This window comes from Paraburkholderia sp. BR14374, assembly GCF_040948685.1.
GTDB classification, from domain to species: Bacteria; Pseudomonadota; Gammaproteobacteria; order Burkholderiales; family Burkholderiaceae; genus Paraburkholderia; species Paraburkholderia youngii.
In genome coordinates, this window is record NZ_JBFPKF010000008.1 from 1 (window position 1) to 55,610 (window position 55,610).

50 protein-coding genes, 3 tRNA genes and 1 pseudogene (1 of these 54 running past the window's edge) are annotated in these 55,610 nt (G+C 64.3%); 26 read left to right on the top strand and 28 right to left on the bottom strand.

Going from position 1 to position 55,610, the window contains the following annotated elements; genetic code table 11:
- Positions 1-63: 63 nt before the first annotated feature.
- The gene (locus tag AB3X86_RS19670) at positions 64-2,868 is read right to left on the bottom strand and encodes a bifunctional YncE family protein/alkaline phosphatase family protein (protein ID WP_368597304.1); all 2,805 of its coding nucleotides are present in this window, start codon (positions 2,866-2,868) and stop codon (positions 64-66) included.
- A gap of 459 nt (positions 2,869-3,327) precedes the next feature.
- Here AB3X86_RS19670 and AB3X86_RS19675 point away from each other — a divergent pair, with 459 nt between their 5' ends.
- Both AB3X86_RS19675 and AB3X86_RS19680 read left to right on the top strand, forming a co-directional pair.
- Positions 3,328-4,170, top strand: a complete 843-nt coding sequence (locus AB3X86_RS19675) for a helix-turn-helix transcriptional regulator (RefSeq protein ID WP_368597305.1) — start codon at positions 3,328-3,330, stop codon at positions 4,168-4,170.
- Between the two features lie 83 nt (positions 4,171-4,253).
- The gene (locus AB3X86_RS19680; protein ID WP_368597306.1) at positions 4,254-4,631 is read left to right on the top strand and encodes a cupin domain-containing protein; all 378 of its coding nucleotides are present in this window, start codon (positions 4,254-4,256) and stop codon (positions 4,629-4,631) included.
- Between the two features lie 9 nt (positions 4,632-4,640).
- Here AB3X86_RS19680 and AB3X86_RS19685 read toward each other — a convergent pair whose 3' ends face one another.
- Complete coding sequence (locus AB3X86_RS19685) at positions 4,641-5,387, bottom strand: SDR family oxidoreductase (protein ID WP_368597307.1); 747 nt, start codon at positions 5,385-5,387, stop codon at positions 4,641-4,643.
- Between the two features lie 73 nt (positions 5,388-5,460).
- Positions 5,461-6,288: an SDR family NAD(P)-dependent oxidoreductase gene (locus AB3X86_RS19690; RefSeq protein ID WP_368597308.1), complete on the bottom strand. Its 828-nt coding sequence runs from the start codon at positions 6,286-6,288 to the stop codon at positions 5,461-5,463.
- Positions 6,289-6,384: 96 nt separating this feature from the next.
- Here AB3X86_RS19690 and AB3X86_RS19695 point away from each other — a divergent pair, with 96 nt between their 5' ends.
- The 3 genes from AB3X86_RS19695 to AB3X86_RS19705 all read left to right on the top strand — a co-directional run bounded on the left by AB3X86_RS19695 (position 6,385) and on the right by AB3X86_RS19705 (position 12,534).
- Positions 6,385-7,251, top strand: a complete 867-nt coding sequence (locus AB3X86_RS19695) for a helix-turn-helix transcriptional regulator (protein WP_176365814.1) — start codon at positions 6,385-6,387, stop codon at positions 7,249-7,251.
- A gap of 107 nt (positions 7,252-7,358) precedes the next feature.
- Complete coding sequence (locus AB3X86_RS19700; protein ID WP_368597309.1) at positions 7,359-11,648, top strand: TIR domain-containing protein; 4,290 nt, start codon at positions 7,359-7,361, stop codon at positions 11,646-11,648.
- Positions 11,649-11,676: 28 nt separating this feature from the next.
- The gene (locus tag AB3X86_RS19705) at positions 11,677-12,534 is read left to right on the top strand and encodes an MBL fold metallo-hydrolase (RefSeq protein ID WP_184225643.1); all 858 of its coding nucleotides are present in this window, start codon (positions 11,677-11,679) and stop codon (positions 12,532-12,534) included.
- A 166-nt stretch (positions 12,535-12,700) separates the two neighbouring features.
- On the opposite strand, the gene AB3X86_RS19710 is transcribed toward AB3X86_RS19705, so the two are convergent.
- Both AB3X86_RS19710 and AB3X86_RS19715 read right to left on the bottom strand, forming a co-directional pair.
- Positions 12,701-12,787: transfer RNA gene (locus AB3X86_RS19710), tRNA-Leu, on the bottom strand.
- A gap of 227 nt (positions 12,788-13,014) precedes the next feature.
- Positions 13,015-13,101: transfer RNA gene (locus tag AB3X86_RS19715), tRNA-Leu, on the bottom strand.
- A gap of 422 nt (positions 13,102-13,523) precedes the next feature.
- Between AB3X86_RS19715 and rnr the strand changes: the two genes are divergently transcribed.
- Both rnr and rlmB read left to right on the top strand, forming a co-directional pair.
- Positions 13,524-16,019, top strand: coding sequence for a ribonuclease R (rnr, locus tag AB3X86_RS19720; RefSeq protein ID WP_368597310.1), 2,496 nt, complete (start codon positions 13,524-13,526; stop codon positions 16,017-16,019).
- Between the two features lie 132 nt (positions 16,020-16,151).
- Positions 16,152-16,895: a 23S rRNA (guanosine(2251)-2'-O)-methyltransferase RlmB gene (gene rlmB, locus AB3X86_RS19725; protein ID WP_013089240.1), complete on the top strand. Its 744-nt coding sequence runs from the start codon at positions 16,152-16,154 to the stop codon at positions 16,893-16,895.
- Between the two features lie 93 nt (positions 16,896-16,988).
- Here rlmB and AB3X86_RS19730 read toward each other — a convergent pair whose 3' ends face one another.
- Entirely contained in the window at positions 16,989-17,282 is a 294-nt protein-coding gene (locus AB3X86_RS19730) for a contact-dependent growth inhibition system immunity protein (RefSeq protein WP_368597311.1), read from the bottom strand.
- An 86-nt stretch (positions 17,283-17,368) separates the two neighbouring features.
- Positions 17,369-17,995: an RNase A-like domain-containing protein gene (locus tag AB3X86_RS19735; RefSeq protein ID WP_368597312.1), complete on the bottom strand. Its 627-nt coding sequence runs from the start codon at positions 17,993-17,995 to the stop codon at positions 17,369-17,371.
- 233 nt (positions 17,996-18,228) lie between these two features.
- Between AB3X86_RS19735 and rpiA the strand changes: the two genes are divergently transcribed.
- From rpiA to AB3X86_RS19750, 3 genes are all read left to right on the top strand, one after another.
- Entirely contained in the window at positions 18,229-18,924 is a 696-nt protein-coding gene (gene rpiA, locus AB3X86_RS19740) for a ribose-5-phosphate isomerase RpiA (RefSeq protein WP_368597313.1), read from the top strand.
- A gap of 433 nt (positions 18,925-19,357) precedes the next feature.
- Positions 19,358-20,587, top strand: a complete 1,230-nt coding sequence (locus AB3X86_RS19745; protein ID WP_368597314.1) for a glycosyltransferase — start codon at positions 19,358-19,360, stop codon at positions 20,585-20,587.
- Positions 20,588-21,083: 496 nt separating this feature from the next.
- Entirely contained in the window at positions 21,084-21,506 is a 423-nt protein-coding gene (locus AB3X86_RS19750; protein ID WP_368597529.1) for a type II toxin-antitoxin system HigA family antitoxin, read from the top strand.
- A 173-nt stretch (positions 21,507-21,679) separates the two neighbouring features.
- On the opposite strand, the gene AB3X86_RS19755 is transcribed toward AB3X86_RS19750, so the two are convergent.
- The 7 genes from AB3X86_RS19755 to AB3X86_RS19785 form a co-directional block, all read right to left on the bottom strand.
- Positions 21,680-23,065, bottom strand: coding sequence for an undecaprenyl-phosphate glucose phosphotransferase (locus AB3X86_RS19755; RefSeq protein WP_368597315.1), 1,386 nt, complete (start codon positions 23,063-23,065; stop codon positions 21,680-21,682).
- A 36-nt stretch (positions 23,066-23,101) separates the two neighbouring features.
- Positions 23,102-23,836, bottom strand: a complete 735-nt coding sequence (locus tag AB3X86_RS19760; RefSeq protein ID WP_062123840.1) for a Crp/Fnr family transcriptional regulator — start codon at positions 23,834-23,836, stop codon at positions 23,102-23,104.
- A gap of 629 nt (positions 23,837-24,465) precedes the next feature.
- The gene (locus AB3X86_RS19765) at positions 24,466-27,114 is read right to left on the bottom strand and encodes a glycoside hydrolase family 2 protein (RefSeq protein ID WP_368597316.1); all 2,649 of its coding nucleotides are present in this window, start codon (positions 27,112-27,114) and stop codon (positions 24,466-24,468) included.
- 15 nt (positions 27,115-27,129) lie between these two features.
- Positions 27,130-28,203: a DUF1839 family protein gene (locus tag AB3X86_RS19770; RefSeq protein WP_368597317.1), complete on the bottom strand. Its 1,074-nt coding sequence runs from the start codon at positions 28,201-28,203 to the stop codon at positions 27,130-27,132.
- Positions 28,200-29,273, bottom strand: coding sequence for an amino acid--[acyl-carrier-protein] ligase (locus AB3X86_RS19775; protein ID WP_368597318.1), 1,074 nt, complete (start codon positions 29,271-29,273; stop codon positions 28,200-28,202). The genes AB3X86_RS19770 and AB3X86_RS19775 overlap by 4 nt, the downstream gene beginning before the upstream one ends.
- On the bottom strand, positions 29,274-30,581 hold the full coding sequence (locus tag AB3X86_RS19780; protein ID WP_368597319.1) for an acyl-CoA dehydrogenase family protein: 1,308 nt from the start codon (positions 30,579-30,581) through the stop codon (positions 29,274-29,276). It abuts the gene before it with no gap.
- Positions 30,578-30,829: an acyl carrier protein gene (locus AB3X86_RS19785; RefSeq protein WP_176119958.1), complete on the bottom strand. Its 252-nt coding sequence runs from the start codon at positions 30,827-30,829 to the stop codon at positions 30,578-30,580. Before AB3X86_RS19785 ends, AB3X86_RS19780 begins: the two co-directional genes overlap by 4 nt.
- A gap of 366 nt (positions 30,830-31,195) precedes the next feature.
- On the opposite strand from AB3X86_RS19785, the gene AB3X86_RS19790 reads away from it, so the two are divergent.
- Positions 31,196-31,729 (top strand): GNAT family N-acetyltransferase, encoded by a 534-nt coding sequence (locus AB3X86_RS19790; RefSeq protein ID WP_176108731.1) that lies wholly within the window; start codon positions 31,196-31,198, stop codon positions 31,727-31,729.
- 9 nt (positions 31,730-31,738) lie between these two features.
- Here AB3X86_RS19790 and AB3X86_RS19795 read toward each other — a convergent pair whose 3' ends face one another.
- Positions 31,739-33,208: an oligosaccharide flippase family protein gene (locus AB3X86_RS19795; RefSeq protein ID WP_368597320.1), complete on the bottom strand. Its 1,470-nt coding sequence runs from the start codon at positions 33,206-33,208 to the stop codon at positions 31,739-31,741.
- A gap of 149 nt (positions 33,209-33,357) precedes the next feature.
- Positions 33,358-33,522 carry a hypothetical protein gene (locus tag AB3X86_RS19800; RefSeq protein WP_368597321.1) on the bottom strand — a complete coding sequence of 55 codons (165 nt, stop codon included), beginning with the start codon at positions 33,520-33,522 and terminating at the stop codon, positions 33,358-33,360.
- A gap of 140 nt (positions 33,523-33,662) precedes the next feature.
- Between AB3X86_RS19800 and AB3X86_RS19805 the strand changes: the two genes are divergently transcribed.
- From AB3X86_RS19805 to AB3X86_RS19825, 5 genes and pseudogenes are all read left to right on the top strand, one after another.
- Positions 33,663-35,525, top strand: a complete 1,863-nt coding sequence (locus AB3X86_RS19805) for an alpha/beta fold hydrolase (RefSeq protein ID WP_368597322.1) — start codon at positions 33,663-33,665, stop codon at positions 35,523-35,525.
- A gap of 116 nt (positions 35,526-35,641) precedes the next feature.
- Positions 35,642-36,583, top strand: a pseudogene (locus AB3X86_RS19810) (sugar phosphate nucleotidyltransferase); the annotation flags it as partial.
- A gap of 15 nt (positions 36,584-36,598) precedes the next feature.
- Positions 36,599-37,162 carry a flavin reductase family protein gene (locus AB3X86_RS19815; protein WP_368597530.1) on the top strand — a complete coding sequence of 188 codons (564 nt, stop codon included), beginning with the start codon at positions 36,599-36,601 and terminating at the stop codon, positions 37,160-37,162.
- Between the two features lie 338 nt (positions 37,163-37,500).
- Positions 37,501-38,220, top strand: coding sequence for a FadR/GntR family transcriptional regulator (locus AB3X86_RS19820; RefSeq protein ID WP_368597323.1), 720 nt, complete (start codon positions 37,501-37,503; stop codon positions 38,218-38,220).
- A gap of 189 nt (positions 38,221-38,409) precedes the next feature.
- On the top strand, positions 38,410-39,456 hold the full coding sequence (locus tag AB3X86_RS19825) for a Gfo/Idh/MocA family protein (protein WP_368597324.1): 1,047 nt from the start codon (positions 38,410-38,412) through the stop codon (positions 39,454-39,456).
- A 32-nt stretch (positions 39,457-39,488) separates the two neighbouring features.
- Here the strand turns inward: AB3X86_RS19825 and AB3X86_RS19830 are convergent, their stop codons facing one another.
- The 7 genes from AB3X86_RS19830 to AB3X86_RS19860 form a co-directional block, all read right to left on the bottom strand.
- Positions 39,489-40,148, bottom strand: coding sequence for an amino acid ABC transporter permease (locus tag AB3X86_RS19830; protein WP_176108727.1), 660 nt, complete (start codon positions 40,146-40,148; stop codon positions 39,489-39,491).
- A gap of 186 nt (positions 40,149-40,334) precedes the next feature.
- On the bottom strand, positions 40,335-41,129 hold the full coding sequence (locus AB3X86_RS19835; protein ID WP_184225780.1) for a cystine ABC transporter substrate-binding protein: 795 nt from the start codon (positions 41,127-41,129) through the stop codon (positions 40,335-40,337).
- Positions 41,130-41,237: 108 nt separating this feature from the next.
- Positions 41,238-42,260, bottom strand: a complete 1,023-nt coding sequence (locus tag AB3X86_RS19840; RefSeq protein ID WP_176108725.1) for a quinone-dependent dihydroorotate dehydrogenase — start codon at positions 42,258-42,260, stop codon at positions 41,238-41,240.
- Positions 42,261-42,386: 126 nt separating this feature from the next.
- Positions 42,387-43,232, bottom strand: coding sequence for an arginyltransferase (locus AB3X86_RS19845; protein WP_368597325.1), 846 nt, complete (start codon positions 43,230-43,232; stop codon positions 42,387-42,389).
- A 102-nt stretch (positions 43,233-43,334) separates the two neighbouring features.
- Positions 43,335-44,072: a leucyl/phenylalanyl-tRNA--protein transferase gene (gene aat / locus AB3X86_RS19850; protein WP_176119951.1), complete on the bottom strand. Its 738-nt coding sequence runs from the start codon at positions 44,070-44,072 to the stop codon at positions 43,335-43,337.
- Between the two features lie 9 nt (positions 44,073-44,081).
- On the bottom strand, positions 44,082-44,627 hold the full coding sequence (locus tag AB3X86_RS19855) for an NUDIX hydrolase (protein WP_176377918.1): 546 nt from the start codon (positions 44,625-44,627) through the stop codon (positions 44,082-44,084).
- Between the two features lie 216 nt (positions 44,628-44,843).
- Positions 44,844-44,920 (bottom strand) — tRNA-Met (locus tag AB3X86_RS19860).
- Positions 44,921-45,143: 223 nt separating this feature from the next.
- Between AB3X86_RS19860 and AB3X86_RS19865 the strand changes: the two genes are divergently transcribed.
- Positions 45,144-45,641, top strand: a complete 498-nt coding sequence (locus AB3X86_RS19865) for a heme-degrading domain-containing protein (protein WP_368597326.1) — start codon at positions 45,144-45,146, stop codon at positions 45,639-45,641.
- Positions 45,642-45,645: 4 nt separating this feature from the next.
- A complete protein-coding gene (locus AB3X86_RS19870) occupies positions 45,646-45,984 on the top strand; it encodes a multidrug efflux SMR transporter (protein ID WP_368597327.1) in 339 nt (112 codons plus the stop codon).
- A gap of 46 nt (positions 45,985-46,030) precedes the next feature.
- On the opposite strand, the gene AB3X86_RS19875 is transcribed toward AB3X86_RS19870, so the two are convergent.
- The gene (locus AB3X86_RS19875; RefSeq protein WP_368597328.1) at positions 46,031-46,420 is read right to left on the bottom strand and encodes a hypothetical protein; all 390 of its coding nucleotides are present in this window, start codon (positions 46,418-46,420) and stop codon (positions 46,031-46,033) included.
- An 82-nt stretch (positions 46,421-46,502) separates the two neighbouring features.
- Positions 46,503-46,694 carry a hypothetical protein gene (locus AB3X86_RS19880; RefSeq protein WP_176377915.1) on the bottom strand — a complete coding sequence of 64 codons (192 nt, stop codon included), beginning with the start codon at positions 46,692-46,694 and terminating at the stop codon, positions 46,503-46,505.
- A gap of 289 nt (positions 46,695-46,983) precedes the next feature.
- Between AB3X86_RS19880 and AB3X86_RS19885 the strand changes: the two genes are divergently transcribed.
- A complete protein-coding gene (locus tag AB3X86_RS19885) occupies positions 46,984-47,271 on the top strand; it encodes a hypothetical protein (RefSeq protein WP_368597329.1) in 288 nt (95 codons plus the stop codon).
- Between the two features lie 162 nt (positions 47,272-47,433).
- Positions 47,434-47,718 (top strand): DUF1488 domain-containing protein, encoded by a 285-nt coding sequence (locus AB3X86_RS19890; RefSeq protein ID WP_013089272.1) that lies wholly within the window; start codon positions 47,434-47,436, stop codon positions 47,716-47,718.
- A gap of 42 nt (positions 47,719-47,760) precedes the next feature.
- Here AB3X86_RS19890 and AB3X86_RS19895 read toward each other — a convergent pair whose 3' ends face one another.
- On the bottom strand, positions 47,761-48,735 hold the full coding sequence (locus tag AB3X86_RS19895; protein ID WP_368597330.1) for an NAD-dependent epimerase/dehydratase family protein: 975 nt from the start codon (positions 48,733-48,735) through the stop codon (positions 47,761-47,763).
- A gap of 144 nt (positions 48,736-48,879) precedes the next feature.
- On the opposite strand from AB3X86_RS19895, the gene AB3X86_RS19900 reads away from it, so the two are divergent.
- The gene (locus AB3X86_RS19900; protein ID WP_368597331.1) at positions 48,880-49,713 is read left to right on the top strand and encodes a TetR/AcrR family transcriptional regulator; all 834 of its coding nucleotides are present in this window, start codon (positions 48,880-48,882) and stop codon (positions 49,711-49,713) included.
- A gap of 46 nt (positions 49,714-49,759) precedes the next feature.
- Positions 49,760-50,896, top strand: a complete 1,137-nt coding sequence (locus tag AB3X86_RS19905; RefSeq protein ID WP_368597332.1) for an enoyl-CoA hydratase/isomerase family protein — start codon at positions 49,760-49,762, stop codon at positions 50,894-50,896.
- Between the two features lie 97 nt (positions 50,897-50,993).
- On the opposite strand, the gene AB3X86_RS19910 is transcribed toward AB3X86_RS19905, so the two are convergent.
- Positions 50,994-51,419 (bottom strand): hypothetical protein, encoded by a 426-nt coding sequence (locus tag AB3X86_RS19910; protein WP_176108714.1) that lies wholly within the window; start codon positions 51,417-51,419, stop codon positions 50,994-50,996.
- Between the two features lie 523 nt (positions 51,420-51,942).
- On the opposite strand from AB3X86_RS19910, the gene ssuD reads away from it, so the two are divergent.
- The 4 genes from ssuD (at position 51,943) to AB3X86_RS19930 (ending at position 55,307) form a co-directional block, all read left to right on the top strand.
- Positions 51,943-53,103 carry an FMNH2-dependent alkanesulfonate monooxygenase gene (gene ssuD, locus AB3X86_RS19915; RefSeq protein ID WP_368589030.1) on the top strand — a complete coding sequence of 387 codons (1,161 nt, stop codon included), beginning with the start codon at positions 51,943-51,945 and terminating at the stop codon, positions 53,101-53,103.
- A gap of 75 nt (positions 53,104-53,178) precedes the next feature.
- Complete coding sequence (gene ssuC, locus AB3X86_RS19920; protein WP_368597333.1) at positions 53,179-54,027, top strand: aliphatic sulfonate ABC transporter permease SsuC; 849 nt, start codon at positions 53,179-53,181, stop codon at positions 54,025-54,027.
- Entirely contained in the window at positions 54,024-55,025 is a 1,002-nt protein-coding gene (locus tag AB3X86_RS19925; RefSeq protein WP_368597334.1) for an ATP-binding cassette domain-containing protein, read from the top strand. Before ssuC ends, AB3X86_RS19925 begins: the two co-directional genes overlap by 4 nt.
- Before the next feature lie 66 nt (positions 55,026-55,091).
- Positions 55,092-55,307 carry a molybdopterin-binding protein gene (locus AB3X86_RS19930; protein WP_008922916.1) on the top strand — a complete coding sequence of 72 codons (216 nt, stop codon included), beginning with the start codon at positions 55,092-55,094 and terminating at the stop codon, positions 55,305-55,307.
- A gap of 46 nt (positions 55,308-55,353) precedes the next feature.
- Here the strand turns inward: AB3X86_RS19930 and AB3X86_RS19935 are convergent, their stop codons facing one another.
- A protein-coding gene (locus AB3X86_RS19935) for a hypothetical protein (protein ID WP_368597335.1) crosses the window boundary here: on the bottom strand, positions 55,354-55,610 show its 3' portion. The gene runs 4 nt beyond the window's last position; only the last 257 of its 261 coding nucleotides appear in the window; the start codon falls outside the window, past its right edge; the stop codon is at positions 55,354-55,356.

Genomic DNA, 55,610 nt, shown 5'->3' on the forward strand with positions numbered 1-55,610 from the left:
GTCCCGCCCCCCGCCGATTGCAGCTACTGCGTGTGCAGCGCGACGGGCGATGCGAACCCTCGATCAATCGTCATCGTCGTCGGCAGCGGCGACCGTCTTCGTCCCCTCCGCAGAGCTCTTTGTGTAGATCGAATGCGGCGCCGGGTACGGCTTGTCTCCCATCACGCCGGTCCACAGCACCCGGTTGAAGAGCTCCGGCGGAACCCGATCCTCCTTGGAGAAATCGAAGCCCTTCGTCGCGTTTGCCCAGTAAGTCGCGTCATGCAGCGGATGAATGTCCGGACCCTGTGCATACTGATTGCCGTCGTTGCCGGCGGATGTCGGGCCGGTGGCCACATTGCCCACGTTCGTACCTCTCAGAATCGTCGACGCAACGGCAGTGTAGGTCCACGAACCATCCGAGCCAGTGTCGAAGACGTCGGCCATCGGTTGCGCATACGCGGTGTTCAGATTGATGTGCTGGGTGCCGAGCACGTCTTCCATGGTACGGATCGCGTTCACCTGGCTGTACGCGGTGCTGACAACGGCGTTCTTCTTCACGTATGCGCCAACGACGTAGGCCGGGGCGCGGTGCGAGTCGACGTGATCGGAACCGGCCTGCGAGTCGTCCTCGACCACCACGATCAGCGTGCTTTTCGCGTACGGGCTGTGGGCGACCGTTTCGATCAGCTTGCCCACCGCGAAGTCGTTGTCCGCCTGCTCCTGTTCGGCCGTCCCCATCTGACCGACGTTCTGTGCATAGCTGCCGGTGTGATCGGAACCCATGCGGACGAATTCAAACGACGGCAGATTGCCGTTCGCGACGTACTGCTGGAACTCGCGGTTCCATTCGAGTTCGCGGAAGGTGTCCGGATAGGCCTGATCGAAGCCGCGGTAGTACGGGTCCGTCAGCGTGACGAGCGACGGCTTGAGCGGGTGCGCCTGAATGTTGCCGGCGGCAAACGGGTTGAGGAGGGGGCTCGCGATCGTGCCGATCGAACCGGTGTTGTTGACCATGCCGCCGTAGTTGCGAACCGTGCCGCCCGCTTGCAGCACCGCGTCATAGATGCTCGCTTTCTGGTAGCCGAACGGCGCATCCGGTACCGAAATGTCGGCGATACCCGGCAGCGCGTTGGCCGTGCCGCCCGGCAGCGACGCCGTGACCGTGCTGTAGGCCCCGCCCGAGGCGCCATCGCGCATCGCGGTGGTGGCGAGGCCAACCGGCAGACCGCGATTGGCGCCTTCGGATTCATACGACATGCCGCGGCTCACGCCAGCGTAGTTTTCCTGCTGCGCCACTTCCTCGGTCGGCGTGACGTGCGCGTGCTGCACCCACGACCAGCCATCCATCGAGCCGTCGCCCGGATCGGCGAAGTTGTCGATCGTCACGAAGTTGCCAGCGATATTGTGGAAGTTCGGCGTGGTGGCCTTGCCATACATCGTCAGCGACGGATCACCGTTCGAGCCGTTGCCGAGGTCGCCGAGAATCTGGTCGAAGGTCCGATTTTCCTTGACGACATAGATCACGTGCTTGATGTGATCGTGCAGGAAATTCATCGTCTGGCGATCGCTTTGCGACTCTCTGACCGAATAGTGGTTGTTCTCGTCGACCTGGCTGGTCAGCCGGGCCAGCACGTCGCCCCTCGGAACCGGTGCGCTCACGAGGCTGCTCTGCTCGAGACCGAACTGGTACTGGGCCGTCGTGCCCGACGTGTAGAGCGGATTCGGGCCGGTGTTCGACTTGCCGTTGATGATGTACATCTGCGAGCCGTCGGCGCTCAGCGTGACGTCCTTGGGCGCATACGCGGTCGGGATCAGGCCGGTGACGTGGTAGCCCTCGTTGCCATCGAGCGAGATCACGGCGATCGAGTTGTCGCCGTTGTTGACCGCATACAGGGTTCTGCCGTCGCGCGATACGGTTACGTTGACCGTGTCGCGGCCGCTGTACTTCCTGTTGCTGCCGCTGCCCTGATCATCGCCGTCGCCGGATTGGCGGGCGATGTCGATCGTCTTTTCGACCCGGTGGCTGGCCGTATCGATGACCGCAACCTGGTCGGTATTCGCCACCGCGACGTAGAGCTTGGACTGATCCGGCGAAAGGGTCATTCCATAGGCATTGCCTTTCACCGGAATGCGAGTGATGAATTGCGGCGCGGCCGGGTTCGACAGGTTGAGCACCACGACTTCACGGTCGCGCACCGACGAGATGAACGCCGTGTCGTCGGATTTCAGCGAAACGGCCCACGGGTATTCGCCACCGGCAACGCCCTGCGTGCCCGACGTATTGAACGGACGCAGATCGTATTCCGACATCACGGTGTTCGACGTCGTGTCGATGATGGAGATCGAGTCGTTGTAGTTGTTGGCAACGACGAGGATCCTGCCATTGCCGGAGAGAGCGAGACCACCGGCGTTCGGCTTCACCCCCGACCCGATACCCTTGCTATGGTTCCGGGCGATGGCTGCGGTTTGTGACCATTGGGCCGACGCAAGAGCCGACGGGCGGCTATATACATAGACCGCGTCGTCCGCGCCACCGGTGCCGTACAGCGTCTGGTTGCCATTCCATGCGAGGCCATCGAACGCATTGTTCTGGTGGATGGCCTGCACGAGCTTCGGCGTGGCCTTGTTAGCGCCCGACACGTCGTAGATGAAGATGTACTGGGTCGAGTCAGTCTTGTCCAGCGTGCTGTTGCCGGCACCCGTGTAGACGGTGTTATAGCCTGCCGTAATCACGGCGAGCGTGTTGCCATCCGGGCTGAGTTGTGACTTGATCGCGCCGCTGACGATCTGGGTCGGCTTTGCCGAAAGCTGCGGGTTGAGCAACTGCTGCACGGCACCCGGTATGGCTCGCGGGGAAATGAACTGCCCGGTCGGCAGAAGCTCCATGTCGCCCTGCGGTGCGGCAAAGGCAATACAGCTTGTCAATAATCCTAATGCAAATCCAGATTGAATGAGATTTCGATGCATTTTGTTTCTCTCCAGATAATCAAAACAAAATAGCCAAATTGGATTGGAATGGAATCATTTGTCAGGTCGGTTTGCCCCTGATCGAGGACATGTGCCAGCGATTCGTCCAGGCGGGACGCATTGAAACCGTGCCGCTCTGTAGCTTTCAGCACGGCAACATTTAGTCAGTTTGGAATGTCAGTGGAATGACACGTTTGAAGCATGTGCATTCCGAATGAATCTTTCACAAAAAATTATCTATCGATCGATATGCAAGCGTAATTTAAATGTAAAAATATTCTTGAAATAAAGTGCTCGTTCCGACATCGTGGCAGGAGATGACTTGCAGGGCCAACAAGTGTCTAATATCGATTGCAACGTCTCTTTGGGAGCAATCCCATGCTACGGGTACTTGAGCCGGGCGACTACTTCGGCGCTACCACCCTGCAATACAGGGATGATGGCATCTCGGTCGTGGAGACCCAATTCGCAACGGATCTCATCATTCCGCAGCACGAACATGTGAATCCGTTTTTCTGTTTCGTGCTGGACGGACGCGGTACACGATCCTGGCCGTCACGCGGTGGCGAAGACGGGCCGATGTCACTGACGCTTTTCCCCGCAGCCGTACCGCACGCAAATTGCTGGTACGGGGCCGGCGGCAAGGCGCTCCATGTCGAATTTTCGTCTTCGTGGCTAGAGCGGCTGGGCGGTCGGACCCAAGTCCTCGGTCGCCCGGATGACTTTGCCAGTGGAGCTCCGTTGTCGTTCATGCGCCGTCTCGTCCGCGAGTGCCGTGAGCAGGATTCGGCTACGTCGCTAGCAGTCGAAGGGCTGGTACTCGAACTTCTTGCGGCCTGTGAGCGGGCCGCCCCGCGCGCGGCGACGGTTGGCGGTTCACGTCGATGGCTCGCTCGCGTGGAAGCATTGCTGCACGATCGTTTTCGTGAGGCGTTGACGTTGGACGAAATCGCTTCGGACAGCCATGTTTGCGCCGACCACCTCGCGCGGGAATTCCGCAAGCACTATGGCTGTACCGTCGGAGATTACGTGCGCCAGCTTCGGCTCGATTTGGCCTGTGCTCAATTGAGCAGTGGACGCCATTCGCTCAAGGCGATTGCTCAGGCCGCTGGTTTCGCCGATCAAAGCCACTTTACGCGCGTGTTTCGGCGCAGGATGGGGCTGACACCAGGCGCGTATCGCGCGCAGTTGCTCGAAGGTCGCTCCTGTACCAAAGATTGACGGTCCGGTACAAGACCAACAGAACTGGCAAGGCCTACAGTGGCTCGCATCTTCGACACGAACTAACGTTCACGGAGACTGATGTGAGCACCCATTCCTTTCCGTACTCGACCCACCTTAACGTCCTGTACTCCTTCGGCGAAGTCATCGACGTGCCCGCCCTCGTGGCGGCAAACGGTCATCCCTGGTACAACCAGACGCTGTGTCAGGTGGACCAGTCGGTAGTTCGGCTGGGTGTCGTGCAGGGCGAATATCATTGGCACAAACATGACGCGCAGGACGAATTCTTTTATGTGGTTAGCGGACGCTTCCTGATCGACCTCGAGGACCGGGTCGTCGATCTGGGCCCGGGACAAGCGTTTGTCGTGCATAAAGGCCTGCTGCATCGCCCTCGAGCGCCTGTGAAAACGGTGATCCTGATGGTCGAGGCGGCGGGAATCGTTCCCACCGGTGACACCTGATGCAGATCGTCAGCGAGGCTCGGTCAGCGGGACGGTCTGGCCAGTCGAATCCAGACCAATTCCGCCGTCGCATATGATGGTTTGCCCAGACATGAAGGAGTTCGAAATCAGAAACTCAATCGCCATGGCAATGTCGTCAGGCTGGCCAATTCGTCCAACCGGCGTTCTCGCCGCATAACCGGCAAAAGCGGACTCCTTATCTTGCTCCGAGAGAAAGTCCCACCACGGCGTATCAATGACGCCAGGGGACACTGCGTTAATCCGCAACGGGCGTAGCTCTGCCGCCAGGATCGGCACGATCGCAGCAATCGCCGCGTTCGCTGCGCCGAGGCCCGCTGTTCCGGGCATGGCCGAGTGTGCCGATACGGCAGAGAGAAAAGTGATGCTTCCGGTTTTCGCAATCGACGCAAGCGCCGCCTGGGCACACGCGAAATGAGGAAACACTTTCTCATCGAATCCCATACGCACCGCATCGAGACTGACGGCTGAAAACGGGCCTCCCCCCTTGCCACTGCCGAGCGCGAGAACCAGGTGGTCGATTGCGCCAATCTCGGCAAACGTGCCGGCGATGGTCGATGCATCGGATGCATCGAATTTCACCGTATTTGCAGCGCCGCGCAACGCGGCCTTCGCTTGGGCCAGTTTCGCCGAATCTCGCCCGGCAATCGTAACCGCGTATCTCCGGTCCAGTAGCCGGCTCGCTGTAGCGAAGCCAATTCCGGAAGAACCGCCGACAATGAAGACATGATGTGACATGGTTGAAGTTTCCGCTCTTTGAAAAATGCCGGGTTTCCGGAACCCGGGCGGACCGACATCGAAGTTCGATGTGTCAATGTGCCAGCGACGGGTCCGTCAACTGAAAGCTGAGCTGACGCAGTCGCTTGCGAAGCGCAGGGTTGTAGGCGTCGGGATGAGCTCTGGCGAGCCTCATGCCGTCGAAATAAAGGCCGGTACGGCCTTCCATTGCGGTGCTGGCCGCAAGATGAAGAACTGCGTCAGCACCTTCCTCGACCGTGCTCAGAGGCGTGATTCCCCCATTCCTCACCATGGTCGTATCCATGTATGTGGCCGGATGCAGACAGTTCGCCGTCACGCCGGTCTGCGCCAGTTCGTCGGCCAGATCGAACGTGAACATGATTTGCGCGAGCTTGCTCTGGCAATAGGCCGCGGTACCGCTATAGCCGTGGCTCAACATCACGTCGTCGAAATCGATCGGGCGTTGTCCCGCGGAAGCAACATTGACAATCCGCGATCTCGAGCCCTTCAGCAATAGAGGCAGCAGAAGCCTCGTCAGGGCAAAGCCCGCGAGGTAGTTCACCGCGAACCGCAATTCGATTCCATCCGCCGTGACTTGCCTGATCGAGCCACGCGGACCGGTCCCGATGCCTGCGTTGTTGATAAGCAGGTCGAGTCGATCGTGCGCGCGTCCGATCGCGCTTGCCAGCGATTGAACTTCCGCGAACGTAGACAGATCAGCCGGATAAAAAGTCGCTTTGCCTCCCGCATCCGCTATCTCGCGAACGACGGATTCGCCCCGTTCCATGTTTCGCCCGTGAACGAGCACATGCGCGCCCTGGGCTGCCAGGCGATTCGCGACGCAGCGGCCGAGTCCGTCGGTGGAGCCGGTAACCAGCGCAAGCTTGTTCGTCATGTTCATGATTGAATAGACTGGAAGTTGATTTCGTCTTCATCCTGTGCGCTTTGCCGCGCGACAAACAGTGCTGGATCGATACTGGTATAGGGAGCTACCACGATGACGATGAACGTCAGAACCCTCGCCGCCGAACGGCGCCGTGGTGAGCTAGGGGCATTCCTGAGGTCGCGGCGCGAGCACCTGAGTCCGGCCGCGGTCGGATTGCCGGACGGTTTTCGACGACGCACGCCGGGGCTGCGCCGCGAGGAAGTCGCGATGCTCGCGGACGTCGGCATCACGTGGTACACCTGGCTCGAACAGGGGCGCGACGTCCGCGCGTCCGAAGAGGTGCTGATCGCAATCGCGGATGCGTTGCGACTGGACGCCGTTGAGCGGCGGCATCTGTTCGTATTGAGCGATCGTCCGTCGCCGGAACTCCAGTCGACGAATCCGGAAAAGCTCGAGGAGCCGGTGCAACGGATGCTCGCCAGCCTGTCAGGCCAGCCCGCTTACGTCACTGGCCGTCGCTGGGATATCCTGGGCTGGAATCGGGCCGCCACCCTGGTATTCGGTGACTACGGGCAGCTTTCGGTGGATGAGCGCAATCTGATGTTCATGGTTTTCGCGAATGCGCGGCACCGCCGTTTGCTCGTTGACTGGGAGGAAGTGGCGCGTGCGTCCCTTGCGATGTTCCGTAACGACAGTGCCCGCTATGTGGGCGATCCTGACTTTGAACGGCTGATATCGACGCTGCGACACAGGAGCGACGAATTCAGTACGTGGTGGCGCAGGCACGAGGTGCTCAATCCGTTATCGAATATCAAACGCATCAGGCATCCGCGAAAAGGCCTGATGGTCTTCGAATACACCAGTTTCGCGCTGCTGGACGGCTCCGATCGCAAGCTCACCGTCTACACGCCGCTTGACGAATGCCGGACCGCGGACAAGCTGGACGCCCTCATCGTGTCCGCCAGGCGCGAGCTATAAAGCATTGAGGCAATCAATTCTGCGCGCGGGATGCCAGACTCGAACACATGAGGTGGATGGTGTCCTTTGCGAGTGCAGTCAACTGCGGGACTGAAGTTCGCAGCGCGATGCCCACGATCTTCATCAGCCACGCCAGCGCGAATAACGCTCTCGCGCTCGCGATCGGACACTGGCTTGCCGATAACGGCTGGGACAATTACTTCCTGGACCTCGAGCCGGTCGAGGGGATGGCTGCTGGGGAACGCTGGCAGGAAGCGCTCAAGTCTGCGGCCGACCGCTGCGAGGCCGTGCTGTTTCTGATTTCGCCCGCATGGTGCGACTCTCGCTCGTGCCTGGCTCAGTTAACCTTTGCCAGATTCCTAGGCAAGACAATCTTCGGTGTGCTCGTCGAGGCGACGCCGATCGACGCCTTGCCGAAAGAATTGACGGCGCAATGGCAGGTCTGTGACCTCACCGCCGGGACTCAACGCCAGAGCTTCCGGGTCTCGCATGACCCGCTCGTTTCGGCAACTGAAGTCTCGTTCGCCAAAGCGGGGCTTGCCCGGCTCGAGCTTGGGCTGCGACGAGCCGGCTCCGCTCCGTCGGGCTTTCCGTGGCCGCCGGCCAACGATGCCGAGCGCCCCCCTTATCCGGGACTGAGAGCGCTGGAGGCCGAGGATGCGGCCGTGTTCTTTGGCCGGGACACGGCGGTCTTGCGCGGGCTCGATACGCTACGCAGCGTCCGCGAGCAGGGGATCGAGCGGATGTTGGTCATCCTCGGCGCATCCGGAGCGGGCAAGTCGTCCTTTGTGCGGGCCGGCCTGTGGCCGCGCCTGAAGCGCGATGACCGAAACTTTTTGCCGCTTCCAGTGATCCGTCCGGAGCGGGCTGTTGTTACTGGCGCCACGGGACTCGTCGTCAGTATCGAGCTGGCCTTTCAGGAACTCGCGGTACTCAGGACGCGGGCCGAGATCCGCCAGGCAGTTCAGACTCCTGATGGATTCGAGCAATTGCTTGGCCAGCTTCAAACGCTGCACTGCTCGCGGCTCGCGTCAGATGCCGTTGCGCCGACCGTTCTGGTCTGCGTCGACCAGGGCGAGGAATTGTTCAGCGCGGAAGGCGAAGAGGAGTCTTCGCACTTCCTGTCCCTGCTTGCGAGGACGCCCGCCACGGCGGAACACGAGGGCATTCAGACGATCGGCAAACGGCAGCGTGCGCTTGCGGTCGTGGCGATCCGCACAGACGCTTACGAGCAATTGCAGAGCGCGCCAACGCTGCGCGGCGTGCCACCGCGTGTCTTCGGTCTCCCTCCATTAGAGCGCGCGGAATTCAAGGCGGTGATCGAGGGTCCTGCCGCGCGGGCTACCGCCGCCGGGCGCAAGCTGACGATCGAGCCTGCGCTGACCGAGCGGCTTCTTCGGGATACTGAAGGGGCAGACGCATTGCCCTTGCTGGCCTTCACGCTCGAGCGGCTATTTACCGACTATGGCGCCACCGGAAACTTCAGCGTAGCCGACTATCAGGCGATCGGGGGTATGCGCAGTTCCATCGAGGCCGCGGTCGAATCGGCATTTGCCGATCCCGGACCGGAGCCCGCCGTTCCAGCAAATGAGGCCGAGCGCGAGCGCCTGCTGCGCGAGGGCTTGATCCCATGGCTCGCACACGTCGAACCGCTGACGCAACAGCGCGAGCGCCGCGGGGCACGCTGGGATGAGCTTCCCGAATCCGCCCATGCCGTCCTGAAGCGTCTCATCCGGTATCGACTGTTATTGCAAGACCAGCGCAAGGCCGAAGCTGGCAATGAGGAAACCACCATCGTTGAAATCGCGCACGAGGCGTTGTTACGGCAGTGGCCTGTCCTTGCCGCCTGGCTCGACGCGGACGCGGATGCGCTCAAGACAGTCGCAACCGTGCAGCGAGCGGCGCACGAGTGGCAAAAGCACGGGCAGGGGACGGCCTGGCTGGCCCACGCCGGCGAGCGGCTGACGAGCGCGGAAGCGATCCTGCAGCGTTCGGACTTCGAACGAATGCTGGGCACGGATGACCTTTCCTATTTGCGGGCTTGCCGCGGGCGCGAGGAGCGCGCACGCGAGGAGCGCGAGTCGCAGTTGCAGCGAATCGATCAGACACGGACAGCGTCCACGCAGCGACTCATCCAGGTACTGATGGGCGTAATCGCGTTCATTCTGATTGCGACAGGGGGGTGGATCATTCATCAGACCCGGACGGTCGCACGCCAGACTTCTGTTGTGCTGGCGTCGGCGGCGACGTTGGCGAACGACGCGGGAATCTACGATCGCGCAATGCGCTTCGCGATACTGGCGATGCGCAAGAGTTGGCTCTCACCGGGATCGGTTGACGCAGAGCTGGAGCTCATGCGCGGCGCGCAGGCATCGATGCAAATTGCGTTGCTCGGCGGGCATCAGGATGCGGTCGATTCCGCCGTATTCAGCCCCGACGGCAAGCGGGTGGTGACCGCGTCCTGGGATGGGACCGCGCGGGTGTGGGACGCGGCTACCGGCAAACAGATCGTGCAGCTCAGCGGACATCAGGGGCTGATTTATTCCGCCGCCTTCGGCCCGGACGGCCGGCGCGTGGTGACCGCCTCGGCGGACAGGACCGCGCGAGTGTGGGACGCGGCTACGGGCAGACAGATCGTGCAGCTCAGCGGGCATCGGGATCTGGTTTATTCCGCCGCCTTCGGCCCGGACGGCCGGCGCGTGGTGACCGCCTCGGCGGACAGGACCGCGCGGGTGTGGGACGCTGCTGCGGGCAAACAGATCGTGCAGCTCAACGGGCATCAGGGGCCGGTTTTCTCCGCGGCCTTCAGCCCGGACGGCCGGCGCGTGGTGACCGCGTCCGCGGACAGGACTGCGCGGGTGTGGGATGCGGTGACCGGCCAGGTGATCGCGCAGCTCAGCGGGCATCGGGAACTGGTGAGCTCCGCGGCCTTCAGCGCGGATGGCCGGCGCGTGGTGACCGCGTCCGATGACAAAACCGCGCGGGTTTGGGATGCGGCGACCGGCCACGTGATCGCGCAGCTCGCCGGGCATCAGGGACCGGTTTTCTCCGCGGCCTTCAGCCCGGACGGCCGGCGCGTGGTGACCGCGTCCGATGACAAAACCGCGCGGGTGTGGGATGCGGCGACCGGCCACGTGATCACGCAGCTCACCGGACATCAGGGACCGGTCAGCTCCGCCACCTTTAGCCCGGACGGCCTGCGTGTGGTGACCGCCTCCGATGACAAGACCGCGCGGGTGTGGGATGCGGCGACCGGACAGATGATCGTGCAGCTCATCGGACATCAGGGGCCGGTGAACGTCGCCGTCTTCAGCCTGGACGGTCAGCGGGTGTTGACTGCATCCCGTGACAGGACAGCGCGCGCGTGGGACGCGGGGAAGGGGATCTTGCTGCTCAGCGGACATCAGGAGCCAGTTGTTTTCGCCGCCTTCAGCCCGGACGGTCAGCGGGTGGTGACGGCGTCCCGTGATAGGACCGCGCGGGTGTGGGACGTCGCCACGGGCAAGCAGATTGCGCTGCTCAGCGGGCATCAGGGGTGGGTTGACTCCGCTGCGTTCAGCCCTGACGGCCAGCGGATAGTGACCGCGTCCGCGGATCAGACCGCGTGGCTGTGGGACGCGGCCGCGGGCAAACAGCTCGCGCAGCTCAGCGGGCATCACGGGGCAGTTTTTTCCGCCGCCTTCAGCCCGGACGGCCAGCGGGTGGCGACGGCGTCCGCGGATGGGACCGCGCGAGTGTGGGACGCGGCCACGGGCAAACAGATTCTGGTGCTCAGCGCGCATCGGGAGCCGGTTGATTCCGTCGCCTATAGTCCGGACGGCCAGCGGGTGGTGACTGCGTCCTGGGATGGGACCGCGCGGGTGTGGGACGCGGCCACCGGCAAACAGCTCCTGGCGCTCAGCGGCCATCGCGGCACCGTTTTTTCTGCCGCCTTCAGCCCGGACGGACGGCGCGTGGTGACCGCGTCCGCGGATGGGACCGCGCGGGTGTGGGACGCGGCGACGGGCAAACAGATCGCCCAGTTCAGCGGGCATGAGCGGGCAGTGGACTCCGCCGCTTTCAGCCCGGACGGCCAGCGGGTAGTGACCGCGTCCGCGGATCAGACCGCGCGAGTATGGGACGCGGCGACTGGCCTGGTGATCGCGCAACTCACCGGCCACCTGGGAGCCGTGAGCTCCGCCGCCTTCAGCCCGGACGGCGAGCGGGTGGTGACCGCGTCCGCGGATCAGACCGCGCGGGTGTGGCCTATCCGATGGCTTATGCAGAATCGAGGGCGGAGCCTGGCGATGGCGGTGTGCAAGGAAAGGCTTGTGGGAGCAAACTTGCTCACAACCGGTGATGGAGCCGCCCTTTCTCTCGTACGCGGGCGCCGGGGCGAAAACGTATGTGGATCCTGATTTGCCGACCGGACGACAGGAGCATCGAATGAAGCCGACACGCAACGCCGATTCCGTCCCAGGCGAGTGGTACATCGACACAGCGTGCATCAATTGCGGTGCATCGCGTCACGTCGCGCCGGGGCTGATTGTCGAACGAAACGACAAGAGTGTCTTCTTGCGGCAGCCCGTTACGCCCGAAGAGCACGTCGACGCATGGCGTGCGGTGCTCGTGTGTCCTACGGCGTCGGTACGGAGTGAAACGAAGCAGCCTCGTCCGGGTGTCGCGATCTTTCCACAGCCGATCACGTCGGCTGTGTGGCGCTGCGGATTTAACGCGCGGTCGTCGTTTGGCGCGCACTCTTACTTTGCGAGGCGTCCGGACGGCAATCTGATGATCGACTCACCGCGCTACGCGGCGGAACTCGTGAAATGGTTTGATGAGAACGGTGGCATCGCGCACATCCTTCTATCGCATCGTGACGACGTCGCGGACGCAGATAAATACGCCCGTCATTTCGGCGCGCGCGTCTGGATTCACCGGGAAGACATGTCGGCCGCGCCTTATGCAACGGACCTGCTCGACGATGGATCGGCAACGGACATTGCGGTCGGCGTAAGCGCGATCCCTGTGCCCGGGCACACGCGCGGCAGCGTCGTGTACCTGCTCGACGACAGCGTGTTGTTCTCGGGTGATTCCCTTGCGTGGAGCCCGCGCGCGGGGGACCTCGTCGCGTTCAGGGACGCGTGCTGGTATTCATGGTCTGAGCTCACCGAATCGCTTGGCAAGTTAGCCGCGTATCGCTTCGACTGGTTGCTTCCTGGTCACGGCTGGCCCACGCACTTGCCGGCCGATGAAATGCGCGCCCGCTTGCTCGCGTTGGTTGTTCGCATGCGGAAGGATTGATGTTGACGGGCTTTCGTGGCGAGATCGGCGCATGTGCCGCAATGCAGGTGGGGCTGAGAGCGTGGCCTGGCGCTTCGGAAGCCCAGCTGGGAATAACAAAAAACCCCGTAAGACGCGCATCTTACGGGGTTTCTCGAACTACTTCGGCTTACGCCGGAACAACTTGTGGTGCCCAGGAGAGGACTCGAACCTCCACGGTGTTGCCACCGCTAGGACCTGAACCTAGTGCGTCTACCAATTCCGCCACCTGGGCACGTCTTCAAGCTAGACCGCTATTTTAGCAAGATGATTAAGTTTGTCAATCTCTGCTTCAAACAAACTTGCTTTTCTCATCTGCCCGGTTGAACGCGCAGCGAAGTGATGCAACCGCTAACGAACCACCGTCCTGCTGATCCGGCAATCGAAATAGGAACAGCGATTTCGATTGCCAGGCCTTACACAAAAAAGAGAGCCGCCAGAAGGCGGCTCTACTTTCGAATCTGGTGCCCAAGAGAGGACTCGAACCTCCACAGTGTTGCCACCGCTAGGACCTGAACCTAGTGCGTCTACCAATTTCGCCACCTGGGCAGGTGATGAACTGCAAAGACCGCCATTATAGCGACCGATTCCGACCTGTCAAGCGATTTGCCGAACGCGTTTGAACCTCGCGGCGAGCCGGCGCACGACGCGTCCGAACCACCGGCGCAGGCCCGCGTGGCGCCCGACACGGGTGTTAGAATGCCTCGCAGTAGTTCGTTGGCACGATGCACATCCGGTGTCGCGACGCGAGTGTCGACATGCGATCAGCCAGACGCGCGTCGGCCTCGCGTTGAACGAGCCGAACCCAGGCAGTTTCCTGTGCTAATCGCAGTAGAGCAGTCGAGCAGAAGAGCAGCAAGCAGCAGGTGTAATGACCGAGGCAGCGCAGCCGCCTTACAGATGCAGCCGAGCGCAACTGCGCGCATTAAGCAAACGCCTTCCAGGCCGGACCACATCGCCGACCGACGTCCATGCAACGAGAAAAAATCATCGACAAGCCCTTGAGCAAATTTCCGTATCCGATTCCAAGCCGCGAAGAAATCCTCGGCGTGCTGCGCACGAGTGAAACGCCGCTTGCCGCGAACGACATCGCCGAAGCCCTGTCGATCAAGCGCCAGGAGCGCGAAGGATTTTTCAAGCGTCTCGGCGCGATGGAGCGCGACGGCCAGATCCGGCTCGATCAGCGCAATCTCTATCAACTGACTCATCCGTCGAACTTCGTCGCGGGCCGCGTGCAGGGCCATCGCGACGGCTACGGTTTCCTGATTCGCGACGACGGCCAGGACGACCTGTTCCTGCCCAACGGCGAGATGCAGAAGGTCATGCACAACGACCGCGTGCTCGCGCGCATCGTCGGCTATGACCGGCGTGGGCGGCCCGAAGGGCACATCGTCGAGGTCACGGACCGCGCGAACAAGCGCGTGATCGGGCGTCTGCTCAACGAGAACGGCGCGCTGATCGTCGCGCCCGAAGACAAGCGTATCGGCCACGACATCCTGATCACGCAGAACACCCGCAAGGCGAAGGTCGGCCAGGTCGTGGTGGTCGAGCTGACCGATTTCCCGAGCCGTCATTCGCAGCCGCTCGGCCGCGTGGTCGAAGTGCTCGGCGATATCGACGACCCCGGCATGGAAATCGAAATCGCGGTGCGCAAGTACGGCGTGCCGCACGAATTCAGCGAGGCCGCGCTCGGCGAAGCGGCCAAGCTGCCCGACGAAGTGCGCCCGGCCGACATCCGCCATCGCGTCGATCTGCGCGACGTGCCGCTCGTCACGATCGACGGCGAGGACGCGCGCGACTTCGACGACGCAGTCTATTGCGAGCCGGTCAAGGTGGGCCGCGGCGACGGCTTCCGCCTGATCGTCGCGATCGCGGACGTGTCGCATTACGTGCTGCCGCAAAGCGGGCTCGACACCGACGCGATCGAGCGCAGCACGTCGGTGTATTTCCCGCGCCGCGTGATCCCGATGCTGCCTGAGAAGCTGTCGAACGGACTGTGCTCGCTGAATCCGCAAGTCGACCGCTGCGTGCTCGTGTGCGACATGATCGTCACCGCGCGTGGCGACGTGAAGGCGTATCAGTTCTATCCGGGCGTCATGCATTCGGCCGCGCGGCTCACGTACACCGAAGTCGCCGCGGTGCTGACAAACACCAAGGGCCCCGAGGCGACCCGCCGTGCCGCATTGCTGCCGGAACTGCAGAATCTGTATGGCGTCTACAAGGCGCTGTTCGCGGCGCGCCAGAAGCGCGGCGCGATCGACTTCGATACGACGGAGACGTACATCGTCTGCAACGCGCAGGGCAAGATCGAGCAGATCGTGCCGCGCACGCGCAACGACGCGCACAAGCTGATCGAGGAATGCATGCTGGCCGCGAACGTGTGCGCGGCGGATTTCCTGAAGCGCAACAAACACCCGGGCCTGTTCCGCGTGCATGCGGGCCCGAGCGCGGAAAAGCTCGAGAACCTGCGCACGTTCCTGCGCGGCATGGGCCTGACGCTCGGCGGCGGCGACACGCCGCACGCGAGCGACTACGCCGCACTGATGGCGCAGATCCGCGACCGGCCCGACGCCTCGATGCTGCAGACGATGCTGCTGCGCTCGATGCAGCAGGCGGTCTACAGCCCCGACAACATCGGCCACTTCGGTCTCGCCTACGAGGCCTACGCTCACTTCACGAGCCCGATTCGTCGCTATCCGGACCTGCTCACGCATCGCGCGATCTACGCGATCCTGCAAGGCCGCAAGTATCAGCCGCAGCCGCCGCACGGCGTCGAGCTCAATACCGCGCTGTCGCCGCGCGCCCGCGCAATGCAGCAGGCCGACGAGGAAAAGCGCGGTGCCCGCGCTCGCACGAACAACGTGGCGATCTGGGAAGAGCTCGGGCTGCACTGCTCGGCCAACGAGCGCCGCGCGGACGAAGCATCGCGCGACGTCGAAGCGTGGCTCAAGTGCTATTTCATGCGCGACAAGCTCGGCGAAGAGTATGGCGGCATGGTCAACGGCGTCACGTCGTTCGGCATCTTCGTGCAGCTCGATTCGCTGTTCATCGAAGGTCTCGTGCATGTGACCGAACTCGGCTCGGACTACTTCCAGTACGACGAGATCAGGAACGAGCTGCGCGGCGAGCGCACCGGCATTCGCTACCGGCTGTCGGATCGTGTGCGCGTGCAGGTGAGCCGCGTCGATCTCGACGCGCGCAAGATCGACTTCCGTCTCGTGCGCGACACGCCGATCAAGCCGCCTGCGGCGCGCGGTATGGCGGCGGACAAGGGTGACGGCGCTGGCCCGCGAGTGCGCGTGTTGCCGTCGGCGGAAAGCGGCGCGTCGGTGCCGGGGCCGCGGCGCAAGAAAGCCGCGCCCGCGCAGAGCGTGGCGGTCAAGGAAGCGCGCGCCGCGCGCGGCGCGGCGAGGAAGCATGGCGTCGCGAGCAAGGCGGCGTCGAAGCAGGCACGCAAGAAGCGCTGAGGCTTTCACAGCGCCGGGACCGCGCGCAGCGGGCACGTGAACGCGTGCCGGTTGCGCGCGGTCTGCCTTTTGGTTTCATCTTCATCACAGTGGCGCGCGTTGAATGCGCGTCCAATCAAAGGTTGTTCAGTCATGGCACGTCATAAGGTTTTATACGGTTTCCACGCAGTGACCGCGCGTATCCGGCACGATGCGTCGACGGTCGAGGATGTCTATTACGACGCGACGCGCAAGGACCGTCGTATGACCGAATTCCTGCAGGCCGCGAAGGACGCGGGCGTGCGTCTGATCGCCGCCGACGAAACCCGCCTGTGGGGTCTCGCGCGCACCGAGCGCCATCAAGGCGTGGTCGCGCGCGCGGGCGATCTGCCGCTCGCGCAGAACCTCGCCGAACTGCTCGACGGGATCAGCGGTTCGCCACTGATTCTCGTGCTCGACGGCGTGACCGATCCGCACAATCTCGGCGCCTGCCTGCGCGTCGCCGACGCGGCCGGCGCGCATGCGGTGATCGCGCCGCGCGATCGCGCGGTGGGACTGAACGCGACTGCCGCGAAGGTCGCGAGCGGCGCGGCCGACACGGTGCCGTACATCACGGTCACGAATCTGGCGCGCGCGCTGCGCGAACTGAAGGACGCGGGCGTTTGGGTGGTCGGCACGGCCGGCGACGCGCAGAAGAGCGTCTACGAAACGGAACTCGACGGGCCGGTGGCGCTCGTGATGGGCGCGGAAGGCGAGGGCATGCGGCGTCTGACGCGTGAAACCTGCGACGTCGTCATGAACATTCCGATGGCGGGGACGGTGGAGAGTTTGAATGTGTCCGTGGCCAGCGGGGTGTGTCTGTTTGAAGCGGTGCGGCAGCGGGCGGTGAAGAAGTAGTTCTTCTGTCGTCGTTCTTGTTGCTGGTCGATTGATGGCGCCCGGAACGCGGTGGTGGTTTCGGGCGCTTTGTTTTGCGTGCGGCGGATGCGGCTATTTGCGCAGAAGGCGCTTTAGTTCATCAAAAAAGGACTCTGTTGTGTATCCCCATAAGATGGGATCGAAATTGAAACCGTACGTTTCTGAAAATATTTCATCGAGATTCTCACCTGTTTCTTTTTTGAATTTGTCTATTTCGGCCAGCGTAGCCTGGATTTCTTCGGGGGAGCTGTCTCTCTTGAAACACGAGACTATTTCATCCACGGTTTCGCCCCAATATTCTGAATCCTGATTGAGATACGCGCCGAACAGCACGTGGAACTCAGGATATGCGCTTTCGTCGATCATTTCACCAGGTACGAAATGACACCGTAGCCCACTTTTCTTCCGACATCCTTATACAGAACGAGATCTCGCCTCGGATTCGACTGAGCCTAATTCCTGATTTTCGACGTGTTGGACTCCATCACCTTGGAGATAGCCCATTCCGCGGCCGCCAAGTCCCGAAACGACGATACTACTCTTCTCTCCGATTCCAATCGCAGCCTCTCGCGCAACTGCGCCTCAGTCCTCCCCACATGCTTCAGTATCGTATGCCCGCCGATCCGGCTACCGGCTTTGGCCTCATGCGCATCCAGACCAATCCGCCCCATCGTAATCCGCGCGACGCGCGCGGCTCTGATCGAGCCGATGAGTCCGAACGGCACCGCGATATCGAGCGACACGCCAATCTGATTAGCCAGGTCCGGGCGGGCTTTTAGGGACTCGGCGAGCTTCGTCGCGCTTTGCTGTGTCAGCGTAGCCGTGTCCTCGCCCGTCAGCATCTGACGCAGACCGCTCGCCGCCGTGTCCGAGACGTGCACGCCGAACATCACGCAACCGGCCTTGCTTGCCATCGTCGGTTCAGGCAGCACGCATAGCGCTGCCGCTCCGACCATCTCCGCTACGCCTGCGGCAACCTGCAGGCCGCCCCAGAGCCGGTTGCTCAGCATCTCCGTCTGGCTGATCGATCCACGCGTCAATATGGCGGCCAGCTGCGGCGCGCTGAGCACCACGCGCACGCCATCTCCATCGTATTACTGCGACATTCCAGAATCCTCTGTGGTCTTGCGGGCCTAAAAACTAGCAAGCACCACAGCGGTTCGATATGGGCGATCGATGATTCTTATGACTCAATGTGTCCAAAGGTGTCCGGCAATCGAGTGCGCTCCACGGCACAAAGCGCGCCCAAACCGAACCCTCCCCCCGCCACTCCGGTAAACTATCGGTTTTTCACGCTTTTCCCGCCTCTCCCATGACTCAAGACGAACTCAAGCAACTGGTCGGCCAGGCCGCCGCCGATTACGTGAACGCCAACGTGCCACAAGGCTCGGTGATCGGCGTAGGCACGGGCTCCACGGCGAACTGCTTCATCGACGCGCTGGCCGCCACCAAATCCCGCTATCTCGGCGCGGTGTCGAGTTCGCTCGCCACCACCGCGCGGCTGCAATCGCACGGCTTCAAGGTGCTCGACCTGAACGAGATCGACTCGCTGCCGGTGTACGTCGACGGTGCCGACGAAATCGATCGCAGCGGTGCAATGATCAAGGGCGGCGGCGGCGCGCTGACGCGCGAGAAGATCGTCGCGTCGGTGTCGGAAGTATTCGTCTGCATCGCCGATGCGAGCAAGGTCGTCGAGACGCTCGGCAAGTTCCCGCTGCCGATCGAAGTCGTGCCGATGGCGCGCACCGCGATCGGCCGTCGCGTGACAGCGCTCGGCGGCGTCCCGGTCGTGCGCGTGACGAAAGAGGGCGCGCCCTTCATCACCGACAACGGCAACGAGATCATCGACGTGAAGGGCTTGAGCATCAGCGACCCGCGCACGCTCGAGGCGCATATCAACGCATGGCCCGGCGTCGTCACGGTCGGCCTGTTCGCGGGCCGCGGCGCGAATCTGTGCCTGCTGGGCACCGACACCGGCGTGCAAACGATCACGTACGGCCAGAATTAAGCGGCTGCATTTCCGTTCGCTCTGACGCGTGTGAACCGCTCCAGCGGTTCACACGCGTTTTTTATTGCGCTCGCCCGCCGCGGCGGCAATCGCGCGCACCTGACGGAAAATGCCTGAACCCGCGCGCAGACCATTCGCCGTCGATGCTAGCCGCGCGCGATGCCCGCCACGTCAGGTGCCATTCGCCCGCGCAGCGCTCCGATCGCAACGCGTGGCCAGGACTAGCGAGAAGAGGTGACGACGAAAACGTCAGCCGTGGTGCACGGACGAAACCTCAGCAATCAAGCCGTGATTTTGCAGAAGCGAACGGACTCTGCGAATTACTCGCGAACTGTCGCACGTCGAATGTGTGCACGCGCACGCACAGTCAGAAACGTGGCACATACACTCTTCTCTAAGGCCAGGTGGCGTTTCGTGACAGATAGGGCGGAATATGAAAGTGGCGATCGTGCACGATTGGCTGGTCGCTCCCGGCGGCGCCGAGAAAGTGCTCGAGCAGATCATCGAGTGCTTTCCCGACGCCGATGTTTTCAGCGTCGTCGATTTTCTCGAAGATCGCACGCCGCTAGCCGGTAAGCCGGTCACCACGTCGTTCATACAACGCCTGCCGTTTGCGCGCACCCGGTATCGCGCCTATTTGCCGTTGATGCCGCTTGCCGTCGAACGGTTCGATCTGTCGAACTATGACCTGATTATAAGCAGTTCTTGCGCGGTCGCGAAGGGCGTACTGGTCGGCCCACATCAGACGCACATCAGCTACGTGCATTCGCTGATGCGTTATGCGTGGGATCTGCAGCATCAGTATCTGCGCGACGCGAATCTGCTGCGCGGACCGAAGTCGTGGGCCGCGCGGGTGTTGCTGCATTATCTGCGCGGCTGGGACGCGCAGTCGACGAATGGTGTCGATCGTCTGATCGCGAATTCACAATCGGTCGCGCGGCGCATGCTGAAAACCTATCGGCGCGATGCCGCAGTGATTCCGCCGCCCGTCGACGTGAACGAATTCGAACTGCGCGCCGAGAAAGACGATTTCTATCTGAGCGTGTCGCGGATGGTGCCGCATCAACGCATCGATCTGATCGTCGAGACGTTCAACGCGACGCCGCAGCGCAAGCTGATCGTGATCGGTGATGGGCCGCAGATGGCGTCGATTCGCGCGCAAGCCGGACCGAACGTGACAGTCCTCGGTTATCAGCCATTTGGCGTACTGAAGGATTATCTGGCGCGCGCGCGAGCCTTCGTGTTCGCTGCCGAGGAAGATTTCGGCATCGTGCCGCTCGAAGCGCAGGCCTGCGGCACGCCGGTCATTGCGTTCGCCAAGGGCGGGGCGCTCGAAACGGTCGTGCCGGTCGGCGATCCGCATCCGACCGGCGTTTTCTTCGCGCGTCAGACGGCGGTGTCGGTGCTCGACGCGGTCAACCGCTTCGAGCGGCTGAGCGCGTACATCACGCCGGCGGCCTGTCGCGCGAATGCCGAACGGTTTTCGGCCCAGGTGTTCCGGCGAGCGTTCATGGCCGAGGTTACGCGCACGATTGCGGCGGTCGCTCAGGGTCTGCCGGCGGCGGAACTGGGGGAGCAGGTGACGTGGGCGGAGTCCGATCTCGCGACCCGGGAACTCGGCATCGCCAGCGACACGGCGCCGAAAAGCAGGTGGAGACAATGAGGTGAGGGTCATTCGCTGTTCTTGCCTCGTGGAGTTTTCGATGGGAGAGGGAAGGGTTTTCGTCGTCATGCAGTGATTTCGCAACAGGCAGTAACGAGCCGTTCTGACCAACGCGTCCGGGCGGCTATTGGTGTGGGCGCGTCCGCTTCGCGCTTTGTGTCGGCAGTGCGTATCGCGTATCGCGCGAAACGCACCGCGCGTGCAAGGCGAGCCGCGGCCGGCCATTGTCAAGCAGGCAGGACTGGACTTCAAAAAAACGACATCGGGGTGCGCGCCACGCGCTACGGGCGAGATATTCGCTGGCGCGGCATGCCTCGCGTGGCCATAACGACCTGAAGCAGACGTTCGCTATCGTGACCGCTGAATGTACCTCACTGCGAAGTTCGCAGTGCTGGCAATTCGGCGTGCCACGGCGATTCACTACAACAGGCAGTCGTCATTCGCGCGTCACCGATTAACGCGCCGACGGCTTTTGGACGAGGACGAATTTAAACTCATGAATGCCGATCGCCTTCCGGGACCTTTTCCCGATATTGCCGCAACCTGGGCTGCGCTTAAGAGCCAGTTGCCGATCACGCCGATTCGCACCGAAGAGGATTATCACCAGATGGTGCGCATCGCAAACTCGCTGTCCGATCATCTAAGTGGCGACGACAACGATCCGCTCGCGGATCTGCACGCGATCGTGAAGGAACTGGTCGGTCACTGGCAAGCGCGCAACCTGGCGATTCCAAAAGCGGAGCCGCGCGAGGTCCTGCGCCATTTGCTGACCACGCATGGTCTCAAGCAGAAGGATTTGGCCGGCATCGCGTCGCCGACCGTGGTCAGCGATATTCTCGCGGGGCGCCGCGCGATCAGCAAGAAAGTCGCCAAGGCGCTCGCGGTACGGTTTCAGACCGACGTCAGCCAGTTCCTGTAGCGGCGGTGTCGCGCGGCGGGTCCGTCCATGACGGAGTCCGTCGCGGCTCTTTGTCTTGCGTCAACGATGGCGGCTGTCGATCGGGCCGCCGGAGTTGGCGTTTCTATTTGCAGCGCGCCGCGGCGCCGGCACGCTGGCCGCCACCGTCGGAAGCGATCCGCTCGATCGCATGATCAGAACGCGTTGCGGCCGACGAAGCCCTTGAAAACCGTGATGAAGACGATCTTCATGTCGAACCAGAACGACCAGTTCTGGATATAGAAGAGATCGAATTTGACGCGCGCTTCCATCTTCTCGACCTTGGCGGTCGCGCCGCGATAGCCGTTGACCTGGGCCCAGCCGGTGATGCCGGGCTTGATGCGGTAGCGGTGCATGTAGCCGTACACCTGGTCTTTGTACAGATCATCGTGTTCGATCGCATGCGGGCGCGGACCCACCACCGACATCTGACCGAGCAGCACATTCAGAAACTGCGGCAGCTCGTCGAGACTCGTGCGGCGCATGAAGCTGCCGAGCTTCGTCACGCGCGAGTCATTGCGGGTCGCCTGCGTAATCTGGCCGTGCTCTTCCCGGTGCGCGGTCATCGAGCGGAACTTGTAGATGCAGAACGGCTGACCATCGACGCCCTTGCGGGTCTGCCGGAAAAACACGGGTCCCGGCGACGTGAGCTTGATGCCGATCGCGAGCACGACGAACATCGGCGCGAGTGCGAACAGCGCTAGCGCGGCGAACAGGCGGTCGAACATCAGCTTGGGCCACATCTGCGGCGGCGAGAACGGCGTCGCGCTCAGATTCAGCGTCGGCAAACCGACGACATCGACGATCGCATGATTGAACAGCGACAGACCGCGCACGTCGGGAATGAAGCGCAGATTGACGAAGTCGTGTCTGAAGGTGCGCGTGAAGCGGTAGATCGTGTGTTCTTCGCGAAGTGGCAACGCGAGCCACACTTCGTTGACGCGTTCGTCGCGCACCTTCGTCGCGAACGCTTCCAGATCGGTCAGCACGGGCAGGCGGGCCAGACGCGCGCCAGAGGCGTCGCGGCCTTCTAGGCTAGTGTCGAACACGCACACCGGTTTGAAGCCCGCTTGCGGCGCATGCTCGAGATGCGCGAGCAGCGTGCGCGCAAAGCCCGGTGCGCCGACGATCGCTACGGTGCGCGCGTTCATCCCGCGGCGGCGCACGAAGCGCAGCACCACGTGCATGATGCAGCGGGTCGCAATGATCAGCGCGCCGGAGAGCAACGTCGAATATCCGAACCATAGGCGCGACACCGCATCCATCCGATGCAGCGTGAACGCGAGCACGAGCGAGGTCGCGACGACCACGACCCACGCGGCGGCGATTCTCGCGAGCACTGGCGCAATCGCCTTGCCGCGCCACGTCTCATAGGTGCCGAAGCCCGGAAACAGCAGCAGAACCAGCACACAGTTGAACGCAATCAGAAGGCGCTCGGTATCGCCTAACGCGATTGGCGCGGGAAAGCGGATCCAGTGGGCTAGCAGACCACCTGCAATCACGAAGAGCACGTCGAGACATCGAGAAGTAGCCCTAAACATAGGCAAATCGACCCCGGTCATCGAACGGCGTCCCGCTTATTCGACGGTCTCCGCCTGGCGCAGGCGCGGCAGCAGACGATCGAATTCGCGTTTCACGAGGCCGTAGCATTCGCACGCGCGGTCTTCGAGGCCCTTGCGGTCGAGCACCTTGATATGACCGCGGCTATGATGGATCAGGCCTTCGTCGTGCAGCTTGCCGGCCGCTTCGGTGATCCCTTCGCGGCGCACGCCGAGCATGTCGGCGATCAGCTGCTGCGTGACGGTCAGATCGTTCGACGCGACGCGATCCACTTCGATCAGCAGCCAGCGGCACAGTTGCTTGTTGAGCGCGTGATGGCGATTGCAAGCGGCGGTCTGCGCGACCTGGGTCAGAAGCGCGTGCATATACAGCAGCATCAGGCGGCGCAGAAAGTCGGAGCGCGCGAACTGCTGCTTGAGTGCCTGAGCGCTCATCCGGTACGCGAAGCCCGCGCATTGCACCTGCACGCGGTTGGGCATGGTTTCGCCGCCCGTCAGGACCGGCACGCCGGTCATGCCTTCGCGGCCGACCGCGGCGATCTCGACGGAGCTGCCGTCTTCCATCGTCGAGAGCATCGAGATGATCGCGGTGGTGGGGAAGTAAACATGATGGATCCGTTGACCCGAGTCGCATAGCAGTTGCTCGGTGCGCAGATGAACCAGTTCGAGGTGGGGGGCCAGCGCCTGCCATTCGTGCGAAGGCAATGCCCCCAGCAGATGGTTACCGTGCAAATCGGATTGAAGTGTCAACATGATCGGTCCTCGCATGAAAGCCGCGCCGCGCGCGACTCTCTCCGTTTATTCGATCCGATGCCCGCATCCTCGGGACAGGGCTGCCCGGCGAGCAGCTAGGATGACCAGCATCGGCCCCGTTATAGGCCTGTCTGCCACCGCCTCTGTTGTTGCGCTCGTGTGCGGTGGCACTCTGTTGCGTGAAGGTAATAGCGAGGACCGTGCCAACGTCAGGGAAAACGTGTGCTGATGCGGCGCAGCGAACAAACCCGGAGTGCGTCGGAAGGGGAAAAGCGGCTTTTTGTTTCAGTTCTGCACACCCCCTCCGGATGGGGAATGCATCGTATGAAAGCTTTGGGTTTCGGGGAATCCCTTGATATCAAAGGCTTCACGGCCAAAAACAAGAGGGCTGTCGAAGCTGTCTCAGATTTGAACCTGGCGCCGCATGCACGTTTTGAAGCGCTAGACCTGAAGTGTCGGAAATGATTCAGAAGTGTTAAATGAAGTGCGTACGCTGTCGCGCGCGAAGCCTTTCAGAGCCGCTAACAGTCGCGTTCGAGCCAACAGTGACTGTGCGGAGCAGACAGTTCGAGAGGTGCGAAGCAGGCTCTGGCGCGCCTCGCGGGCCTGCGACTAGTTCGGAACCACCACTAGCCGTAAAAGATGGCGGAAAGCGCATTGATCGCGCGGACTTCCCCTTGTGGCGCCGCGCTTGTTTCATCCACTTTAAAGGCCGCGTTTGATGCAGGAGCAACGACTTCTTGCGGCGACGCGGCGAACGCGGTCGGCAACAGCGGTTCGAGCGGAAGCAGCGGCACGATACAGCGCCGGTTCGGCGCGAGATGGAACCAGTCGCGCGTCGCGCGATAGTGCGGGTCAATGATATGAACGAAGCGCGCAAAGCGCTTCGTTTCGATCGCGAGCTGCCAGCCGTTGCCGTCGCCACGACGTTCGACCTGAACGGTCATACCGAGGTCATCTCGCGCGTGCACGCTACGCTCGGGCAGATGAAACGCCTCGGACACGATCTCGCCGCTCGCGGCATCGTATAGCGTTGCAATCGTGACATCGTGCGCGCGCGGGCCGAAGCGGTACGCATGCGTCAGATCGAAGAACTGGCCGAGCAGCGCGGCCGCGCTGATGCGTTGCAGGCTGCGCGGCGCAAGCGTCAGCGCGCTGCGCGCGGACGTGACCTTCACCATGCCGTCGCGCAGACAGACCAGTTCGAGTTCGCCGCTAAACGTTTGCGCGCGCTCGTTGATCAGATGGACATCGAGGCCGTTCAGGCCTTCGTCGGTCAGCGTGACCTGCAACGGCTGCAGTGTCTGCGCGAAGCCGTGCAGCGCGCTTTTCGGCCGTCCCGTCGCGTCGATCACGCCCCAGCCCGCGCCCGCGCGCAGATCCTGCAACTGCCACACGAGGCCGCCGCCGCACGGTGAGCCCGCGCGCCGCCACTCGGCGAACACGTCGCTGATCAGATCGGCAACCACCGCGCGCGACAGATCCAGATAGCGCGCCGTGTCTTCATAGCGCAAGCGCGCCGGCTCGACGCCGTAAAGCGCCTGCAGATAATGATCGCGCACGTCGTCGAAATCCCAGCCTGCACCAGCATCGCGCGGCACGGCGGCTTTCCAGCGCGGGTCATGCGTGTGGATCGTGCCGAGCGCGTCGTGCAGCGTCGCGTCGTCGGGGACGTTGGCGAATGCCAGGCATTCGGCGGCAAAGCGCACCTGCGCGCGCCGCACGTCGGCGAGCGGCCGCTGATACGCGCCGACGCCGTAGTAGTGCGTGACGCCCTCGTTAGTCGAAAACGGCCACGCGCCACCCGATGGCGAATTGCTGACATAGGGCACGTCCGCGCGTTCGCGCGCGACGAGCGCGGGTAGCAGCTCGCTAAACAACGGTTGCGCGCGCCGCGCCGCGGGCAGTCCGAACATCGCCGCCTGCTGATCGACCTCGCTGCCCCCGCATAGCACCGCGAGCGACGCGAAGCGACGCGTGCGGGTCAGGAACTGGCTCGCTTCGCGCTCGATCAGTGCGCTGAATGCGGCATCGTTCGGGTAGTCGAAATTCGCCAGCGCGAGGTCCTGCCAGATCAGCAGGCCGTACTCATCGGCGAGCGCGTAAAACAGATCTGATTCATAGAGCATCGTGCCGCCGACGCGCAGCATGTTCATGCCGGCGGCGCGCGCGAGCTCGAACGTATGGCGCAATTGCGCTTCGGTGCCTGCTAGCGTGACGAGATCGGCGCTGGTCCAGCACGCGCCGCGACAGAACACGGGCACCTCATTCACGCGCAAGGTAAAGCCCGCAGCATCGGCGCCGCGATCCACTTCGATGAGACGAAAGCCGATCGAGCCTAGAGACTGGCTGCTCACGTTGCCGTCGGCGAGTTGCAACGTCAGAGGATATAAAGCGGGCTCTCCGTGCGTGTGCGGCCACCAGCGTTTCGCATCGGGCACGCGCACGTCGCCGGTGAGTGTATATGCATCGCGCCATTGCAAACACGAAACATGGTTGCCGCACGCGAGTGTCGCGCGGCAGGCGGCGTCGTGGGGGTGTACGAAACGTAACGTGAACGAAACAATCCCATCGTCCTGCTCGAGCCGGCTGGTCAGATCAATCGTGTCGAATGCGTGCGGCGCGTCGCCGAGCATCTCGACTGGACGCCACGGCCCGACCGCCTGGATCGGCGGACACCAGCCGGGCATGTGGCCGAGCAGCGTGGTGCGCACGTTGCGAAGTGTCGGCGGCGACACGAGGCGTGGCCGCCAGCGCGCACGCGAGCGTTTGGCCGCCAGCGCCGGCGTCAGCGAGCGAAAGCACAGCACGAGCGTCGCACGGCCATTCAGTTCGATATCCACATCATGGGCGATGAACATCGATGCGCAATCGAGCCGCTTCACATCGTCGAGCCACACTTGCGCGAGCGTCGCGAGTCCATGAAAGCGCAGGCGGCGCCGACCGGTGCCGATCAGCGTGACGCGATACCAGTGATCGTCGAACGCGAGCGGTGGCGGGTGATCGACATCGAACAGCCCGGCGGCGCGCCGCGCGCTCGCGACGGTGCCGGGTACGGGCGCGGCGAGCCAGCCTTGCGCGGGCAGATCGGCCGGTGACGCATAGGCGTTGGGTGGGGTGCTCAGACAAGCCCAGCCGGTGTCGAGCCGTTGTGGCCATAGGGAGAGCGCGCCGTCCGCGCGCGGACGGCCGGCTCCGCTCTCGTCAGCCGCCGGATCGAGTGTCGATACATCCACGGTCAATTCCCGGAGAAACCGCGCGGCGCGAGGCACGCGCATCAACGCATCAACGCATTAGCGCACCAGAGCGGCTAGCGGCGGCAGCGTTTGTTCATAGGCGCTTTCAAGCACGTCGAAGCAGTCTTCGCAGCTATCGCGGCGACCCCGCGCGAGCGCGCGAATCAGCCGGAACTGCATCACCATCGATTCCGACGCGATGCGCTGCGCGGCGGCCGGTATCGTCGGCGGCATCTCGAAGCCCTGCGCGCACAGCCACTGCAGATACTTCGACAGAAACTCGAAGTTCGCACCGAGCTGCCGCATCAGATTGAACGAGTACAAATGGAAGTACGCCTCGTCGCGCTCGAACAGCGTATCGAGATGCGCGGGAAACGCGGCACGCCATTGCGAAATCGGATTGCTCAATGGACGCCGCTCCAGATGCGCGCGCAGCAGTTCCGCCGACGCCTCCGCGAGCGCGGTGCCTTCGAGCGCGGGCCGCGCCTGCTTGGCGAACTCGACGTACGGAAACAGCAGATCGGGCTGGCCGGTGAAATGCGGCAGCTTGCGAAACACGCCGTCGTAGTCGTCGCCTTCGAGCTGGTGGTAGCCGGTGTTGTGGAAATAGCCGAGGCGGCGCGCGGCGGTATCGACGAAGTCGATGCCGATCGTGGTCTTCGGATGCTCGCTGCGATACGAGGTCGCGCGCGTATCGGGCAGGTAGTAGCCGTCGACTTCGACCAGCACGGTGTGGCCGCGCAATGTCTGCGCGAGCACGCGTTCTTCGAGCGAATCGTAGATCGCGAGCTCCTGCACCTGGGTGCCATACAGCCGTTCGAGATCATCGAGCGGAAACTTGAAGAACGTGAACTGATCGCCTTCGAAGTCCTGCGTGACCGTGAACGCGAGCGCCGCGCGCGGGTCGAGCCCGAAGCCGTGCAGCAGCTCTATCCACAGATCGACGTAGCAGTTGGTCTCCTGCCACACGCGTTCGCCCTGATGCAATGCGTGCGCTACGTGCTCGCGCGGCCGCGTGCCGGCACGGGGCGCCGCGTGGGTCTCCTGATGCGTCGGCGGATCGCCTGCGCGTCGCGGCAGCGACGAGTTGGCGAGCGAGCCGGCAAGCGCCGAAGTCGGCGATGAGTTCATGCGCGCTCTCCGGCGACGGCTGCGGTTTGCATAGATTGCGCCGCCTGCAGCGCATCCGCGACGCGGCTCCCGGTATCGCCCCACAGCAGCGCGCGCACGTCGTCGGGCCACGCGTCGACGTCGAGCCCATGATGACGGAACAGCGCGAGGGTGATGCGTTCCATGCCGAAGCCGACGCAACCCGTATGCGCGGTCGTGCCGTCGTCGCAGGCAATCTTCCAGATCGCGCCGAAGTGGTCCATGTGATAGTTGAACGACAGGCAGGCCGTCTTGCCGCGCGGATCGGCGACCGCGATCAGCAACTCGAACTTGAGCGCCTGCGCGCGCTGGCTATCGGCGACGATCTTGCCGCCGCGGCCGAAGAACGGATCGTTCGCAAGATCGACTTCGACGGGCAAGCCCAGCAGCTTCACGAGCAACGAGCCGCGCTCGATCCACATCTGCCGGAACGCCATCACCTGCTCAGGGCTGCCGAGACGCACGTATTCGCGTTGACGGAACATTTGCATCCGGCCCGGATCGAGCGACGGCTCATGGCGGAAGCAGTACGACAGCACGTCGATCGTGCGGCCGCCGGCGGGCAGGGGGCCGCGCCGCGCCATCACCGGATAGATCGGATAGCAGGCGGCCGGCGTCAGCACGACGCGGGTCGGTTTCTGTTGCGCTAGCCACGCGTCGCCGCGGTCGTCGTCGCTGTCGGTCATCGCCTCGTCGAGCGCGCGCAGCAGACGGTGGTGGCCCATGTCGTCGCCGCAGAACGCATGGATGGTGCCCGCGAGATTCGGAAAGCTCTTCAGGTACTCGCTGTCCTCGAAGTCGGTGCGGCGCATCGCGGGCGGAAAACGCAGTACTTCGGCTTGCTGATCTTTGCCGAGATGCGTAATCGCCACGTTCAATCGATCGATCACGTCCTCGAAAATCTGGCTGCGGCCATACAGTCCGTTTTCGCCGGTGTCGATCAGCAGGCCGGCTGCCAGCATCTCGTCGCGCAGCGTGAGCGAAGGCCCCACGTCGGTGGCGGGGGCCGCCGCGGCAGTGGCAGCAGCGGCGGTATCGATCATCAGCTTCATTCAGGGTCTCCCCGGCGCGGCAGGACGTTGCGCGAGCAGCAGACTCGCGGTGTTCTGCGCGATACGGTCGTTATTGATCATCAAGGGCGCCGAGTGCAGGTCGCGCAGATGGCGGCCGACGCTATAGGGCGTGCCGTTCTTGTAGCCCGCCATGCCGCAGATCATCAGCACTTCCTGTACGACCTGCAGCGCGGTGCTCGAGATGCTGGTCTTCAGCGTGTTCATGTCCGACGCGAAACCGAGCATCGCCGCGAGCGGGGCGTCCGCGTGGATCGCGCCGTCGCGCGCCTGATGCGCGGCGCGCGCGGCCTCCAGTGCAACCGACAGACGCGCCTGCATCATCTGCAGCAGCCCGACGGCTTCGGCAAGCCGCAGGCCCGCCGGCGGCATGGTGCCGGGCTTCGCGCGCGCCTGCGCGCGGAAGAACGCTTTCGCGCGATTGACCGCGTCGATCGCGATGCCGGTCCACACCGACGCCCACAGCGTGTGCGACACGGGCAGCATGGTCTGATCGGCGATGTCGGCGAACGGCGTCGCAAGAATCTGTTCGGCGAGTCCCGTCGCGACGAGCCGGAAGCCCTCGCTGCAGGTGCCGCGCATGCCCATCGCGTCCCAGCCGCCGCGTCGCTCGAGCTGCGTTTCGGCGCGCAGCGCGACGATCAGCACCTGGTCGGACGCGGCCGCTTCGGCGGTGCGCCGCGCGGTCACGAGGATGCCGTCGGCGTGCGCGCCGTACGAGATCGTCGGTGCCAGCTTCTCGATCCGGAAACGCGCGCCATCGAGTTCGACCGAGCACGCGCTCGTACGCATGTTGCCGCCGATCGTCTCTTCCGATGTCGCCGACGCGAGCAGCCATTGCTGCTCGGCCAGTTGCGCGAGCAGGCTCGCTTGCCAGGCCGAATTGCCGCGATGAGAGTCGATGCACGCGACCTGAATCTGATGCATCGCATAGATCATCGCCGTCGATGCACAGCCCTGGGCGAGCGTTTCGCAGATCGCGCCGATGTCGGCAAGCGACAGGCCCGCGCCACCGTAGGCGGTCGGCACCATCGCCGATAACAAATGCTCGGCCTTCAGCGCGTCGAACGCCTCGACCGGAAAGCGCGCGTCACGGTCGACAGCGTCCGCGTATTGCGCGGCGATCGCCGCGCACCGATGCGCTGCGGCACGCCATGCGGGACCGCTGTCGAGCGCGGTCAGCGCCCCGGTGGCGGGGCTCTCGCCAGCGCCGGTCCGTGCGTCGGTAGTCGAGTTCGCGGCCGCCCCGCAGGCCGCCGCGGCGGCCTGATCCAGCAGCGGCGCGCTCATGCTGCCGCCTTGGCCTGCAGCAACTCCGTCATCGCGGCGGCCATCGAGTCGATGCTCGAGAACAGGCGGCGCGTCAGCATACGGTCAGGAATTTCGACGTTGAATTCGTCTTCCATGGCAAGCATCAGATGCACGGTCGCGAGCGATGAGAGTCCGGCAGCATAGAGGTCGGCGTCGTCGGCGAGGTTTTCCACCGGGACGTCGAGGCGTGCGGATTCTGAAAGGATGCGTCTCAATGCAGTTTTCATGCAGTGCTCCCCCTTATGGTCAAAGGTCTGCCGATAGGTGCCGGGATCGAATGATCGTGGGCGCCTGATTTTCGTAGGTAGATTCGTGCGGTGCGAAGACCGCAGTGTGTGCGCGATGGTGCGGTGCGGTGATGCAGGCGGGCTGTGTGAAGCCATCTGCGATACCGGGGCACGTGGTGAGACTGCGCTTCATTGGCTCGTATTTAAGAATCGGCAACCCCGAGCGTCAGTGCGATGGCGCACGGAAGCACGTCTTTCGCGCAGGCTACCGTGTAGTTGATGATGCGGGACCGTCATGGATTCGCCGGCCGTCTCGCACGGCAGGCAGCGCCGGTTTCGCCAGGTATTTTGACCGCCGGGGGCGTGATGAACTGGAAAACGCTGGAGTTCGATCAGCTATCTGCACGTGAGTTGTATGTCGTGCTGCGTGCGCGCAGTGCGGTATTCGTCGTCGAGCAGTCACATGTGTGCCTCGACGCGGACGGTCGCGACGAGCACGCTTTGCATGTGTTCGCGGTCGACGACATGGCACGTCCAATGCCGGTGCTCGCCTATGCGCGGGTGCAGCCTGGCGATTCGGAAGATCCGGAAGTGACGATCGACAAGGTGCTGACGAGTCCGCTGCGGCGCGGCGACGGTACCGCCGAGATGCTGATCGAGCGCGTGCTCGAAGCGGTCGCCGAACGCTGGCCGGGCCGCGCCACGCGCGTGAGTGCGCCGCTTGGCTTGCGCGGGTTCTACGAGCAGTTCGGCTTTCGCAAAACGGAGGGGCCGTACCTCGAACACGGAATGCCATACATCGGTCTCACGCGTCAGGTGCGCGGCGCTCAGGCGCGCTTCGGGCAGCGGCGGCGCGAGCGCGCCGGCGCATCGTTCGCCAACACGTTCGAACTGTTGTGATGCCGGGGCTCAGCCTCGTGCCCGTCCGGACGACGGCACGAGACGCAGCCAGAGCCGGTAAAGCGCGGCGCGCAATTCGCTGGACCCGCGCAGCGAGATGCCGAAGTTCGCTGCGCTCAACGCGAGCGCAGCGACGATCGCCAGCAGCAGCGCGTCGATCGAATCCGCGAGCGCGAGCGCGACTAGCAGAAACGCCAGATGCGCGAGCATGTTGCGCACGATCGTCCACGCATGCAGCCGTGAGAAGGCGAGCAACACCGAGTAATCGAACAGCGCCTTCAGCACGACGACGACCGCCGCGCCCATGATGCCGAACCAGTGGATGCCGCACCACAACGCGCCGGTGAAGAACGGCAACTGAAGCCAGCTGACGCTTGCTACCGCCGCGGGATGGGTCTGCGCCTGCAACAGGCTGCCGAGGATGCTCGACTGGCCGCTCAGCCACACGCCGACGATCAGCACGCTCGCGACCGGCGCCGAGGCGGCAAGCTGGGGACCGAGCCACAGCAGCAGGAACGGCTTCAAGGCGAACAGCGCGACGATCACGCACGGCGTAAAAGCGCCATTGAGAAACGCGAGCGCATGGTGCGCGAGCGCGTCCGCATCCTCGCGCGACGCGGCCGACAGACGCGGAAAGAGCGTGCGCACCATCGCGAGCGGCAGCAGGTTCAATCGATTGATCAGGTTTTGCGGTGTCGCATAGTAAGTGACGAAGCGCGCGCCGAGCAGTCCGCCGACGAACACGCGGTCGAGGGTCGAGGCAATCATGTTGGCGCCGGAAAACATCAGCAGCCAGCGGCCGTAGCGGAACAGCCCGATCATCACGCGCCATTGCGGCAGCCGCATCCGGCGAATGCCGAGCGCGCGAATGGCGGCCACGCCGAGCATCAGGCCGGCGATGAAGCGCGCGATCACCGCGGCCGGAATCACGAACGCCAGCGACGGCGAAAAGCAGAAGATCGCCGCGATCGGCAGCAGCTGGAACAGCGCGGTGCCGAGCATCTGGTTGATGTTGTAGCTCGCGAAGCATTCGACGCCGGTAATCGCGCCCGCGAATACCCACGTGACGTTCGTGATCGGCACCGCGACCGCGATCCACGGCAGGCTCGCCATCACTTCATGCTGGAACGCCGGCTCGATTTTTACGCCGTAGGTGATGTAGACGATGGTGCCGCCATAAATCAGCGCCCCGCCGATGATGCCGGTGCCGAGATTCATGAACCACGCGCTCCAGAAAATCGGTTCGATCGATTCGTCGTTGGTCGCGCGCGCCTTGGCGATCTGGTTTTCCGTCGCGAGGCTGGTGCCCAGATCGAGGACGCTGAAGTAGCCGATCAGCGCCCACACCAGATTGATCACCCCATAGCGCTCGGCGCCCAGCAGATGAATGTAGGCCGGCACGGTCACGAGAGACACGAAGGTCGGCGCGACGGCTCCGGCAAAGTTGATGCAGATGTTCCTGACGATGCTTCGTTCCATGGTCCCTTGTCCGGCCGGTGACGGGCGAGCCTATCGTATGACTTTCCCGTCGGCGCCGTCGCTGGTCTTGCATCTTGCCCCCAGGCGCCGCGTGGCTGTGTGGGTGGCCGTACAGATGGCCGCGATCGGAGGGAGTTAAATGACAATGGTCATAGGGTGGCGTGGTAGTTGGCCACGTGCCTTGGCGTCGCGCGCGGGCGCGCCCGCACCTTCTCCTTCACCTGATGCTCGCGGCACGCGCGCCGCAGCCGCCGGCATTCAATACAGCGCATGAACGACGCGATGAGCCGCATTTCGGTCCATGCGCGGGGCATGCTGCACTGCACAGCACGCTCACCGACACACGCGAGCCCAGCTCGATTCGGAGCCCAAACCAATGTGGCGGGACGCACATATGGGCGACAGCGCCTTTGTTGTAATCACACGAAAAGGAAGAAAACGTAAGGAGCGGACAGTGAGACCCATCGTCTTCGACGGCAACTTCGGCTGGTTGCATTCAGCCCACGGCCCGGATGGCGTTGTGATGTGTTCCCCGTTTGGCTATGACACGCTGTGCACGTATCGCGGCATGCGCCGGCTCGCCGAGCGCCTCGCCGCCCGCGGCATACCGGTGCTGCGCTTCGACTACCCGGCGAGCGGCGATTCGGCCGGCGATCCGACCGACGCCGGCCTGTGGCGCGCGTGGATCGACAGCGTCAAACAGGCGGTCGCGCAGCTGCGCGCGGCGACCGGTGTCGAGCGGGTCAGCTTGTGCGGTCTGCGTCTTGGCGGCATGCTGGCCGCGCTTGCCGCGCAGGAACTCGGCGACGTGCACGGTCTCGTGCTGATGTCGCCGGTGCTGTCGGGCAAGACTTATCAGCGCGAATTGCGCGCGCATTACCGGCAGTGGCTGAACGATCCTGCCGCGATGGATTGCGTGGTCGAGCCCGATACCGACGAGTTCGTCGAAGCGTACGGCTTCCGCATGTATCGCGACACGCTGGAAAGCCTGCACACGGCGGATCTGTATCGCGCGACGGGCCGGCCGGCCGCGCGCGTGCTGCTGCTCGATTCACTGAACCCCGTGCGCACCGGTGCGCTCGCCGCGCATTACAGTGAACATGGCGTCGAGCTCGAGCTTCACCCGTTCGACGAATACGGCCGCTTCATGATGGAGCCGCTCGAAAGCGAAATACCGCACGCCGCGTTCGAGACCATCGAGAACTGGCTGCTCGCGGGCAGCACGCGAACCAGCCCGGCGGCGGCGCGCGTACCCGAGCGAGGCGAAGAGCCGGCGGGCGGCCACTATGTCGCGCCGACGCTGCATGAGACGCCGGTATGGCTAAACGACGGCAAGGTGTTCGGCATCTACTGCCGGCCCGACGGCGCCGCGGCGGCGCACGCACCGGCGGTGCTGCTGCTCAATACCGGCGCGGTGTCGCGGATTGGCAACGGGCGTTTCGGCGTACATTTCGCGCGGCGTCTTGCCCGCCAGGGGATCGCTTCGCTGCGCATCGACGTCGGCGGTGTCGGCGACAGCATGCCGTCGTGCGACACGCTGAGCCTCGACGCGCTGTACTCGCAATCGAGCGCCGCCGACGCCGCATGCGCAGCGCGCTGGCTCGTCGCGCGCGGTCATGCGGGCGCGGTGCCGGTCGGCATCTGCTCGGGCGCCTATACCGGCCTGCATGCCGCGGCCCGCGAACCCGCGGTCGTGGGCGCGGTGATCGTCAACGTACAGAAGTTCAGATGGCACAACGTCTGCGACGAACACGGCAAGCCGATGATCCCGGTGTCCGCGTTCGGCTCGACGCGCAACTACATGCGCTCGATGAAGCAGCCGGGCAAATGGCTGCGCGTGCTCAAGGGCAAGACGGGCGGCTGGGGCCTCGTGCGCGAGCTGGTGGTACGGCAGCTCGCGAAGACCGGCGAAACGCTGGCCGACCGGATCGAGCGGTCGTGCGGCCTCGAACTCGGCGCGCGGGACGAGCGGCATCTGTTCGCCAACCTCGATGCGCGGGGCGTCGACACGCACCTGGTGTTCGGTGTGCTTGACGAAGGCGTCGAGGAGCTCGAGCGCTACTTCGGTGCGCGCGGCACGCGGCTCGCGCGCTTCACGCGCATTCACGTGGCCTTTTGCAAGCACACCGATCACGCGATCCTGTCGTCGGTGGCGCAGGAAAACATCATGTCCTACGTCGAGAACGTCTATCGCGGCGGCTTCACGAAGCTGCGTCAGCCCGACAGCGCCGCGCTCGACGGCGAACTGCACAGGCAGCACCCGGAACACGATGAGCATCGCGGCCCGGGGGCGTTGCGTCCGTTCGGAGAAGCATAGGGGACACGCGGCGGACAGAGGGGCACGCGCGTACGACCAGAAACGATTGCGACCACGAGGCACCTGCTGGCGTCATGCCGGCCGGTGAACAGGAGTTGGATTCGAGAGGATCGCAAATGAACCGAATAGTAGAGCCAGGTAATCCGCTGGCGCCGGGGGCTCGCGCCGCCGCCGCGCTGCACGAACTGACCGTGCAACCGGTGATTCTCGTGGGCGACTCCGGTACGAGGCCGTGGCCGCTGTCGCGCGAACGCAATTCGAAGCAGCTGGCCGGTCCGATGGACGACCGCTCGCTGCTCGAAGCGACGCTGCGTTGGCTCGACGATGCGCTCGACTCGGCCGCGCACGACGCGGCCCGTGCCAGGCCGTCCGCCGCGCCGCTGGTGGTCTGCCGCGACGAATCGCGGCTGCCTGCGCTAGAGCGAGTCGAGCGGCGGTACCGCAAGCCTGCGCGCTTGCTGCTCGAACCGATGGCGCGCAACACCGCGCCGGCGCTGAGCGTCGCGGCGCTCGCCGCGCGCGCGTCGGCTGTGGCTGGCGACGATCCGATCCTGGTCGTGCTGCCCGCCGATCATCCGAGCGCCGATCACACTGCATTCGGTGCGGCGCTCAACGAGGCGCTCGCGCATGCCTCGCGCGGCGCGATCGTCGCGTTCGGGGTGCCACCGCAGCGCGCGGCGATCGGCTACAGCTATATCCGCACCGCCGCGCCCTTGGGCAACCGGGGCGCGCGGACGATCGGGCGCTTTGTCGAGAAGCCCGATGCCGAGCTTGCCGAGCGCTACTTCGCCGCGGGCGAGTACTGGTGGAACTGCGACATGTTCGTGGTGCGCGCGTCGGTATGGCTCGACGCGATCGGCTTGTGCCGTCCGCTGATCGCGGCGGCCTGCAAGGACGCATTCGCGGGCGCGAGCATCGACGATGCCGGCGCGGTGCATCTCGCGCGCGACGCGTTCGCCGCGTGTCCGTCCGACTCGGTCGGCCATGCGGTGATGGAGCGCATCGGTACCGACGCGCGTCTTCTCGGCGTGACGGTACCGCTCGGCGCGGGCTGGCCGGACGTCGGCGCGCCCATGCGCGTCAATGCAGGTCGACCCGATAAGCCAGCCGATGAAGCGCGGTCGCCGTCATTCGACGAGCGGCGCTTTCGTCATGCGCTCGGGCGCTTCGCAACCGGCGTGGTGGTGATCTCGACCGGCAGCGGCGACAGCCTTCACGCGATGACCGCCAACGCGTTCATGTCGGGGTCGCTGAAGCCGCCGCTGATCGTCGTGTCGGTCGGACATCGTGCGCGCATGCATGCGCGGCTGATGGATGCCGAGCTATTTGGCGTCAGTGTGCTGTCGGAGGCGCAGGAGTCCCACAGCCGCCATTTCGCGGGCGAGGCGCAAAGCCACCTCACGCCGACTTGCGCACCGTGCTTCGCGGCGGTCGACGGCCTTGCCGGCGTCGTGCTGCTCGAGCACGCGGCCGCGCGCTTCGCCGCGCGCGTGGTGGACCGCCATCCGTGCGGCGACCATACGCTGTTCGTCGGCGAAGTGCTGGTGTTCTCGCTCGACGAGCACGCGCCGCTGCTGTTTTTCGGCGGCCGCTATGCGTCGGTGGCGGCGAGCGCGTCGAACGAGGATTCGGCGTGATGCGATTGCCATCGCATGTTTGTTCGCCCGAGCACGCAATCGCCGGACCACGTCCGTGCAAATCAGACAATTTCGTCACGCCAACGTGCGAATGCGCACTAATTAAACCGGGTAACGCAGGCACGCTTTGACGGGCGAGCTTTGAGCCTGGCGGAACAGATTGCGTTACACGAACGAAACAAATCTTCAGAGGGATAACCCTGTCAGGAAGTGTCCCAACTGGCGCATCCGTTTCGAAGCTAGCAACGTATCGGAAAACGATCCTATTTGCATAGCAGATACGTACGGGCCCTTCATTAACAGGCCACGCGGGGTCAACACCGCTTCGGGGATATGTCATGGAACACGCAAACAAGGATCGCTCGCTGGTGAGCAAAGTGATGGACGGGCTCGTCAGCGGCATCGTCGAGGAAAAGTACGGCGCGATTCTGCCGCCGCAGGATGTGCTGTCGAAGGAATTCGACGTGAGCCGCACCGTGATGCGCGAGGCGCTATCGATGCTGCTCGCGCGCGACATGCTCGACGTGCGCCCGAAGATCGGCACGCGCATCCGGCCCATGAGCGACTGGCGCATGATCGACGAGGACGTCGTCAACTGGCGTTTTCGCGCGAAGCCCGATCCGATGTTTCTGCGTGACGTGATCGAGTTTCGCATCCTGATCGAACCGCGCGCTGCGGCGCAGGCGGCCGCACGCGGCAGTGCCGCGGATGTCGCGGCGATTCGCGAGGCGTTCGAGGCGTTTCGCGTGATCCGTCCGGGCGAGCCCGCCTATCAGGAAGCCGACGAGCTGTTCCACACGCGTATCGTGATCGCGAGCGGCAACCAGTTCTTCAAGCAGATGGCCGCGATCATTCGCGGCGCGCTGTCGACCGTTGCCCCGATCGTGCATGACCGGACCGGGGTGTGGGAGAGCGCGATCGCGTCGCATCAGCGCGTCGTCGAAGCGATCGAGCGGCGCGATCCGAAGGAGGCCGAGATCGCCTCGCTGGCGATGATCGATTATGCGGCCGAGGAGATCGGCGGCCGGTTTTCCGCGGAGCCGCCGGCGCGGGTTTGAGCCTCGGTGTGAGCGTCGGTTTGAGCCTGGTTGCGTGAGTGCCTGGCCGCGACAGCGGCGGCGCGGGTGTCGAAGGTCGGTGCGCGGCTGCGATGTCGCATGGTTCGGATTGGCCGGGTTCGCCGCATTCTCAAACGGCATCGGCGACAATAGCGGCTGTTCCGAACCGCATGGACCCTCGCACACACGATGACAGACACGACAGCGGCACCGCAGGCAGGCACCGCCCAACCGACCAATCGAGCAGCGCAGGACACCACTTCATCGCGTGAGATCCGTTGGGGGATCGTCGGCGCTGGCCGGATTGCGCGCCGCTTTGCGCAAGGTCTCGCCTTCGTGCCGCGCGCGCGGCTCGCCGCGCTGTGGTCGCGTCGCGTGGAACCGGCTCAGGCGTTCGCCGATGAATTCGGCGGTACCGTTTGCGACAGTTTCGATACGCTGCTCGCGAGCGGCATCGACGCGCTGTATATCGCGACGCTGCAGGACAGCCACGCCGACTATGCGATCGCCGCGTTGCAAGCCGGCTTGCACGTGCTGTGCGAGAAACCCGCGTGTATCAATCGTGCGCAGCTCGAGCGCGTGCTCGAGACCGCGCGCGCTTCGCAACGGCTTTTCATGGAAGCGATGAAGCCGCCGTTCTATCCGCTTTACAGAAGGTTGCGCGAGCACCTCGCGGCCGAACCGATCGGCGAGGTCGGCCTCGTGCGCGCGGGCTGCTCGGTACCTGGCGTGCCGGCCGATCATCCGTCGCTGTCGTTCGAGCACGCGGGCGGCGCGCTGCTCGATATCGGCATCTACGAGATGTTTCTTGCGGTCGATTGGCTCGGCGCACCATGCGACGTGCAGACCTTCGGCCGGCTCGGCGCCACCGGCGTGGATACGTTCGCGAGTCTGAACAGCCAGCACGAGCGCGGCGGCATCGCGCAGCTATTCTGCGGGCTCGATCTGCATGGCAAGGGCGATGCGCTGCTGATGGCCAAAGGCGGTCACGTGACGCTGCACGAGCCGTGGTGGAACCCGTCGCGCGCGAGCATCCGTTACGCGGACGGTCGCGTCGTCGAACTCGACGAACCGTTCGAAGGCGGTGGTTTGAACTACGAGACCGCGCACTTTTGCGAGCTGATTCGCGCGGGTGTGCTGGAGAGTCCGCTGATGCCGCACGACACGTCGCGACAGATGATCGCGATGGCCGACGCTGCGCGCGCGGCGTTGGGGCTGAAGTTCGCTAGCGAATGAGCCGCCGGGGCAAAGAAAGGAGTGCGCGGCGCTCAGTGCCGCGTCGGCAGCGACAGCCGCCGCTCGTACCAGCGCTGCGCCCACTCGAGCACCTGGCACAGCACCCAGTACACGGCCGCGGCGGCCAGATAAAGCGGCAGCGGCTGATACGTCGACGCGATCATTTCCTGCGCGCTGCGCAGCAACTCGGTTACCGTGATCACGGACACGAGCGAGGTGTCCTTGACCAGGCTGATCAGGCTGTTCGACAGACTCGGCACCGCGATGCGCAGCGCCTGCGGCGCGATCACGTAGCGCAGCGTCTGGCGCCGTGACAGCCCAAGGCTGTACGACGCGAGCCACTGGCCCTGGTGAATGCCCAGAATCGCACCGCGCATGCTCTCGGACAGATAGGCGGCGACGTTCGCCGACAGCGCGATCACGCCGGCCGGCGTCGGTTCGAGCGAGATGCCGAAGCTAGGCAGACCGTAGTAAATCACGAAGATCTGCACCAGCAGCGGCGTGCCGCGCATCACGCTCACATAAACGCGTGCGATCCAGTTCAGCGGCCGGCTGTGGCTGATCCCCATCAGTGCGAGCACGGCGCCGCCGATCAAGCCGAAGATCATCGACAGGATCGCGAACTTGATCGTCAGCAAGGCGCCTTGTGCGAGTACCGGCAGCGATTGGAGCAGCAGGGATGTGATGGACATGGGTAGTGTTCTTATTGACGCACAAAGCGCACATCATAAACTTTGGCGCGCGTTCAGGCGCGGGTCGCGCAATGCGGCTCGGGGTATACGTGACGCGCGGTTCGGGTCCAAGGCCCCCGCGCGGGCCGCATAAACGCAAAGGGCGGCATCGTGATCGATGCCGCCCTTCGTTTGACTACACGGGTGTTACTTGATCGGTTTGCTGACGTCGATGCCGAACCATTTGTCCGAGATCTTCGTGAAGGTGCCGTCCGCTTCGAGCTGGGTCATCGCATCGTCGATCGCCTTTGCGAACTGCGGGTTGCCCTTCCGGAACGGAATGCCCGACGGGTTGCCCGGGCCGACGTTCGCGCCGGTGCGCAGCGGCAGGTTCGAGTTCTTCAGCAGGTACGCGAGCATCAGACGGTCGTTCAACGCCGCGTCGAGCCGGCCGGCGGCCAGGTCGCGCAGGTATTCGGGCGCGCCCGGATAGGTCTTCACGTCGATGCCGGGCACCGACTTCGCCATGTCCATGTAGTTCGTGCCGAGACCGACGCCGAGCTTCTTGCCCTTCAGGTCTTCGAGCGACGCGAACTGGCGCGTGTCGTCCTTGCGCTGGATCAGTTGCGCGGCCGAGTACGTGTACGCCGGCGAGAAGTCGAGGGTCTGCTTGCGCGCGTCGGTGATGCCGACCTGGTTGACGATCACATCGAACTTGCCCGCCTGCAGACCGGCGATGATGCCGCTCCATTCGGTCGTGACGAACACCGGCTTCACGCCGAGCTTGGCCGCGACGGCCTTGGCGATGTCGACGTCATAGCCGACCAGCTCGCCCGACGGCGCTTTCGAGTTGAACGGCGGGAAGGTGCCTTCGAGACCGACGCGCAGCGTGCCGCGCTGCTTGACCTGGTCGAGCAGGTCTTCCGCGTGCGCGGCGACGGCGGTCAACGACGCGCCGATCAGCGCGGTGGCGAGGAGTTTCTTCAGCAGGCCAAATTTCATCGTGTTCCTTGTACGTCTGACGTTTTGACGGTCGAGAGCATAGCAAACGAGACTATCGCAATCTAAATACCGTTTGTTTATGTCTATATGCACCGCCAGTGCGGATGCTTAGCGCAGCGCCTGCGCGCATTCGGCGACGAGCGCCGGACCGCGGTAGATGAACCCAGTATAAAGCTGCACCAGTGACGCGCCGGCCGCGAGCTTCGCGCGTGCGTCTTCCCCCGAGAAGATCCCGCCGACGCCGATGATCGGCACCGCCTCGCCGACTTCGGCGCGCAGCTTGCGGATCACTTCGTTCGACGCGTCGAACACCGGCTTGCCCGACAGGCCGCCGGCTTCGTCCGCATGCGGCATGCCGGTGACGGCAGCGCGCGACAGCGTCGTGTTGGTCGCGATTACGCCTTCGAATTGGTGGCGCAGCAAGGTGTCGGCGATCGACTTGATCTGCTCGTCGTCGAGGTCCGGAGCGATCTTCAGGGCGAGCGGCACCAGCTTGCCGTGCATGTCGGCGAGCCGTTGCTGCTTGTCCTTCAGCGCGGCGAGCAGCGCGTCGAGTTCGTCGGCGCCTTGCAGCTGGCGCAGGTTCTTCGTATTCGGCGACGAGATGTTGACCGTCACGTAGCTCGCGAACGGGTACACGCGCTCGAGGCAGTACAGGTAGTCTTCAGCGGCGCGCTCGATCGGCGTGTCGGCGTTCTTGCCGATGTTCAGACCGAGGATGCCGCGATATCGCGCGGCCTGGACGTTCTTCACGAACTGGTCGACGCCGGCGTTGTTGAAGCCCATCCGGTTGATCACCGCGTTCGCTTGCGGCAGCCGGAACATGCGCGGGCGCGGATTGCCCGGCTGCGCGCGCGGCGTCACGGTGCCCACTTCGATGAAGCCGAAGCCGAGCGCCGCCAGACCGTCGATGCACGCGCCGTCCTTGTCGAGGCCGGCCGCGAGTCCGACCGGGTTGCGGAACGTGAGGCCCATCACGGTGCGCGGCGAATCCGGCACGCGCGCGGCGAGCGCGCCGGCGATGCCGGTGCGGCCGGCGGCGCCGAGCATGCGCAAAGTCAGATGGTGAGCGTCTTCCGCGTCCATGCGAAAGAGTTGGGCGCGAACGAGCGGATAAAGGGAACTGAACACGGGATGAAGCCGGACGGCCGGAAAATGGGAACCGGCTATTTTACCGGCTTTGGGCTTTGATGAGACTGGTAGGGCGTTGCTGGCGGCGAGCAGGGCCCGGCGACGACTCGGCGGACGGCCCTTCGGCTACGGCCTGAGCGGACCGCGTCGTCCATGCATCGGCAGATCGACCGGCGGAAAGTCGATGCTGGCCGGATCGAGCACGCGCCACTCGCCGTCGATCAAGCCTTCGAGCGGCCGGAAATTCGCCTTGTACGCCATTTTCGGGCTTTCGCGAATCCAGTAGCCGAGATACACGTACGGCAGGTTCAGGCTGCGCGCCTGCTCGATCTGCCAGAAGATGTTGTACGTGCCGAAGCTCGCATGGGGCAGGCTCGGCTCGAAGAACGTGTAGACCGACGACAACCCGTCGCCGAGGATATCGATCATGCTGATCATGCGCAGCGCGCCCTGTGCATCGGGGCGCGGATCGGGCCGTCCATCGGGACGCAGCGGCGCCGGCTCGCGAAACTCGACGAGCCGCGAGTTGATCCGGCTTTGCAGCAGGAACTGCTCGTACTGATCGCGGCTGTCGCGATCCATGCCGCCGCCTGCGTGGCGCGCCGACTGATAGCGCATATACAGCGCGTAATGCTCCTCGTCGTAATGCAGCGGCGCGACGGTCGCGATCAGGTCGCCGTGCTTTCTCCACACACGCCGCTGCGTGCGGTTCGGCTGAAAACGCTCGACCGGCACGCGCACCGGCACGCATGCGCGGCAGCCGTCGCAATACGGACGGTAGGTGAACACGCCCGAACGCCGGAAGCCGGCCTTGACGAGATCCGTGTAGACGTCCGAATTGATCAGGTGACTGGGTGTGGCGACCTGTGAGCGCGCGATGCGACCGTCCAGGTAACTGCAGGGATAGGGCGCCGTTGCATAAAATTGCAGCGCGGAAAGCGGCGAAAGAGGCAGCTCGTTGGGATGAGTCACGTTGGCAGCTCTCGAAGCGTCTCTGGTAATGCAAACCCGGCGCGCCTGGCGGTTGATGCCGCGATTCGATGGGCGGCGGACCCGGATTCGGCCTGATTTTTCCTACGCCGCGCGCACGAGGATTTCGAGCAGGGCGGTCTTGTCGAAGCGCCAAGGAATGGCCGGTGCGCCGACAGACGCGCGAACATGCGCGACGAACGCCTTGCGCGCTATCTCGCGGCCGCCGAGCGACGCCAGATGCGACGTGTTCTGCTGGCAGTCTATCATTTCTATTTCGTGACGTCGCAAGTGCCCGACCAGCGCGGCCAGCGCCATTTTCGAGCCGTCGGTGACGTCGGTATACATCGATTCGCCGAAGAACATCCGGCCGAGCGACACGCCATACAAGCCCGCTACACGCTTGCCCTCGAACCAGGTTTCGATGCTGTGCGCGTCGCCGAGGCGATGCAGCGACGAATAGGCTTCGACGACGTCGGCGGTGATCCACGTGCCGCGCTGGCCGCGGCGGGGCGCCTGCGCGCAGGCGCGCATCACGGCGGCGAAATCCTGATCGACGCGGATTTCCCACGCGTCGTCGCGCAACATCCGCTTGAGCGTCTTGCGCAGCGACGGCGACAGCTTGAATTCGGCGGGGCGCAGGATCATGCGCGGATCGGGGCTCCACCACAACACCGGCTGGCCGTCCGAATACCACGGGAAAATGCCGCGCCGATAAGCGTCGATCAGGCGCGACGGTAGCAGATCGCCGCTTGCCGCGAGCAGACCGGGCGCGCCGCTCGCGGCGCCGAGCGCGCGCTCGACGGGCGGAAACGGATCGTCAGCTCCGAGCCAGGGAACCATGCGCGCCGCTCAACCTTCGCGCAGGGAGCGGAAGATGTCGCCGGTATGCAGGCCGAAACTGCCGGCCGCGCGGTCGGCGAAAAAAAAGCGCAGCGTCTGGCCGACGGTTGGAAACGCGATCTCGCCCCACGGAATCTCGTGCTCCTCGAACAGCTTCACTTCGAGGCTTTCTTCGCCGGCGGCAATGTCGAGATCGAGCAGCCGCGCCATGTAGAACAGATGCACCTGATGCACGTGCGGCACATTCAGCAGCGAAAACAGGTTCTGCACCTCGACGCGCGCGCCGGCTTCCTCGAGCGTTTCGCGCGAGGCCGCTTCGGCAGTCGTTTCTCCCATTTCCATGAAGCCGGCGGGCAGCGTCCAGTAACCGTAGCGCGGCTCGATCGCGCGGCGGCACAGCAGCACTTTGTCGTCCCACACGGGAACCGTGCCGACCACGTTACGCGGATTCTGATAATGCACGGTGCCGCAACTGCTGCATACGAAGCGCTCGCGATTGTCGCCCGGCGGAATGCTCAGACTGACGCCGTGGCCGCAGACAGAACAGAATTTCATTGGAAAGGGGACGAGAAAGGGTGATAGGAGTTTATCACCCGGGCGGGCGATTACTGATGCGCCGGCGGGACTGCGCGATGGGAGGTTCGATGCGGCGGGCGCCGCCGCGTCTGACACGCTTGACAGTCGATTTTCGAATGCGCTCGTCAGATCGTGGCCACAAAAACAAAAAAGGGTTACACGCCAATGCGTTGTAACCCTTCAATGATTTCGTTGTGGTTGCGGGGGTAGGATTTGAACCTACGACCTTCGGGTTATGAGCCCGACGAGCTGCCAGACTGCTCCACCCCGCGTCCGTCGAAGAAAAGATTATAGACCAGCCAGACAGACAGCGCAATAGCCATGTAAGGATTGGCTTCATTGCGCTTTGCGCCGCGACCGCTACGTCACCTATCGGAAAGGCTCCGGAAAGCCGCGCGCGGACGCTGCGCTAGAATTCAGATTCTCCACGCGGCTCGCCGGATCTTCACGACGGCGACCTCTTCGACTCTGATCCTCCGACCCGTTCTAAACCCCATGGATATCGCTCACGATCTGCAGGTCATCGCTCTTCAGGAAAAGACCCTCGTGTTTCCCCGTTTCGATGCCGACCGTGCGTGGCAAGTCGGCGCGTATCTGCACGAGGTCGCGAAAGCGCGCGGCATTGGCGCCGCGATCGACGTGCGCACATTTGGCCAGCCGCTGTTCTTCAGCCTGCTCGACGGCGCGACGCCCGACAACGTCGACTGGGCGCGCCGCAAGGGCAACACGGTTGCACATTTTCGCCGTAGCTCGTACGCGATCGGTTTGAAAATGCAACTCGCGGGTGCGACGCTCGCCGACAAGCACGGTCTGCCGGCCACCGAGTACGCATCGCACGGCGGCGCGTTTCCACTGACGGTGGAAGGCGCGGGCGTGATCGGTTCGATCACGGTTTCCGGTCTGCCGCAGCGCGCCGATCATGAACTCGTGGTCGAAGCGCTGTGCGCGCATCTGGGTCACGATTACGGCAAGCTCGCGCTCGCGAAAAGCTGACGCGATGCGCGTACCCCCGTATGCGCTGCTCGCGATCGCGATCGTCGCCGAGGTCATTGCGACTTCCGCGATGCGGGCCTCGGACGGTTTCTCGCGGCTGCTGCCGTCGATGGTCGTCGTGCTCGGCTACGGCATCGCGTTCTATTGCCTGTCGCTGACGCTCAGGAGCATTCCGGTCGGCATCGTCTATGCGATCTGGTCCGGTGTCGGGATCGTGCTGATCACGCTGGTCGCGCTGGTGCTGTACCGGCAGGTCCCCGACGTGCCGGCGATCATCGGGCTGGGATTGATCGTCGCTGGCGTCGCGGTGTTGAATCTCTTCTCGAAGATGCAGGCGCATTGAGCGCCCGCGCATGCCGCCTCGGTTGGCGCGCGGAACATAAGTCGGCTTATTTGCAGCGCACGATCATCGAGCGGCCTTTCACATTCGCCGACGCCACGTTGGTGACGCTGCCGCCAGCGGTGCCACCCTCGTCGTTATCTTTCGACACGATGTCGTAGCCGGTCGCGCCGCAGGCCTTACCCGCTTGCACGTAGCACGAGGCCCAGCTCGAGCCGGCGTTGGCGCCGCTGCAGTTGACCGCGAAGCCGGTCTGGCCGTTCGGCAGATTGATCAGCGTGGTCGTGTTCGACGACGCGCAGCCACCGAGCCCCGCGGCGAGCAGCAGCGCAGCGGGCAATGCGGCAGTCAGCGACGCGCGACGCACGAAGGCAAGCACGGCGCTGGATCGGAGGCGGTGGAATCGGCCGGCGCGCCGCGGTTGCGTCGTGAAATGCATCGTGTTGTGTCCTTTCATTCAGATAGAGGTTGCTGCCGGGCTGGAGCCGGTCGGTGTGGAACGCGAGAGCGCGCGCCAAGGCTTAGGTCGCTTCGACGGTGATGCCCGCCGCGCTGACGAGCCGCCGGGCTTCCTCGCCTTCTTCGGTGGCCGCGTCTTCCCAGATGCTGATCGCTTTTGGGATGTCGATCCCATGACTTTCGGCGTACTCGAACCAGCGGTTCGCCGCATCCGGCTCGGGCAGTTCGTGATTCTGCAGAAAATATTTTCCCATATTGCGCTCGCTGGTCTCGAAATGGTGTCGTCATAGTACCGTTTGGCAGCATGGAGCATGCCGATTTGAACCGTTCGACCAGCGCGCGTGGCTGACGTGCGGCGCGGCCGCGGCGTGGGGCGAAAGTGCGGCTCGCGAGCGCGCAGAACTTATCGCGCTGTGACGCGCCTTATCGTAATGGGGCGGGCCGCCCGCACACCTCCGGTGCAGCGGTGCGCCGCATGCTGGAACATCAAGGCGGCGCCGTCGCGACTGGTTCCAGCTCCGCAACCGCAACAGGAGGACGAAGATGGCTGAACGGGTCAGTGGCCCTTATCGCGGCTATTACATCAGCGCCACCGCGCGCCTCGTGCCGGGGGGCAGCACGTCGGGCGCGTCGGGCGAAGCGCACGCCAAAGCGGATGGTACTTACGTCGGCTCGGTTAGCCTCGCCGAAGCCGGCCCGGACGATCCGCATCGGATGGAAACGTTGCTCGATCTCGGCGACCGGCAACGCTTCACTAGCGAAGAAGAGGCGCTCGCGTTCGTCGAACGGGCGGCGCGCGAATATGTCGACCGCTTGCTGGATGGGCAGTGAGCGTGTCGGCGATTTCCGCGCGATGCCCTGAATCAGGCGCCCGCGCACGCTGGACCGTGATCCGGCGGCGCGGGTACCATAGCGGGACCCGCGCGGATCGGCGGCGCATAGCGGCTTTCCACGCGTGTTACGTTCCCGCCGCCACCTTTTGATGAGGCGACCATGGAAATCCGTTTTCCCGAAGACGCGCCTGCTTACCGTGACTCCAATCTGACCGTCGTGTTTTCAGCGCTGGTGGACGGTGAGCCGGTGCCGTGCGCGATCTCGGTGGAAGCGCTCGAGGATCATTTCGGCGCTTACAGCGAGGATCTCGACGGCTGGCTGCGTGCGTTCGATGCGGGCCGGCCGCGCATCGAGGCCGTTGCGCGCGAGCATTTACAGATCAGCAACGGCACACCCGTGCTACTCAAGAGTGGTCACTTTCCGCCAGGGCAGATGGCAGGCTGAGCGGAACTTTCCTTCCACCAACGCATCGCCAACGCGTTGCCGCTAATTCACACCATGCGCCGGCACTGCCTCGCGCGCCGCTTCGAAGCAACGCCTGATCCCTTCCTGATACGAAGTCTTGCTGAACGGCCCGATCAACGTCGCCAGCGCGGAATCGTCGAGCACGATCGGCTCGGTCAACAGATAGTTCATCTCGACCAGTTCGCGCATCAGCGGATTGAATAGCCCGAGCACGCGCAGCATGCCCTTGCCGGCCACCATTAGCTTCGGCTCGCGGCCCGCGAGCGCGTAGGCCTCGTGCGCCACTTCGCGCTGCGTGATCGTGCCGGCGCCGCCGAGATGCCACCAGCGGCCGTAGGCCTCGGGTGTGCGCGTGAGTCGTTCGACCACGGGGCCGACATCCGGCAGAAAGATGAATTCGTGCGGCACGTCGATGGGACCGAGCACCTGCGCGCGCTTACCGGTAGCGGCGCCAACGAAGACACCATGCAACAGGCTGCGCTCAACCCCCGGTCCGTAGAAATCGGGCAGCCGCAATACCAGCGTTTCGAGACCTTTCCGGCCATGCCCGGCCAGCACGAGCTTTTCCTGTTCGAGCCGCATGCGGCCCTTGAACGTGTGCGGCTCGCGCGGATGATCTTCGCGAATCGGATTGCCATGCGCGCGGCCATACGGATACACGGTGCCGATCAGAATGAAGCGCTCGACGCCGGCGGCCGTCACGCCAGCCAGCGTTTTCTCCATCAACGGCGGGTGCTGCGCGAACTGGTCGTAGGGCACGCCGACGAGATAGATCACGGTTTGCAGACCGGCGGCCGCGGCGCGAATCGAGGCGTGGTCGTCGGGGTTCCAGGTGACGATCTCAGCGTGCGGGTCGGCACCGAAGCTGCGTTGCAATGCCTCGCGCGAGCGGCCGACCACCCGATAATCGCGGCCCGCCGCACCAAGCGCCGCGGCAATGCTTTGACCCGCTGCGCCCGCGGCACCGAATAAACCGACCTTTCCCGTGGCTTGCATGACGACTCCTTCAGATGGCGGCGACCTCGTCGCGTGTGCACGTGGCGACTCAGTTTGACCGATGAAAATGTACTGAACACTGTTCAGTAAACAGCGTTCAGTTTAATTTGACTTTTCAGTTTGTCAACCTGAAAATTGCGAGTCATGGGAATTGCTGAACGAAAACACCGCCAGAAACAGGCGCTGCGCGAACGCATCCTCGATGCCGCGCGGCGCATCGTCGTGCGCGAGGGCTTTGCCGCGCTGTCGATGCGCAAGATCGCCGACGCGATCGAATATTCGCCCGCCACGTTGTATCTGCATTTCGCGAGTCGCGACGACATCGCGCGGGCCTTGTGCGAGGAGGGTTACGCGCAGTTGCTCGCGACCTTCGTGCCGCTCGTGCAGATCGCAGATCCCGCCGAACGTTTGAAGGCGCTGGGGCGCGCGTACGTCGCGTTTGGCGTCCAGCATCCGGAAACGTACCGGCTGATTTTCATGGAGGATCCGAGCTATACGGGCGCGGCGCTCGGCGGCGCGGCGGCGGCCGCAGGCAAAGACGGCGGCAACGGGGACGATGCAAGCGCGAACGCCGGGACCAGTCGGTCAACCGCGTCCCGAAGCAACGCCGACGACCCCGGCGACGCCGCGCTGCACATCATGATCGACGCGCTCGACGAGTTGCGAGCAGCGGGGCGTCTGTCGGCGTCGGTCGCATCGATGGAGTCGGCCGTGTGGGCCGAGGCGTTGTGGGCGAGTCTGCATGGCATCGTCGCGCTGAATCTCACGTGTCCGGTGTTTCCGAGTGCGCCGCTCGAGACGCTCGTCGGCGTAACGCTCGACGCTTGGCTCGGCGCGCCGCAGCCCGTGGCAGCGGGTGCATCGAAGAGCGCCGCAGTGCGCGGCAAGAAAACCGTCGCGCGGCGCCACTGCCAGCCTGCCGAATCCATGGACCCGGCTCCCGAGCCCGCCACCAAACGCAAAGCGGCAGGCCCGTGATAACGTTCAGTTCCACGTCAACCCGCGCCGCCGCGCCCAGCTTTCCATGCCCACGTCCGCCTCGCCCGCCACTAGCGACGAAATCGCGACCCACGTAACCAACCGCATCGGTTTCATCGAACTGGAGCGGCCGAAAGCGCTGAATGCGCTGTCGACGAGCATGATTCGCGCGATCCACGCCGCGCTCGACCAGTGGCGCGACGACCCGGGGGTGCTGGCCGTCGTCGTGCGCAGCCGGCATGAGCGCGCGTTCTGCGCGGGCGGCGACATCCGCTTCATGTACGAGGCGGCGCAACGCGGCGACCAACAGGCCCGCGATACATTCTTCAGCGAGGAATACCGGCTCAATCACGCGATCTTCGTGTATCCGAAACCGTATATCGCGTTGATGAACGGCATCGTGATGGGCGGCGGCATGGGCATTTCGCAGGGCGCGCATCGCACCGGCGGCCTGCGCGTCGTCACGCAATCGACGAAGATGGCGATGCCCGAAACCCGTATCGGCCTCTTTCCGGACGTCGGTGCGAGCTGGTTTCTCGCGCGCACGCCCGGCGCGCTCGGCCGCTATCTGGCGGTGACGGGCGAGACGATCGGCGCGGCCGACGCGTTGTACGCGGGCCTCGCCGATGTCTACATCGACGACGCGGCGTTGCCCGCGCTCGTCGCTACGTTGAGGCGCGAACCGTTCGAGCGCGGCGCGGATGTGGTCGCGTGCGTCGAGCGCGAAACGCTCGCCTATCAGGTCGCGCCGCGGCCCGAGGAGAGCGCGCTCGCGAAGGCGCGCACGTTGATCGACCGGCATTTCGCGCAGCCCGACGTCGCGCGGATACTCGCGTCGCTCGAACAGGAGCGCGAGCGCGGCGGCGACGCGGCGGAGTGGGCCGAGCGGACGATCGCGGTGCTGCGCGAGCGCTCGCCGCTGTCGATGGCGGTCTCGCTCGAAGTGGTCACGCGCGCGGAGGGGTCGATGGCCGACGTGCTGCGTGTCGATCTCGATCTGACACGTTCGAGCTTCCTGCTCGGAGACACGGTGGAAGGCATTCGCGCGCGCATCATCGACAAGGACAACGCGCCGCGCTGGCGTTTCGCGCGCATCGAGGACGTCAACCAGGCCGATGTGGAGAAGATGTTCGACAGTCCGTGGCCGGCGGACGAGCATCCGCTAGTCGCTCTGCGCGGGTGAACGTGCACTGAACGCGCATAGAACGCGCACAGAACGCGCCGCCTCGCGAACCCGCCCGCGAAAATCTACGCGTTGCGCGTATTCACGCGCGACGCGCTCATTCCTCGGCCTCGCTCGCCATGAACGCGCGCATGAACACGAGCGCGCCCCAGCCCCACATCGCATTCGCCGCGAAGCCCACCGCGAGGCGCGGCAGCATGTTGCCGCTCGGCCAGATGCCGCGCAGCGGATCGACGACGAACACGCTCGCCGCGGTCAGCACGATGCCGCCGAACACGAACGCCGGTACCCAAGGCGCGTGCCGATGCGGCGCGACGCGCAGCAGCCAGGCCATCAGCACGGCCCAGCACGCGCTCCAGATTGCGTTCGCGATGAATTCAGGCAGGCCGAGCGGCAAAAACGGCGCGGTCGAAAAACCGGTGGGGTCGATCATGCCGGCGGCGTGCATCAGCGCCAGCGTCGATTCGCGGAAGAACAAAGAAGCCAGAAAACCAGCGACGAACGGCAGAATTATTTTGTGCATGCATTGCACCGGCAACGTACTGGCGACGCGAATCGCAACGCCTGTACCGGGTGATTGGAAACGAGCGCCATTATATCGATCGAGGTGCGGCGGCCGCGGCCGCGTGTGTAAAGCGCAACAACCGTATGCGGTAGCGCCGGGCTAATCACGAAAGCGGAATTCCTAAGCTAAAAAAAATCGTTCAAAAGCCGCGGACCGCTCCATAGACTGTTTCCTCATGCAGACGGCGCGGTGTCGCCGTCATCCGTTAAATCGAGCGCACCACGCGCACGTTGGTCGAGGAAAACCGTCGCAATGTCGAGCCTCATGCCGAATCTCCGTTGGCGCAGGGTGCGCGCACGGTCGTGCTCGCGGTGTCGTCCGCCCGGCGCATAGGCTTTCAGCGCTTTTGCCGGCGGCCTGAGCCCACCGTCCGTTTCGCAATCCTTCAATACGTCGCAGCGCCTTGCCGGTTGCCGGCTCGATGCGCGCGGCCGGCGCTCGCGCCCACCGTTTTCTTTCAAGAGCAGGCAGGAGCAACAACATGAATGTGTTCTGGTTCATTCCGACTCACGGCGACAGCCGCTATCTCGGTACGTCCCAAGGCGCACGCGCAGCCGATTACGACTACTTCCGGCAGATCGCCGTCGCTGCCGATACGCTCGGCTACGAGGGCGTGCTGCTGCCGACCGGCCGCTCGTGCGAGGACGCCTGGGTCGTCGCGTCGAGCCTGATTCCCGCGACTCAGCGGCTCAAGTTCCTTGTCGCGATTCGCCCGGGACTGTCGTCGCCGGGGCTCGCCGCACGCATGGCGGCGACGTTCGACCGGCTGTCGAACGGGCGGCTGCTGATCAACGTGGTGACGGGCGGCGACGCGGCCGAACTGGCCGGCGACGGCGTATTCGTCGATCACGACACGCGCTACGAAATCACCGACGAATTCCTGCATATCTGGCGCAAGCTGCTTACGGCCTCGCACAGCAACGAAGCGATCGATTTCGACGGCGAGCATCTGCAATCGAAAGGCGGCAAGGCGCTGTATCCGCCGGTGCAGAACCCGCATCCGCCGCTGTGGTTCGGCGGCTCGTCGGCGGCCGCGCACGATATCGCGGCCGAGCACATCGACACCTATCTGACGTGGGGCGAGCCGCCCGAAGCGGTCGCGAAGAAGATCGCCGACATTCGCGCACGCGCCGCGGCACGCGGCCGGCAGATCCGCTTCGGCATCCGTCTGCACGTGATCGTGCGCGAGACCGAGGAAGAAGCGTGGGCCGCCGCTGACAAGCTGATCAGCAAGCTCGACGACGACACGGTCGCGCGTGCGCAGGCGTCGTTCGCGAAGATGGATTCGGAAGGCCAGCGCCGCATGGCCGCGCTGCACGGTGGCAAACGCGGCGGGCGCGAACAGCTCGAGGTCTATCCGAATCTGTGGGCGGGCGTCGGGCTCGTGCGCGGCGGCGCGGGCACTGCGCTGGTCGGTAGTCCGGAGCAGGTGGCCGCGCGTATGAAGGAGTATGCGGCACTCGGCATCGAGACGTTCATCCTCTCCGGCTATCCGCATCTCGAGGAATCCTACCGCTTTGCCGAACTCGTGTTTCCGCTCCTGCCGCAACGCTTCAGCAAGGTTGCCAACGGGCCGCTGTCGGGGCCGTTCGGCGAAATCGTCGGCACCAGCGATCTGCCGAAGGCGGCGAGCGCGAGCTGAGTGAGCGCGAAGCGAGGGCGCGCGGTCTGCGCGATTCGTGCACGACGATCTCGACCGGCAAGGAGAAAAGCCAACATGAGTGACACTGCTTTGAAGGCGGCTACGGGGGCAACCCCGCAGCCCGCGTCCACCGCGCGCGCTGACGCGTTGCGCCGCTTCGGCGCGCACCTGGTGCCGTGGCTCGCGCCCATCGCGATCCTGCTCGCGTGGGAAATCGCCGCGCGCAGCGGCGCGCTGTCGACACGCGTGCTGCCCGAGCCGCTCGCAGTCGTGAAGGCGGCCTGGTCGCTGATCCAGTCCGGCGAAATGTGGGCGGACGTGAAGGTCAGCACATGGCGCGCGGTGTCGGGCTTCGCGATCGGCGGCGGCATCGGCCTCGTGCTCGGACTGGCGACGGGTTTGTTCAAGCCCGCGGAAATCGTGCTCGATTCGACGGTGCAGATGGTCCGCAACATCCCCGCGCTCGCGATGATTCCGCTCGTGATCCTGTGGTTCGGCATCGAGGAACAAGCGAAGGTGTTCCTCGTGGCGCTCGGCGTGTTCTTTCCGGTCTATGTGAACACGTTCCACGGCATCCGTTCGGTCGATGCGAACCTGATCGAGATGGCGCGCAGTTATGGCGTCAAAGGTTTCGCGCTGTACCGCCACGTAATCCTGCCGGGCGCGCTGCCGTCGATTCTGGTCGGCGTGCGCTTCGCGTTCGGCCTGATGTGGGTCACGCTGATCGTCGCCGAGACGATTTCCGCGCAGTCGGGCATCGGCTACATGACGATGAATGCGCGCGAATTCCTGCAAACCGATGTGGTGGTGGTCGGCATTCTGCTGTACGCGGCGCTCGGCAAGCTCGCGGACATGCTCGCGAAGAGCCTCGAGCGCGTGTCGCTGCGCTGGCATCCGGCCTATCAGCGAGGAGCAAAAGCATGAGCGCAACGACACTAGCGACGACCTTCGGCGGCATCGCGGGCAGCGACCTCGAGACCGAGCTCGCGCAGCCGCGGCTCGCGGATCACGACGCGAACGAGGCCGCGGAGATCGAGCGGGACGGGGCGGCCGGCTTGCAACCCGCCATTGCACTGGCCCGCAGCGACGCGCGCCCCGCAAGCGACGACGCGGTGCAATTGCGCGACGTCGGCAAACGCTATGGCGAGCGCGAGGTGCTGTCGGGCTTCGATCTGTCGATCGAGCGCGGCAGCTTCGTCGCGATCGTCGGCCGCAGCGGCTGCGGCAAGTCGACGTTGCTGCGACTCGTCGCCGGTCTCGAAGAAGCCAGCTCGGGCGTGCTCGAAAAACGCGCCGGCAGTGGCGGTCCGCTCGACACTCGCATCATGTTTCAGGATGCGCGTCTTCTGCCATGGAAAAGCGTGCTGCAGAACGTGATGCTCGGCCTCGGCGGCGGCCGGGGCGCGCGCGACGATGCGCGCGCGGTGCTCGCCGAAGTCGGCCTGCTCGAACGTGCGAACGACTGGCCCGCGCAACTCTCGGGCGGTCAGCGGCAGCGCGTCGCGCTAGCGCGCGCGCTCGTGCATCGTCCGCAACTGCTGCTGCTCGACGAGCCGCTCGGTGCGCTCGATGCGTTGACGCGCATCGAAATGCACACGCTGATCGAACGGCTGTGGCGCGAGCATCGCTTCACCGCGCTGCTCGTCACGCACGACGTGCACGAAGCCGTCGCGCTCGGCGACCGGATTTTGCTGATCGAGGAGGGCCGCATCGCGCTCGATCAACCGGTCGCGCTTGCGCGGCCACGGGCGCGGGCGTCGGCGGGCTTCGCCGCGCTCGAAGATCACGTGTTGCAACGCGTACTCAAAAACGCGCCGAACGACGACACCATCGCGCATCGCGCGCACGAGCCCTATGACCCGTACGGCTTGCCGGAACCGGGCCGTCTGACGCGGCCGACCGAGGTGCGCTGGGCCGTCTGAGCTTTCCAGCAAATCGATCCCGTCTGATCCATTCCGTTATCAACCGCTTCTGTGGAGTTATCTGAAATGAGCATTTCCGCCATCAACGTGCGCAATCAATTCAAAGGCAAGGTCAAGGAAATCATTCGCGGCTCGGTTGTGTCCGAAGTCGACGTGGAGACGCCGTTCGGCATCGTCACGTCGGTGATCACGACGCGCTCGGTCGACGAACTCGAACTGAAAGTCGGCTCGGAGGTGGTCGCGCTCGTGAAGTCGACCGAGGTGTCGATTGCGCGGCTTTGACGCGGCTTTGACGACGTTGCGCTAGCGCGAGCGGCGTGCGCAGCGGCTACTTCGCGTTTGCGCCGCTTGCTGGCGGCTCGTGCGACATGTGGTCGTTGGTTGGCTTCGTCGGTCGCTTGATCGGCATGTTGTCCGGGTTGCTCGAACCCCCGGCGCCCGATGCCGCCTCGGGCGGTTTGGCCATCGGCGCATGACTATCCGGCGGCGCGCTGGACGCCGTCTGCGCGACGGCGTTCGCGCCGCCCGCGAGCAGCGCCGCCAGCGCTGCAGCAGTGGCCGTTAGGGTGGCCCAATTGCCTCGCT

Excerpts from the sequence above, each read along its gene's own strand:
- AB3X86_RS19670 (WP_368597304.1), bottom strand. The coding sequence starts at position 2,868 with ATGGAGCTTCTGCCGACCGGGCAGTTCATTTCCCCGCGAGCCATACCG.
- AB3X86_RS19675 (WP_368597305.1), top strand. The coding sequence starts at position 3,328 with ATGCTACGGGTACTTGAGCCGGGCGACTACTTCGGCGCTACCACCCTG.
- AB3X86_RS19685 (WP_368597307.1), bottom strand. The coding sequence starts at position 5,387 with ATGTCACATCATGTCTTCATTGTCGGCGGTTCTTCCGGAATTGGCTTC.
- AB3X86_RS19690 (WP_368597308.1), bottom strand. The coding sequence starts at position 6,288 with ATGAACATGACGAACAAGCTTGCGCTGGTTACCGGCTCCACCGACGGA.
- AB3X86_RS19695 (WP_176365814.1), top strand. The coding sequence starts at position 6,385 with ATGACGATGAACGTCAGAACCCTCGCCGCCGAACGGCGCCGTGGTGAG.
- AB3X86_RS19700 (WP_368597309.1), top strand. The coding sequence starts at position 7,359 with ATGCCCACGATCTTCATCAGCCACGCCAGCGCGAATAACGCTCTCGCG.
- AB3X86_RS19705 (WP_184225643.1), top strand. The coding sequence starts at position 11,677 with ATGAAGCCGACACGCAACGCCGATTCCGTCCCAGGCGAGTGGTACATC.
- rnr (WP_368597310.1), top strand. The coding sequence starts at position 13,524 with ATGCAACGAGAAAAAATCATCGACAAGCCCTTGAGCAAATTTCCGTAT.
- rlmB (WP_013089240.1), top strand. The coding sequence starts at position 16,152 with ATGGCACGTCATAAGGTTTTATACGGTTTCCACGCAGTGACCGCGCGT.
- AB3X86_RS19730 (WP_368597311.1), bottom strand. The coding sequence starts at position 17,282 with ATGATCGACGAAAGCGCATATCCTGAGTTCCACGTGCTGTTCGGCGCG.
- rpiA (WP_368597313.1), top strand. The coding sequence starts at position 18,229 with ATGACTCAAGACGAACTCAAGCAACTGGTCGGCCAGGCCGCCGCCGAT.
- AB3X86_RS19745 (WP_368597314.1), top strand. The coding sequence starts at position 19,358 with ATGAAAGTGGCGATCGTGCACGATTGGCTGGTCGCTCCCGGCGGCGCC.
- AB3X86_RS19750 (WP_368597529.1), top strand. The coding sequence starts at position 21,084 with ATGAATGCCGATCGCCTTCCGGGACCTTTTCCCGATATTGCCGCAACC.
- AB3X86_RS19755 (WP_368597315.1), bottom strand. The coding sequence starts at position 23,065 with ATGTTTAGGGCTACTTCTCGATGTCTCGACGTGCTCTTCGTGATTGCA.
- AB3X86_RS19760 (WP_062123840.1), bottom strand. The coding sequence starts at position 23,836 with ATGTTGACACTTCAATCCGATTTGCACGGTAACCATCTGCTGGGGGCA.
- AB3X86_RS19765 (WP_368597316.1), bottom strand. The coding sequence starts at position 27,114 with ATGCGCGTGCCTCGCGCCGCGCGGTTTCTCCGGGAATTGACCGTGGAT.
- AB3X86_RS19770 (WP_368597317.1), bottom strand. The coding sequence starts at position 28,203 with ATGAACTCATCGCCGACTTCGGCGCTTGCCGGCTCGCTCGCCAACTCG.
- AB3X86_RS19775 (WP_368597318.1), bottom strand. The coding sequence starts at position 29,273 with ATGAAGCTGATGATCGATACCGCCGCTGCTGCCACTGCCGCGGCGGCC.
- AB3X86_RS19780 (WP_368597319.1), bottom strand. The coding sequence starts at position 30,581 with ATGAGCGCGCCGCTGCTGGATCAGGCCGCCGCGGCGGCCTGCGGGGCG.
- AB3X86_RS19785 (WP_176119958.1), bottom strand. The coding sequence starts at position 30,829 with ATGAAAACTGCATTGAGACGCATCCTTTCAGAATCCGCACGCCTCGAC.
- AB3X86_RS19790 (WP_176108731.1), top strand. The coding sequence starts at position 31,196 with ATGAACTGGAAAACGCTGGAGTTCGATCAGCTATCTGCACGTGAGTTG.
- AB3X86_RS19795 (WP_368597320.1), bottom strand. The coding sequence starts at position 33,208 with ATGGAACGAAGCATCGTCAGGAACATCTGCATCAACTTTGCCGGAGCC.
- AB3X86_RS19800 (WP_368597321.1), bottom strand. The coding sequence starts at position 33,522 with ATGCCCCGCGCATGGACCGAAATGCGGCTCATCGCGTCGTTCATGCGC.
- AB3X86_RS19815 (WP_368597530.1), top strand. The coding sequence starts at position 36,599 with ATGCGCGTCAATGCAGGTCGACCCGATAAGCCAGCCGATGAAGCGCGG.
- AB3X86_RS19820 (WP_368597323.1), top strand. The coding sequence starts at position 37,501 with ATGGAACACGCAAACAAGGATCGCTCGCTGGTGAGCAAAGTGATGGAC.
- AB3X86_RS19825 (WP_368597324.1), top strand. The coding sequence starts at position 38,410 with ATGACAGACACGACAGCGGCACCGCAGGCAGGCACCGCCCAACCGACC.
- AB3X86_RS19830 (WP_176108727.1), bottom strand. The coding sequence starts at position 40,148 with ATGTCCATCACATCCCTGCTGCTCCAATCGCTGCCGGTACTCGCACAA.
- AB3X86_RS19835 (WP_184225780.1), bottom strand. The coding sequence starts at position 41,129 with ATGAAATTTGGCCTGCTGAAGAAACTCCTCGCCACCGCGCTGATCGGC.
- aat (WP_176119951.1), bottom strand. The coding sequence starts at position 44,072 with ATGGTTCCCTGGCTCGGAGCTGACGATCCGTTTCCGCCCGTCGAGCGC.
- AB3X86_RS19855 (WP_176377918.1), bottom strand. The coding sequence starts at position 44,627 with ATGAAATTCTGTTCTGTCTGCGGCCACGGCGTCAGTCTGAGCATTCCG.
- AB3X86_RS19865 (WP_368597326.1), top strand. The coding sequence starts at position 45,144 with ATGGATATCGCTCACGATCTGCAGGTCATCGCTCTTCAGGAAAAGACC.
- AB3X86_RS19870 (WP_368597327.1), top strand. The coding sequence starts at position 45,646 with ATGCGCGTACCCCCGTATGCGCTGCTCGCGATCGCGATCGTCGCCGAG.
- AB3X86_RS19875 (WP_368597328.1), bottom strand. The coding sequence starts at position 46,420 with ATGCATTTCACGACGCAACCGCGGCGCGCCGGCCGATTCCACCGCCTC.
- AB3X86_RS19880 (WP_176377915.1), bottom strand. The coding sequence starts at position 46,694 with ATGGGAAAATATTTTCTGCAGAATCACGAACTGCCCGAGCCGGATGCG.
- AB3X86_RS19885 (WP_368597329.1), top strand. The coding sequence starts at position 46,984 with ATGGCTGAACGGGTCAGTGGCCCTTATCGCGGCTATTACATCAGCGCC.
- AB3X86_RS19890 (WP_013089272.1), top strand. The coding sequence starts at position 47,434 with ATGGAAATCCGTTTTCCCGAAGACGCGCCTGCTTACCGTGACTCCAAT.
- AB3X86_RS19895 (WP_368597330.1), bottom strand. The coding sequence starts at position 48,735 with ATGCAAGCCACGGGAAAGGTCGGTTTATTCGGTGCCGCGGGCGCAGCG.
- AB3X86_RS19900 (WP_368597331.1), top strand. The coding sequence starts at position 48,880 with ATGGGAATTGCTGAACGAAAACACCGCCAGAAACAGGCGCTGCGCGAA.
- AB3X86_RS19905 (WP_368597332.1), top strand. The coding sequence starts at position 49,760 with ATGCCCACGTCCGCCTCGCCCGCCACTAGCGACGAAATCGCGACCCAC.
- AB3X86_RS19910 (WP_176108714.1), bottom strand. The coding sequence starts at position 51,419 with ATGCACAAAATAATTCTGCCGTTCGTCGCTGGTTTTCTGGCTTCTTTG.
- ssuD (WP_368589030.1), top strand. The coding sequence starts at position 51,943 with ATGAATGTGTTCTGGTTCATTCCGACTCACGGCGACAGCCGCTATCTC.
- ssuC (WP_368597333.1), top strand. The coding sequence starts at position 53,179 with ATGAGTGACACTGCTTTGAAGGCGGCTACGGGGGCAACCCCGCAGCCC.
- AB3X86_RS19925 (WP_368597334.1), top strand. The coding sequence starts at position 54,024 with ATGAGCGCAACGACACTAGCGACGACCTTCGGCGGCATCGCGGGCAGC.
- AB3X86_RS19930 (WP_008922916.1), top strand. The coding sequence starts at position 55,092 with ATGAGCATTTCCGCCATCAACGTGCGCAATCAATTCAAAGGCAAGGTC.